Origin of the sequence: Streptomyces sporangiiformans (assembly GCF_005768555.2) — a bacterium.
In the GTDB taxonomy this organism is placed as follows: Bacteria; Actinomycetota; Actinomycetes; order Streptomycetales; family Streptomycetaceae; genus Streptomyces; species Streptomyces sporangiiformans.
Window position 1 is genome coordinate 1 of the sequence record NZ_VCHX02000021.1, and the last position, 42,718, is coordinate 42,718.

The 42,718-nt window shown below is 69.2% G+C and carries 35 protein-coding genes and 7 pseudogenes; 26 read left to right on the top strand and 16 right to left on the bottom strand.

Annotated features, from left to right (window positions below; all coding sequences use genetic code 11):
- The 4 genes and pseudogenes from FGD71_RS00700 to FGD71_RS00710 form a co-directional block, all read left to right on the top strand.
- Positions 1 to 1,220 (top strand): tetratricopeptide repeat protein (locus tag FGD71_RS00700; RefSeq protein WP_162930979.1); only part of this gene is annotated, 1,220 nt, incomplete at its 5' end.
- A 47-nt stretch (positions 1,221 to 1,267) separates the two neighbouring features.
- On the top strand, positions 1,268 to 1,408 hold the full coding sequence (locus tag FGD71_RS47175; protein WP_162930980.1) for a hypothetical protein: 141 nt from the start codon (positions 1,268 to 1,270) through the stop codon (positions 1,406 to 1,408).
- 84 nt (positions 1,409 to 1,492) lie between these two features.
- Positions 1,493 to 1,852 (top strand): annotated as a pseudogene (locus tag FGD71_RS48240) (helix-turn-helix domain-containing protein); the annotation flags it as partial.
- A gap of 64 nt (positions 1,853 to 1,916) precedes the next feature.
- Positions 1,917 to 3,398, top strand: coding sequence for an alginate lyase family protein (locus FGD71_RS00710; RefSeq protein ID WP_119098387.1), 1,482 nt, complete (start codon positions 1,917 to 1,919; stop codon positions 3,396 to 3,398).
- A 1,084-nt stretch (positions 3,399 to 4,482) separates the two neighbouring features.
- Here the strand turns inward: FGD71_RS00710 and FGD71_RS00715 are convergent.
- Both FGD71_RS00715 and FGD71_RS49570 read right to left on the bottom strand, forming a co-directional pair.
- Positions 4,483 to 5,616: an SGNH/GDSL hydrolase family protein gene (locus FGD71_RS00715; RefSeq protein ID WP_119098412.1), complete on the bottom strand. Its 1,134-nt coding sequence runs from the start codon at positions 5,614 to 5,616 to the stop codon at positions 4,483 to 4,485.
- 723 nt (positions 5,617 to 6,339) lie between these two features.
- A complete protein-coding gene (locus tag FGD71_RS49570; RefSeq protein WP_181359093.1) occupies positions 6,340 to 7,149 on the bottom strand; it encodes a hypothetical protein in 810 nt (269 codons plus the stop codon).
- 73 nt (positions 7,150 to 7,222) lie between these two features.
- Here FGD71_RS49570 and FGD71_RS00725 point away from each other — a divergent pair.
- Positions 7,223 to 7,688 (top strand): annotated as a pseudogene (locus FGD71_RS00725) (sensor histidine kinase); the annotation flags it as partial.
- Between the two features lie 182 nt (positions 7,689 to 7,870).
- Entirely contained in the window at positions 7,871 to 8,767 is an 897-nt protein-coding gene (locus tag FGD71_RS00730) for a nuclear transport factor 2 family protein (RefSeq protein WP_240436320.1), read from the top strand.
- A 72-nt stretch (positions 8,768 to 8,839) separates the two neighbouring features.
- Here FGD71_RS00730 and FGD71_RS00735 read toward each other — a convergent pair whose 3' ends face one another.
- The 3 genes from FGD71_RS00735 to FGD71_RS00740 all read right to left on the bottom strand — a co-directional run bounded on the left by FGD71_RS00735 (position 8,840) and on the right by FGD71_RS00740 (position 11,531).
- Positions 8,840 to 10,261, bottom strand: coding sequence for a non-reducing end alpha-L-arabinofuranosidase family hydrolase (locus FGD71_RS00735; RefSeq protein ID WP_119098389.1), 1,422 nt, complete (start codon positions 10,259 to 10,261; stop codon positions 8,840 to 8,842).
- A gap of 95 nt (positions 10,262 to 10,356) precedes the next feature.
- On the bottom strand, positions 10,357 to 10,608 hold the full coding sequence (locus tag FGD71_RS50025; protein ID WP_420878218.1) for a hypothetical protein: 252 nt from the start codon (positions 10,606 to 10,608) through the stop codon (positions 10,357 to 10,359).
- Entirely contained in the window at positions 10,605 to 11,531 is a 927-nt protein-coding gene (locus tag FGD71_RS00740; protein WP_420878219.1) for a hypothetical protein, read from the bottom strand. The genes FGD71_RS50025 and FGD71_RS00740 overlap by 4 nt, the downstream gene beginning before the upstream one ends.
- A 279-nt stretch (positions 11,532 to 11,810) precedes the next feature.
- Between FGD71_RS00740 and FGD71_RS00745 the strand changes: the two genes are divergently transcribed.
- Complete coding sequence (locus tag FGD71_RS00745; protein WP_119098390.1) at positions 11,811 to 14,465, top strand: RICIN domain-containing protein; 2,655 nt, start codon at positions 11,811 to 11,813, stop codon at positions 14,463 to 14,465.
- Between the two features lie 101 nt (positions 14,466 to 14,566).
- Here the strand turns inward: FGD71_RS00745 and FGD71_RS50030 are convergent.
- The 3 genes and pseudogenes from FGD71_RS50030 to FGD71_RS00760 all read right to left on the bottom strand — a co-directional run.
- Positions 14,567 to 14,728: pseudogene (locus FGD71_RS50030) on the bottom strand (transcriptional regulator); the annotation flags it as partial.
- Between the two features lie 184 nt (positions 14,729 to 14,912).
- A pseudogene (locus FGD71_RS00755) lies at positions 14,913 to 15,101 on the bottom strand (alkylphosphonate utilization protein); the annotation flags it as partial.
- A 38-nt stretch (positions 15,102 to 15,139) separates the two neighbouring features.
- A complete protein-coding gene (locus FGD71_RS00760) occupies positions 15,140 to 16,276 on the bottom strand; it encodes a PQQ-dependent sugar dehydrogenase (RefSeq protein WP_162930981.1) in 1,137 nt (378 codons plus the stop codon).
- 384 nt (positions 16,277 to 16,660) lie between these two features.
- Here FGD71_RS00760 and FGD71_RS48245 point away from each other — a divergent pair.
- Positions 16,661 to 16,953, top strand: a pseudogene (locus tag FGD71_RS48245) (dCTP deaminase); the annotation flags it as partial.
- A gap of 23 nt (positions 16,954 to 16,976) precedes the next feature.
- Positions 16,977 to 17,183 (top strand): annotated as a pseudogene (locus tag FGD71_RS00770) (glycosyltransferase); the annotation flags it as partial.
- Positions 17,184 to 18,327: 1,144 nt separating this feature from the next.
- Here the strand turns inward: FGD71_RS00770 and FGD71_RS00780 are convergent.
- Positions 18,328 to 19,581 carry a PucR family transcriptional regulator gene (locus FGD71_RS00780; RefSeq protein ID WP_181359094.1) on the bottom strand — a complete coding sequence of 418 codons (1,254 nt, stop codon included), beginning with the start codon at positions 19,579 to 19,581 and terminating at the stop codon, positions 18,328 to 18,330.
- A 365-nt stretch (positions 19,582 to 19,946) separates the two neighbouring features.
- Between FGD71_RS00780 and FGD71_RS00785 the strand changes: the two genes are divergently transcribed.
- The 3 genes from FGD71_RS00785 to FGD71_RS00795 all read left to right on the top strand — a co-directional run bounded on the left by FGD71_RS00785 (position 19,947) and on the right by FGD71_RS00795 (position 21,688).
- The gene (locus FGD71_RS00785; RefSeq protein ID WP_181359095.1) at positions 19,947 to 20,786 is read left to right on the top strand and encodes a DUF4394 domain-containing protein; all 840 of its coding nucleotides are present in this window, start codon (positions 19,947 to 19,949) and stop codon (positions 20,784 to 20,786) included.
- A gap of 267 nt (positions 20,787 to 21,053) precedes the next feature.
- Positions 21,054 to 21,269 (top strand): type II toxin-antitoxin system VapB family antitoxin, encoded by a 216-nt coding sequence (locus FGD71_RS00790; protein ID WP_020113663.1) that lies wholly within the window; start codon positions 21,054 to 21,056, stop codon positions 21,267 to 21,269.
- A complete protein-coding gene (locus FGD71_RS00795; protein ID WP_119098395.1) occupies positions 21,266 to 21,688 on the top strand; it encodes a PIN domain nuclease in 423 nt (140 codons plus the stop codon). Before FGD71_RS00790 ends, FGD71_RS00795 begins: the two co-directional genes overlap by 4 nt.
- A 466-nt stretch (positions 21,689 to 22,154) precedes the next feature.
- Here the strand turns inward: FGD71_RS00795 and FGD71_RS00800 are convergent, their stop codons facing one another.
- On the bottom strand, positions 22,155 to 22,361 hold the full coding sequence (locus FGD71_RS00800) for a hypothetical protein (RefSeq protein WP_140935784.1): 207 nt from the start codon (positions 22,359 to 22,361) through the stop codon (positions 22,155 to 22,157).
- On the opposite strand from FGD71_RS00800, the gene FGD71_RS47185 reads away from it, so the two are divergent.
- From FGD71_RS47185 to FGD71_RS00815, 4 genes are all read left to right on the top strand, one after another.
- Positions 22,360 to 22,509, top strand: coding sequence for a hypothetical protein (locus FGD71_RS47185; protein WP_162930982.1), 150 nt, complete (start codon positions 22,360 to 22,362; stop codon positions 22,507 to 22,509). The genes FGD71_RS00800 and FGD71_RS47185 overlap by 2 nt on opposite strands.
- Before the next feature lie 123 nt (positions 22,510 to 22,632).
- Positions 22,633 to 23,694 carry a zinc-binding dehydrogenase gene (locus FGD71_RS00805; protein ID WP_119098396.1) on the top strand — a complete coding sequence of 354 codons (1,062 nt, stop codon included), beginning with the start codon at positions 22,633 to 22,635 and terminating at the stop codon, positions 23,692 to 23,694.
- A 287-nt stretch (positions 23,695 to 23,981) separates the two neighbouring features.
- A complete protein-coding gene (locus FGD71_RS00810; RefSeq protein ID WP_119098397.1) occupies positions 23,982 to 27,194 on the top strand; it encodes a bifunctional cytochrome P450/NADPH--P450 reductase in 3,213 nt (1,070 codons plus the stop codon).
- Between the two features lie 223 nt (positions 27,195 to 27,417).
- Positions 27,418 to 28,605, top strand: a complete 1,188-nt coding sequence (locus tag FGD71_RS00815) for an MFS transporter (RefSeq protein WP_119098398.1) — start codon at positions 27,418 to 27,420, stop codon at positions 28,603 to 28,605.
- A 173-nt stretch (positions 28,606 to 28,778) separates the two neighbouring features.
- Here FGD71_RS00815 and FGD71_RS00820 read toward each other — a convergent pair whose 3' ends face one another.
- From FGD71_RS00820 to FGD71_RS00835, 4 genes and pseudogenes are all read right to left on the bottom strand, one after another.
- Complete coding sequence (locus FGD71_RS00820; protein ID WP_119098399.1) at positions 28,779 to 29,402, bottom strand: TetR/AcrR family transcriptional regulator; 624 nt, start codon at positions 29,400 to 29,402, stop codon at positions 28,779 to 28,781.
- A gap of 7 nt (positions 29,403 to 29,409) precedes the next feature.
- A complete protein-coding gene (locus FGD71_RS00825; protein WP_140935785.1) occupies positions 29,410 to 29,649 on the bottom strand; it encodes a hypothetical protein in 240 nt (79 codons plus the stop codon).
- Positions 29,650 to 29,664: 15 nt separating this feature from the next.
- Entirely contained in the window at positions 29,665 to 30,045 is a 381-nt protein-coding gene (locus FGD71_RS00830) for a hypothetical protein (RefSeq protein WP_240436321.1), read from the bottom strand.
- 191 nt (positions 30,046 to 30,236) lie between these two features.
- Positions 30,237 to 30,647, bottom strand: a pseudogene (locus FGD71_RS00835) (PIN domain-containing protein).
- Positions 30,648 to 31,156: 509 nt separating this feature from the next.
- Between FGD71_RS00835 and FGD71_RS00840 the strand changes: the two are divergent.
- The 5 genes from FGD71_RS00840 (at position 31,157) to FGD71_RS00860 (ending at position 37,456) form a co-directional block, all read left to right on the top strand.
- On the top strand, positions 31,157 to 31,576 hold the full coding sequence (locus FGD71_RS00840; RefSeq protein WP_119098401.1) for a hypothetical protein: 420 nt from the start codon (positions 31,157 to 31,159) through the stop codon (positions 31,574 to 31,576).
- Between the two features lie 108 nt (positions 31,577 to 31,684).
- The gene (locus FGD71_RS00845; protein ID WP_119098402.1) at positions 31,685 to 31,993 is read left to right on the top strand and encodes a hypothetical protein; all 309 of its coding nucleotides are present in this window, start codon (positions 31,685 to 31,687) and stop codon (positions 31,991 to 31,993) included.
- Between the two features lie 151 nt (positions 31,994 to 32,144).
- Positions 32,145 to 34,139, top strand: coding sequence for an ATP-binding protein (locus FGD71_RS00850; RefSeq protein WP_240436322.1), 1,995 nt, complete (start codon positions 32,145 to 32,147; stop codon positions 34,137 to 34,139).
- Between the two features lie 97 nt (positions 34,140 to 34,236).
- Positions 34,237 to 35,154 carry a peptidoglycan-binding protein gene (locus tag FGD71_RS00855; RefSeq protein ID WP_119098404.1) on the top strand — a complete coding sequence of 306 codons (918 nt, stop codon included), beginning with the start codon at positions 34,237 to 34,239 and terminating at the stop codon, positions 35,152 to 35,154.
- Positions 35,155 to 35,572: 418 nt separating this feature from the next.
- The gene (locus FGD71_RS00860; RefSeq protein ID WP_119098405.1) at positions 35,573 to 37,456 is read left to right on the top strand and encodes a PA domain-containing protein; all 1,884 of its coding nucleotides are present in this window, start codon (positions 35,573 to 35,575) and stop codon (positions 37,454 to 37,456) included.
- 204 nt (positions 37,457 to 37,660) lie between these two features.
- Here FGD71_RS00860 and FGD71_RS49850 read toward each other — a convergent pair whose 3' ends face one another.
- Positions 37,661 to 38,038 (bottom strand): DUF4232 domain-containing protein, encoded by a 378-nt coding sequence (locus tag FGD71_RS49850; RefSeq protein ID WP_338120025.1) that lies wholly within the window; start codon positions 38,036 to 38,038, stop codon positions 37,661 to 37,663.
- Between FGD71_RS49850 and FGD71_RS49855 the strand changes: the two genes are divergently transcribed.
- The 3 genes from FGD71_RS49855 to FGD71_RS00875 all read left to right on the top strand — a co-directional run bounded on the left by FGD71_RS49855 (position 38,028) and on the right by FGD71_RS00875 (position 40,491).
- The gene (locus tag FGD71_RS49855; protein ID WP_338120026.1) at positions 38,028 to 38,423 is read left to right on the top strand and encodes a hypothetical protein; all 396 of its coding nucleotides are present in this window, start codon (positions 38,028 to 38,030) and stop codon (positions 38,421 to 38,423) included. The two genes, FGD71_RS49850 and FGD71_RS49855, sit on opposite strands and share 11 nt — an antisense overlap.
- Before the next feature lie 210 nt (positions 38,424 to 38,633).
- Complete coding sequence (locus tag FGD71_RS00870; RefSeq protein WP_119098407.1) at positions 38,634 to 39,950, top strand: helix-turn-helix domain-containing protein; 1,317 nt, start codon at positions 38,634 to 38,636, stop codon at positions 39,948 to 39,950.
- Positions 39,951 to 40,026: 76 nt separating this feature from the next.
- Positions 40,027 to 40,491, top strand: coding sequence for a hypothetical protein (locus FGD71_RS00875; RefSeq protein WP_119098408.1), 465 nt, complete (start codon positions 40,027 to 40,029; stop codon positions 40,489 to 40,491).
- 68 nt (positions 40,492 to 40,559) lie between these two features.
- Here FGD71_RS00875 and FGD71_RS00880 read toward each other — a convergent pair whose 3' ends face one another.
- On the bottom strand, positions 40,560 to 41,168 hold the full coding sequence (locus FGD71_RS00880; RefSeq protein ID WP_119098409.1) for a TetR/AcrR family transcriptional regulator: 609 nt from the start codon (positions 41,166 to 41,168) through the stop codon (positions 40,560 to 40,562).
- 90 nt (positions 41,169 to 41,258) lie between these two features.
- On the opposite strand from FGD71_RS00880, the gene FGD71_RS00885 reads away from it, so the two are divergent.
- Both FGD71_RS00885 and FGD71_RS00890 read left to right on the top strand, forming a co-directional pair.
- On the top strand, positions 41,259 to 41,684 hold the full coding sequence (locus FGD71_RS00885) for a nuclear transport factor 2 family protein (protein ID WP_119098410.1): 426 nt from the start codon (positions 41,259 to 41,261) through the stop codon (positions 41,682 to 41,684).
- Positions 41,681 to 42,529 carry an NmrA family NAD(P)-binding protein gene (locus FGD71_RS00890; RefSeq protein ID WP_119098411.1) on the top strand — a complete coding sequence of 283 codons (849 nt, stop codon included), beginning with the start codon at positions 41,681 to 41,683 and terminating at the stop codon, positions 42,527 to 42,529. The genes FGD71_RS00885 and FGD71_RS00890 overlap by 4 nt, the downstream gene beginning before the upstream one ends.
- Positions 42,530 to 42,718 lie beyond the last annotated feature (189 nt).

The following is a 42,718-nucleotide window of genomic DNA, read 5'->3' on the forward strand; positions in this document are numbered from 1 at the left end:
GCATCCAAGACGCCCTCGACCTGGCCGAGCAGGTCCTGGCCGACCACGAGCGTCTCCTGGGCAACGACCACCCCAACACCCTCAATGCCCTTAACAACCTCGCCAACTCCTACCGCGATGCCGGACGCATCCAAGACGCCCTCGACCTGCGTGAGCGGGTCCTGGCCGACCGCGAGCGTCTCCTGGGCAACGACCACCCCAACACCCTTGACGCCCGCCACAACCTCGCCAGCTCCTACAGCGAAGCCGGGCTCATGCAAGACGCCCTCGATCTGGCCGAACGGGTCCTGGCCGACTGCGAGCGTCTGCTGGGCAACGACCACCCCAAGACCCTCGACGCCCGTAACAACCTCGCCAACTCCTACAGCGAAGCCGGGCGCATCCAAGACGCCCTCGACCTGGGCGAGCGGGTCCTGGCCGACCACGAGCGTCTCCTGGGCAACGACCACCCCAACACCCTCAATGCCCGCCACAGCCTCGCCAACTTCTACCGCGATGCCGGGCGTACCCAAGACGCCCTCGACCTGCGTGAGCGGGTCCTGGCCGACCGCGAGCGTCTCCTGGGCAACGACCACCCCAACACCCTCAATGCCCGCCACAGCCTCGCCAACTTCTACCGCGATGCCGGGCGTACCCAAGACGCCCTCGACCTGCGTGAGCGGGTCCTGGCCGACCGCGAGCGTCTCCTGGGCAACGACCACCCCAACACCCTCAATGCCCTTAACAACCTCGCCAACTCCTACCGCGATGCCGGGCGCATGCAAGACGCCCTCGACCTGGCCGAGCAGGTCCTGGCCGACTGCGAGCGTCTCCTGGGCAACGACCACCCCAACACCCTCAATGCCCGTAACAACCTCGCCAACTCCTACCGCGATGCCGGGCGCATGCAAGACGCCCTCGACCTGGCCGAGCAGGTCCTGGCCGACTGCGAGCGTCTCCTGGGCAACGATCACCCCAGCACCCTCAACGCCCGCCACAACCTCGCTGCCTCCTACGGCGTGGCCGGGCGCATGCAAGACGCCCTCGACCTGGCCGAGCAGGTCCTGGCCGACTGCGAGCGTCTCCTGGGCAACGACCACCCCAAGACCCTCAACGCCCGCCACAACCTCGCCCACTTCCGCCGTGCTGCGGAGGCAGGCGTACAGCAACCGGATACAGCAACGCCTGCAACCGCCTCAGATCCCCAGCCCCCTTCAGGCCCTCCCGCGCAACCGGTATGACCCTCACCGACCGATCTCCGTAGAGCTACGGATCAGAAGGTGCGGCCGTGGTGCGCGAATCGCGGCTGCACCACAAGCGCACCAGATCGAGCGGGGAACAGCGGGGAACCACGGTGAAAGCAGCCGGGCCCGACGACGCCACGCCTCGGCCGTTGGCCCAGGTCAGCGCCCAGATCGACCTCAAATGATCGCAGCTTCCCAAGCTGAGAGCGCGAGTTCGATTCTCGTCACCTGCTCCATGAAGGGGGCCCAGGTCTGAGACCTGGGCCCCCTTGGTGTGTGGGGTGATCAGCCGTAGGGGCGGCGGGGCGAGCGGGCTGCGCCGCGAGGAACTGGCCGGGCTCGCCGGGATCTCGACGGACTACCTGACCCGGCTGGAGCAGGGGCGGTCGACCGCACCCTCGGCACAGTTGGCCACCACCGGCTGCACCTGGCGGCAGTTGCCGCCGGTCTTCGGCCCATCGGGCCTGACCGCGCACCGACGCTTCACCGAGTGGGGCGCCACGCGGGTCTGCTCCACGCGGGTCTGGGCGAAGCTGCACCGCCTCGTCCTCGCCGGACCGGGCTCGCGCGGAGACGTGGACTGGTCGCGCTACACGCCCGAGGCGGGGTGCCGGGCCGCCATGCCCGGTGGCCCTTTGCACCACGGCCCGTCCAGTCTTCGTTATCGGCGTCGCCCCCGCCCGTCTCCTCAGCATGGATGTGACACGACAGATCAGCCGCCGCACCATTCTCAAGGCCACGGGCGCCGCAGCCGGAGCCGTCGGCCTCGCCACCGTCGCCACCCCCTCGGTGGCCGCGGGCGGGACCTTCGCGCACCCCGGTCTCCTCCACACCGGCGCCGACCTCGCCCGTATGGCCGCCAAGGTGAAGGCCGGCGCTTCCCCCTACACCGCCGGGTACGCGAAGCTGACCGCCAACCGGCATGCGCAGAGCGACTGGACGCCCAACCCGCAGGCCATCGTGTACCGGGGCGTGGAACTGCGCCCCCGCAGCACGTGGCCGCAGAACTACGGGATCCTCTACAACGACATCCACGCCGCGTACCAGAACGCCCTGCGCTACCACGTCAGTGGCGACAGCGCCCACGCCGACACCGCCGTCGCGATCCTCAACGCCTGGTCGGCGAAGCTGACGAAAGTCGACGGCAGCGCCGACCGGTTCCTGGCCGCCGGGATATACGGGTACCAGGTCGCCAACGCAGCCGAACTCGTCCGCGATCACGGCGACTTCGAACTCGAGAGATTCCAGAAGATGCTGGTGGACGTCTTCTACTCGATGAGCGAGGACTTTCTCGTCAACCACAACAACGGCACTGCCGCCCCCCACTACTGGCCCAACTGGGACCTGTGCAACATGGCCTGCGTGCTGGCCACGGGCATCTTCTGCGACGACCAGGCCAAGGTCGAGCGGGCCGTCGAGTACTTCAAGCACGGCGTCGGCATGGGCTCGATCAAGCACGCCATCCATGTCGTGCACGACGACGGGCTCGCCGAGTGGATGGAGGCCGGGCGCGACCAGGGGCACTCGCTGTTTGGCGTCGGCCTGATGGGCACCGTCTGCGAGATGGCCTGGAACCAGGGCATCGACCTGTACGGCTACGACGACAACCGCTTCCTCAAGGGCGCTCAGTACGTGGCCAAGTGGAGCCTGGGCGGAAAGGTGCCGTACACGCCCTACGCCCAGGTGGACAATCGGCCGGGGATCCAGTTCACCACGCAGGTCGCCCCCGCCGACCCGACGCATGTGCGGCCGGTCTGGGCCATGATCGCCAACCACTACACCAAGCGGCGCGGGCTGTCCGCCACGTACCTCACGCAGATCGCCGCCAAGGCCGCGCCCGAGGGCGGCGGCGGGGACTACGGGCCCAACAGCGGCGGGTTCGACCAGCTCGGCTTCGGGACGCTGGCGTTCACGCGGGACAAGGCGACGGACACCAAGGCCACCCCGAAGCCCGCCGCTTCGGCCCCGGCCTCGGGCGCCGCCTCCGACGCGCGGCCCCAGACGGCGGCCACCGCGTCGGCCTCCGCTTCCGCCTCCCCCGCCGCGGGAAGCGACCTCGCCGCGACCGGCTCCGGCGAGATCGTCGGGTGGACGGCCGCCGCGGGCGTCACCGCCGTCGCCGGCGGCCTGCTCTTCCTGCGCCGCCGCGACCGGGGGCGCCACGGGGCGTCGTAGCCACGAGCGTATGACGGAGGAATCCAGCACCCGATGCTTGTGGGCGCTATGCAGCCGCAACGCCGCCCAAACGGGTTGGTCTCCGCACGGGGCGGCCCGTGCGGAGTTCTCCCCCGGTGGCGCCGGCCTCCTCCCTTCCGGGATTCCGTGCCCTTCGCGTGCCCGTAAGGACGGAAAACCACGGTCAACGGCGGTGCAATCCGACCCACACGACCACCCCAAGGACCGGGTATCTGCGCTGGTCAGAGGGATGAATCCCACCCAGGCGCCGTTGCTTCCCAAGCTGAGAGCGCGAGTTCGATTCTCGTCACCCGCTCCAGAGAGAAACCCCAGGTCAGCGGCCTGGGGTTTGTTGTTGTCTAGGCCAATTTGGGGGTTCCGTGCCCTCCGTGTGCCCTAAGTAGAGGTCGAGCGCACACCTGGAGCGCCTTTCGAGACGGGTGCGAGCACCTCACAGCCAAGGCGTCTCAAATCGCGAGACCCATTTTCGGTGGCTCCGGTCACACCCCGGGCAAACGGCGCTCAAGTCGCTTACGCAAAGGGCCACTTGCTCGGATTCCTGCTATTGGCGCGTCCGTAGCACCTGCCCGACCCCAGCCTCCCTCCCGGAGACGGTGCTGACCTGCAGTTTCTTTGCCGGAGTCCGGATTCAGTGCGGGCTCATGCGGATGCCGCGCATCACCGCTCCCGACGCGGACCGCGTGCCGAGCGCACTGCAACGCCGGCCGGACGTCGCGGCAGCCTGCCCACAAAGCTCGTGAAGGCGGCGGGCAGATTCCCGCGCCATCATGCGGCACGCGGCCTTTGATTGATGAGCCGAGCCGGCTCGTGCAGTCACATGAATCAATTGATTTAGCGGCCCGGATTGATTGGAGCGATGATTCGTGGCGGTGATCAAACACCTGGTCCGCCCGCCGCCCTGCTCGCTGGGTACGCGACCGCGTTTCGAGAATCTGTGGTTTCGCGGCCCAGCGGCAGCGGCCTCGGCGACTCTTCCGGGGGGGGGGAGGGGGCCCGAGTCCGAGCGGGCCGCCCGCGACATCGCGAGCGGCCCGCTGCCCGGGGCGTGTGTACTGGCTACTCGTCAGCTCTCCTCGCCCGTACGGCGCCTGCGCGCGAAGTAGACCGCGGCGGTGCCGACCGCCACGACCGCGAGACCGGCACCCGCGAGGACGGGAGCGTTGCTCGACGCGCCGGTCTCGGCGAGATCTCCGTTCGCGTTCGGGTTGTTCGCCCCAGTGTCGGTGCCGGGCGCCGACGTGGCGGACTCGCTGGGGGTCGGGGACTCGCCCTCACCGGACGGGGTCGTCTCGCCGGGAGTCGGGGACTCGCCCTCACCGGGCGTGGCCGGCTCGCTGGGGGCCGGGGACTCTCCCGCACCGGGCGTGTCGTTCTCGGTGAGCTGCGCCGCGAAGGCGCCCGCGATCACCTTGTGGCCGTCGGCGTTGGGGTGCGGGTCCTGCTTCGTGCACGCCCAGGTCAGCCGGCAGATCTTGGCCACGTTCGCCGGCACCTCACCCGCACCCGGCACGTTCACCTGGGTGGTGAAGTCGTCCGAGGAGAAGGCCCCGGCCACGTCCGCCACCTTGAAGCCGGTGGACTTGTACACCTGGGCGATCCCCGTGTTGGCGGCCTTGACCAGGGGTGCGGACTCCTTGGCGGCCTGCTGCCCCGCGGCGCCCTGCAGCCAGGCCGCCAGGAACGGGTTGTGGTAGTCAGAGCCCACGAACTGGGTGCTGTCCGTGCCCGCCTGGCGCAGCGCGCCCGCGATCTGGGCGAGGTTCTTCGCCATGGTCTCGCTCCGGCTGTTCAGGCACGCCCCGTCGAGGGTGCCGGCCGGGCGGCTGACGCAGTTGAGGAGGATGTCGTTCGCGCCCACGCTGAGGGTCACGTAGGCCACCTTGCCCTTGTGCTGGGCCATGGCCTTCAGAGCGGCGTCCAGCTGGGACTTGGCGTTGGGGTAGTCGCACTTTCCGCCGTTGATCAGAGACTCGGTGGTCTCAGCCGTGCAGCCCAGGCGTATGTGCTTCAGTCCGGGAGTGCGCTGCTTGAGCTGCGCGTAGAGCTGGTCGGTGTAGGCGACGTCGGTGTCCTTGTCGACGTCCGGCTGGTAGCCGGAGGCCAGGGAGTCGCCGAGCGAGATGTAGTACGTGGTGTCCTTGCCGTCGGTCGCCTCGTCGGCGGCGGCAGGCCCGGGCGTGCTCAGCACGATCGCCATGGCGGAGATGGCCAGCGGGGGGCCGAAACGCTGAAGGGATCTCATCACTTACGTGCGCTTTCCAGTGGGTTGGGGGGTTTGGATGCCGAAAAGCTTTGGCGTGAGACGTGGTGGGACGCAGCGAATCTCATCCGCAGCGGTTTCCGGGCACCCGAAGACGGCCTTGGTGAAGGCATAGGGGGTCTTCGCCTCAGCGAGACTGCCGGGTCTGTCCGACTTCGTCTCTGAGACGCGGGCGTCAATCTAGCAGGCCGAAAACCGCCTTGAATATGGGGCGCTGACAAATCCATGGCCACGACGACACGTGTAACCGTCAGAAAGGCTCGGTCGGCCGGGAATTGGTGACGGGACCCGTTGGTAGCCATTCGCTGAGTGATCGACTGGGTGGTGAATAGACCTTGTGTGCAGGGCCCTTACCTGCACGGGCTGAGGTCCAACTGTCGGTCGGAGCTGGCGTTTGAGCGTAGTAGTCGACTCTTTCGTTCGACGGGTCGAATGGAATCGGACCTCGTGTTCGGCGGGTCGAATGACCCCGATCGCAGAACGCAGCCGCTGGAGGTTAATCCGGGCCAAACATTCGGCGGAATTGGACAGCACAGACGCGATACGCCTGGCGCCGGGCCGGAGGGCGTGTCGAAGGATCCCGATGGCATGCCGGGTTCTTCAGGGCACCGGAGTCCTTCTTGGCAGGAATCCCGGCCATGATGTTCTGAGCACCGCCGGTCAGCCGGAGCGCCAGCGTCGATGCCGTACACCGTCCGCGACTTGAGGTTGCGGCCCCTGGCCGCGCCCTCGACGGTGACCGGGTAGGTGACCGTACGGCCGACCTCGACCCGGCTGTCCAGGCCCGTCTTCGGTGCGAAGCACACCGTGGAGACCGGCAGTTCGGTCGGCAGCCCACTGGACGGCGCCTTCGAGTGGAACGTCCAGCTCGCGTCGACCCGGGTGGAGGCGGCCTGGACCCGGGCGCTGCGCCTGGCCGACGTGGTCAGGGTGTACTCGGCCTCGCCGGCCGGGACCTTGAACACCTTTTCGCCGGTCAGCGGGCCGGCGTTCGAGGCGGCCTTCCGGCCGTTGCGGTACAGCGTCGTGCGCACCGAGGTCAGGGTGGAGCGCCGCCTCGTTGCGCCGGCCGTCGGCGAAGAGCGGAAGCTGGCCGTAGCTTCCGTCGGGGCCGTGGAAGACACCGGACAGCCCGGGGACCACCCGCGGTGCGAACACCGCCGTGTCGAACGCCTTCCGGTAGGTCTTGCCGCCGGAGAGTTTCAGGTAGTCACCGGAGGTGGATTCGGCCTCCACGCTGGGCACACCGTCCGCGTCCTTCTTCCGCGAGAACTGCTGGAAGTCGAAGTACCACTCGGCGCCGCCGCCCGTGGACAGGTGGTACGTCCGGGTGGGCAGCTTCTGGTTCTTGGTGGCGAGCACCTGGCCCTTGAGGTCGGGGTGGCTGCTGTCGAGGCCGGTGTCCAGGACGGCGGCCTTGACGCCCATGCCGTCGTAGCCCTTGGCCCAGGGTGCGCCGATCTGCGGCACGGACTTGTCGAGGCCGGCCTTGCGGACGCCGTCGAGCCAGACATGGGAGATGCCCGGGGCGAGGGTGTCACCGTTGGAGGACGTGCTGGAAGTGGCCCGCCTGGACTCCCAGGTGGCGGCGGTGGAGACCGAGGAGCGCGAGGTGAGCGCGATGGCCCGGCGTGCGGCCGCCGGGCTCGAGGGCGTGCGGGTGACGGTCGCGGCGGACGCGGTCGTGGCCACCGACCCGCGCCGCGTCGAACGCATCCTGGCCAACCTGGCCTGCCAACGCCCTGCGGCACGGCGCCCCGTCTGCCGAGGTGGAGGTCGACGGCCCAGCGGTCCGGGTCCGCGACCACGGCCCCGGTTTCCCGGCCGATCTGCTCGCCGTGCTGCACACCTCCGGCCCTCAGCGCTTCCGCACAGGCTCCCGGACCGGCGGCACCGGCCTCGGCCTGACCATCGCGACCGGCCAGGCCCGTCTGCTCGGCGCCCGCCTGACCTTCCGCAACCGTCCGGAGGGGGGTGCGGAGACCGAGCTGCGGCTGCCGACGGACTGATCCGCCGGAGGCGGGGTGCACCTTTCGGATGGGCCGAATCCAGCCAGTCGGCGGGGGTGGCCCCACTGGTCGGCGGAGTGGATGTCTGCGGCTGACGCGATGGGATGGCCGTGCGGGAGGGGCCCTGTCCAACCGCGCCTGGTGGGACTCCCCCCAAGCAGGACCGTACACAGGAGACTCGAGTGAGATACCGGAAGACTCTGCCCTGGCTTGCTGCCGTGGCCGTGGCCTGCTTCGCGACGGCCTGCAGCAGCACGTCCGGCACCGAGCCGGCCGCCCCGTCGACGACGTCCGCCGCGGCCCGCTCGTCGTCGGCCTCCGAGGAGCGGAACAAGGCGCTCGTTCTGCGCCTGTACTCGGAGGCGTTCAACAAGGACAAGACCGACGTGGTGAAGGAACTCGTCGCGGCCGACTACGTGCAGCACGACAAGTCGGTCCCCGGCGGGGCCGACGGGCAGATCAAGCAGTTCAAGGACGTCAAGGCGAAGATTCCCGGCGCGGTGGCGACCGTCAAGCACGTGGCCGCCGACGGTGACCTGGTGGCCGTGCACTGGCACGCGTCGGCCACCCCGAAGAACGAGGCAACGGGCCAGGCCAAGGCCGACCTGTTCCGGGTCGACAACGGCAAGCTGGTCGAGCACTGGGGCATCACGCAGACCGTGCCGGCGAAGACGGCCAGCGGGAACTCGCTGTTCAGCGATGTGTACCGGTACCCGAACGGGGAACCGACCCTGTCCGAGGAACAGGAGGAGAAGAACCGGAAGTTCGCGGTCGACGCGTATCGCAAGCTCTCCGACGGAGACGCGACCGTGATCGACAAGAGCTGGGATCCGCGGTACTACCAGCACAACCCGGCGGCCGCGAGCGGAACGGCTCCGCTGAAGCAGTTCTTCCAGCAGAACACGCAGGGCGCCCCCTCGCCCAGCAGTACCGGAGGCGGCGGGACCCGGTTCGGCAACACCCTCGCCGACGAAGACCTGGTGTGGGTCTTCAGCTCCGACTACGTCGTCGTGGACCTCTTCCGCGTGGTCGACGGAAAGATCATCGAGCACTGGGACGTCGTCGCCGACGGGCAGTAGCCCGGTCCGCAGGGCTGAACGGCAAGCGCCGACGGAACCCCAGCCGCCGTGCGGCTGGGGTTCCGCTACGGGTCAGCGCTGCAGGGTGAGCAGCCCCGGCCGGTACGGCAGTCTCTCGTAGGGGGTGTTCGCCGGTGTGTTGGTGGGCAGGCCCTGGTAGAGGAACTGCAGGTTGCAGGGGTCGATGGTCATGGTCTGGTCGGGGTTGTTGCGGACCAGATCACCGTGGCTGATGCTGTTGGTCCAGGTGGCGCCGCTGTTGGCCTTGCCCGCGAAGGGGTTGGACTCGGTGGCGGCCTGCGGGGTCCACGGACCGTCCAGGCTGGTGGCCGTGAAGGAACGGAAGAAGCGGTCCTCATTCACACCACGAGCCTCGACGATCATGAGGTACTGGTTCTGGCCCTGGACCTTGTAGACCTCCGGCGCCTCGAACAGGTTCTTCTCCGTGTCGGTCATGACCGTGGTGTACGACGAGCCGAAGCTGGCGGGGAAGTTCCCGATCGGCATGGTCGACCTGAAGATGCCGCCCTTGTCATTGGCGAAGAACAGGTACATGTTCCGGTCGTCGGCGATCAGGGTCGGGTCGATCGGGCCGCCTACGGGGAGGCTGCCGGTGAACAGCGGCTGCGGCGCGGACCAGCTGTTGGGGTTGGTCGGGTCGCTCGACGTGCGGTAGACGAACGGCCATTGGGTACCCCACCCGTTCGAGGCCAGCACCCAGATGTTCTTGGGCGCGAAGTAGAACAGCTTGGGGGCCACCGCGGACTGGCTCATGCCGGTCTGTCCGGCCGACGCCATGTCCGACCAGTTCGTGAAGGGAGCGAAGCCCATCGAGTGCCAGTTGCCGTCGGAGTACGTCCCGTAGACCAGGTGCTTGCCGTTGTACGTCACGGTGGTGAAGTCCTTCAGCGAGAGCCACCCGTTGGCCGGCTGCGCCAGCGGACCCGTCGAGGTCCACCGGTACGTGGACGGAAGGGAACAGGTGCTGCCCGCCCCGGACAGGCCGGTCCACTTCTGGTTGCTGCCGCCGGTGCAGTTCCACAGCTGCACCGCCGTACCGTTCGCCGTACCGGCGCCCGACACGTCCAGGCACAGTCCGGACTCCACGGCGACGATCGTGCCGTCGGCGTTGACCCGCCACTGCTGGTTCGTACCGCCGTTGCAGGACCAGATCACCGGCCGGGTACCGGCCGTGGTGGCGTGGCCCGGAACGTCCAGGCACTTGTTGCCGTAAACGGTCAGCTGATTGCTGTCCGTCAGCGTCCACTGCTGGTTGGTCCCGCCGTGGCAGTCCCAGATCTGCACGTTCGTGCCGTCGGTCTGGCTCGCGCCCGACACATCGAGACACCGGCCGGAAGCGACGCCGCGCACGGCGCCGGTGGTGGCAGCCTCAGCCGGGTTGGCGACGAGCATCGCCGACAACGAGGCCAGAACCGCAACCGGGACTGCAAACACCGCAGACAGCCGTCTGCGGATGAAACTACGTCCGCGCATGGGACCTCTCATCCTTGAGAAGTAGTACGTTCGATATTCCGAACCGGAGTCGACATATCGAGCAGAGTGGATGATGAGAGACCCGGCGAACGGCGTCAATACTTCTCACACGATTCGCGCCCCGCAACATTCGCAGGGCTTGCGCTCACCCGCCCGCCACGGGACAGAGAGCGCCGGCGGCGTCGGTCTCGCACCGGGCCGAACAGGACGTATGCGGTGGAGACGGCGACGAAGGCCAGGCCGATCAGGCCGCGGGTCGCGTCATGAGGAACGACGAAGACCGTGCCGTACAGGGTGATCAGCCCGATCCAGCTCCACCACGGCACCAGGCGCCGCTGCCCGATCACGTCCCACAGCAGGGTGCCCAGCAGGATGGAGGCGGTGTAGTACGTGTAGACGCTGGGTCCAGCGCGATCCGGGCGTTGGCGCCGAGCAGGGCGACGGCGGGCCAGCGCCCTCGCCGGACCGCCACGCACCCCAGCGCCAGGCCCACCGCGGCCTGTGCGGGACGGTCCCAGGGCGGGGTTCGCGAATCGTCGACGCCCAGCCAGCGCAGGGCGGACGCAGGCTGGTTGGGGATGGTGAACTCAGCCGCGGCGAACGACTGCGGGGCGTGGAGGAGGAATGGCAGCCAGACGAGCGCGACCAGGCCCGCACACCACAGACCCGCGCGCAGCCACTGCCTTCTCGGCAGTGCGAGCAGCAACGGCAGGAAGGCCAGCGCGGTCGGTTTGGAGTCCATGGCCAGGGCCAGGAAGATGCCCGTCGCGGCGGCGTTGCCGCGGGTGAGGGCGCGTACGGCCAGGGCCGTGAAGAAGAGTGCCAGAACGTCGTCGAGGTGGCCGAACCGGACGGCGACCTCGATCCACATCGGGATGAAGGCCAGGCCCGCGATCAGCACCCGCTGGCGCAGCCGCCGGTGATTGGTGCCGGTGCCCAGGAAGTGCCAGGCGGCGCTGCGGCCCACCACCACCAGGATGATCAGGCCGATCAGGGACATCACGCCGGCGGCCAGGAACTGCCCGACAGGCTCGGGGAAGGGGTTGAACAGGCCCGCCGCCAGGAAACTGACGGGGCCCATCTGCAGTTCCGGGTGGTGGGCGTACAGGTTCAGACCGCCGTCCGCCCGGCCCGAGCCCGCGTAGAGCAACTCCCCACCCGTACGCAGGTAGTGCCAGGAGAAGCCTCCGTGCGGCTGGACCACGGCGAACCACAGGATGGTCCAGGCGGCAAGCAGCACCAGGTGCATCCGCCGGCTGATGGCCGACACGCTCTCTCCCCTGGTGGTTCTGGTCGCATCGCACGGTTCCCACAGGTCATGCGCCCCTCTGTGAGATGGCCGGAAGGCACGGCAGGTTCTTTCCGCAACGCCGATCCGGGCCTGGCGGCGGCTGGAATGACGCAGATCGGAGGAGGTGCCCTGAAAAGAAGTTCCCGGCGCGCGGCAACCTGTGCGGAGCCTGTGACGACAAGGAAGCGGATCCGGCCAGTTCCGGTGCCCGGATTCGCTTTTCCTCTGGTGAACGGCAGGCAAGGAGAACGCCTCCCCATGAACAACCCCACGAACGGCGGGCGCCGCGGGCGTCACCGCCGTCGCTGGACCGCCACCGCTGTGCTGCTGGGCGTGCCCGCCGCGATCGTGCCGTATCTCCTGTTCGCGCAGGAGGACTCGCAGGCCGCGACGGTCGACGGCGACGCCTATTACCGGCTGGTTTCCGTGCGCAGCGGCAAGGTGCTGGACGTCAACGGCTTCTCTACGGCCGACGGCACCCGTATCCAGCAGTGGACCGACCAGAACACCGCCAACCAGCAGTGGAAGCTGAAGTCCAAGGGCGACGGCTACTACGAGCTGGTGAACCGCAACAGCGGCAAAGTGCTGGGCATAGCAGGCAATTCGACCGCCCAGGGGGCCGCCGCCGAGCAGCAGACCGACACTTCCGCCACCTCACAGGAGTGGCGGATCGACGATGTGAGCGGTTCCGACGCCGTCGCCCTCACCTCCCGCAGGAGCGGCCAGGTCCTGGACGTCTCCGGGGGCTCCACGGCCCAAGGCGCGGCAGTCGTCCAGTACCCGAGCCGGGGCAGCACCAACCAGCAGTGGAAGCTGGTGAAGACGGCTGAGACGCAGACGTCCGGGACCGGCGGGGCGCAGACCGCGGCCGCGGCCGGACCGTATGTGTGGAAGAACGCCCAGGTGGTGGGCGGCGGTTACGTCACCGGGCTGGTGTTCAACCAGAAGGAGAAGGGCCTGCTGTACGCGCGCACCGACATGGGCGGCGCCTACCGCTGGGACACCGGGGCCGAGCAGTGGATCCCGCTGACCGACTGGCTGGGTGAGAAGGACTGGAACCTGCTGGGCATCGACTCGCTGGCCACCGACCCCGTCGACCCCAAGCGGCTCTACCTCGGGGCCGGCACCTACACCAACGACTGGGCGGGCAACGGCGCGATCCTGCGCTCCACCGACCGGGGCCGCACCTTCAAGCGCACCGATCTGCCGTTCAAGCTGGGCGGCAACGAGGACGGCCGCGGGGCGGGCGAACGGCTGGTGGTCGACCCCGCGAACCACGCAACCCTGCTGCTGGGCACCCGCAAGAACGGCCTGTGGCGCAGCACCGACTACGGCGTGACATGGCGTCAGGTCCCCTCGTTCCCCGTCAAGGACGGGGCGGGCAGCGGCGCGGGCATCTCCTTCGTGACGTACGGCCCGGCCGGCAGCAAGACGATCTACGTCGGCGTCAACGACAGGTCCACCTCCCTGTACCGCTCCACCGACGGCGGCAGCACCTGGCAGGCCGTCTCCGGGCAGCCCACCGGCCAGCTGCCGCAGCACGGCGTGCTCTCCGGTGACGGCTCGCTGTACCTGACGTACACCAACGCCCTCGGACCCAACGGTGTGACGGCGGGCTCGGTGTGGAAGTACACGCCGAACCGCGGGGCGTGGAAGAACATCTCCCCGTCCCAGGGCAGCTACGGGTTCTCCGGTCTGGCCGTCGACCCGCGCAAGCCCTCCACGGTGATGGTCACCACCCTCGGCCGCTGGTGGCCCGAGGACGAGATCTACCGCAGCACCGACGGCGGCACGACCTGGAAGGCACTGGCCGACAAGTCGGTACGGGACGCCTCCGCCGCTCCTTACGTCGGCACCCACACCGGGCACTGGATGACCGCCCTGGCCATCGATCCCTTCAACTCCGGGCACGTGCTGTACGGCACCGGCAACGGCATCCTGCGCAGCAAGGACGCGAACGCCTCCGACAGCGGCGGCACCAGCCACTGGCACATGGGTGCCCGAGGGCTGGAGGAGACCGCGCTGCTGGACGCGATCGCCCCGCCCGGCGGCGCCACCGTCATCACCTCCATGGGCGACCAGGGCGGCTTCCGGCACGACTCCCTGACCAAGGTGCCCTCCGGGCGGCTGAAGAACCCGATGATGACCAACAGCACCGACATCGACTTCGCCCAGTCCAAGCCCTCGATGATGGTCCGCGTCGGCCGGGGCGGCGCGCAGGACGGTGCCTACTCCACCGACGGCGGCCTCAGCTGGAACGGCTTCAAGGCAGAGCCGGTGGCCGAAGCCCAGGACGGCCATGTCGCGCTCGCGGCGGACGGCTCCACCATCGTCTGGACCCAGGCCGGTCAGGCCCCGTACCGCTCGACCGACAAGGGCGCGAGCTGGTCGAGGGTCGGCGGTCTGGGCACCGGCGCCGTGGTCGTCGCCGACCGCTCCTCGGCCAGGACCTTCTACTCCCTGTCCGGCGGCACGCTCTACGCCAGCACCGACGGCGGCGCGACCTTCACCGCCCGCGCCGGCAACCTGCCCACCGACGGCCGGCTCAAGGCCGTCCCCGGCATCGCCGGGGACCTGTGGATCTCCGGCTACGGCAAGGGACTGCTGCACTCCACCGACGGCGGCCGCACCTTCACCACGCTCAGGTCGGTGCAGTCCGCCTCCGCCCTCGGCTTCGGCAAGGCCAAGCCGGGCACCAGCTACCAGGCCCTATACCTGATCGGCACTGTCAAGGACGTCACCGGAGTCTTCCGCTCCACCGACAAGGGCGCCACCTGGCTCCGCGTCAACGACAAGGCCCACCAGTGGGGCGCCATCGGCGGCGTCGGCGTCATCACCGGCGACCCCGACACCTACGGCCGCGTCTACGTCGGCACCAACGGACGCGGCCTCCAGTACGGCGACCCGTCCTGACCCACACACCGGAGCGGGGCCGCAGCCACAACGGCCGGCGGCCCCGCGCTGGGGCTGAGGGACCCTGCGGAGGCGTGGGGCGCGTCACTTCAACCGGGTCGCTACGACGACGGCTCTCCCTCACCCTCACCCTGCGCGGCCTGAAGGTCGGCCAGCAGCTCGGCCTGCCCGGCGAGCACCCCGGACAGGATGGTCCGTGCGACCCGGAGAAGCTCCACGACCTGCGGACTGGTCAGCGAGTAGTACACGTTCGAACCCTCCTTGCCGTTCCCTCCCCGACACAACGGCACGTCCCCACCGGTCGGAGCTCGGCGCGTCGCATCCACCCGCTCGTCAAGAACATGCGCCCCATCCTCGCCTGCGGCACCGGGCGCTCCTAACCCGGATGCGAGGAACCAAGCCGCTCGAATCCCGCCACCGGGGAGGACGCCTGCACCAAGGTGTCGGTCAGACCTTCTTCACCACGGTGGACTTGAGCTGCACGGCGCCGAACCCGTCGACCTTGCAGTCGATGTCGTGGCCGTCCACGCCGTCGACCAGGCGGATGTTGCGCACCTTGGTGCCCGCCTTGATCCGGCTCGGGCTGCCCTTGACCTTCAGGGTCTTGATGACCGTGGCGGTGTCACCGTCGGCGAGCTACTCGCTGCTCGGCGGCTTCTTCCCATGGGAAGTCGTTACGCCGGGTCGATGCGGGAGACGCTGCCACCCAGGTCAAGCACGTACAGCTCGCCATTGCCTCCCTGCACGAACGAGACGACCTGGCCGCCGTCGACTCCGAGGTTGCTCACGCCGGTCACCTCGCCGTTCTCCAACTGCAGAGCGCGGACGGTGCCATCGCAGAAGTCGGCGAACACGTACTGACCCTTGAGGTCCGGGATAGCCTCGCCTCGGTAGACGTATCCGCCGGTCACCGAGCAGCCAGGCCCGTTGCGGTCGTACTCATGGATCGGCGGTACGTGGTTCGCGGGCTCCGTGCCGCCCCGGAAGGGATGGTTGCCCTCCATCTGGGACCAGCCGTAGTTCTCGCCGCCCTTGCTGGTTGCCGGGGCCCAGTCGATCTCCTCCCAGGCGCTCTGGCCGACGTCCCCGATCAGCAGGTCGCCCGTGCCTGCGTCGAAGGAGAACCGCCACGGATTGCGCAACCCGTACGCCCAGATCTCGTCCTTCGCGTTCGGGTCGTCCACGAACGGGTTGCCCGGCGGGATCGCGTACGGCTTGCCGCCGCTCGGGTCGATCCGCAGTAGCTTGCCGAGCAGCGTGTCGAGGTTCTGCCCGTTGCCGTGCGGGTCGCCTCCTGAGCCGCCGTCACCGAACGCGATGTAGAGGTAGCCGTCGGGGCCGAACGTGATGTCGCCGCCGTTGTGGTTCGCGTAGGGCTGTGTCTGGGTGAGGACAGTTCGCCGGGTGTCCGGCTGGATCTTGCCGTCCCGCACCGCGAACTCGTCCACGGTGCTGGTGCCTTCGAGGTTCGTGAACGAGATGTAGAAGTGCGCGAACTCCTTGTCGAACGCGAGGCCCAGCAGGCCGCGTTCGCCGTTGGTGGTGGTCTCCCTGGATATGTCGAGGACGGGCTCGCCGAGCCCCTCATCGTCCAAGACCCTTACCTTGCCCGCGCGTTCGGCTATCCAGACCGAGCCACCGGGACCGGCGGCCCCGGCGGTTGGATTCTGGGCCGTGGCCACTTTCTTGAGCACGACCTTCGCTGCCTGCCGTGGGGCACTGAGCTCGTCGGCAGACGCCGTGGTCAAAGCGAGGGAAGCGACGAGGCAGAGGGTGCCGATGATCGCCGAGCTTCTGGTGCGAACTTTCACCGTGATCCTCCTAGAGGCGGCGAACGGGGGAGGTCACCCGGCTGCCAGGGGCAGAGATAGGTGGGTGTCGTCCACGCCGGCACGCAAACCTGGGGGGTGGGGGATGGTGGTGCGCTACTGGCCACAGGTGAGGCTACCGGGACAGGGGTTGTTGAAATAGACCACACTCCGCCACCCATTTACCCCCGCTCCGCTTTCCGTCGCGCCCTCCGCCTCCCCGTTCCCCGGCACTCCGGCTCGTACGACGCCTGGGTGGTGACAACAACGCCGAAGCACCTGTGCAGCCGGCACGAGGATCGAGGCACTCCTGCCACAAGAAGGCGGCTGGCTGGGCAAGCTACTCGCTCCCTCTCGTGGGACGTCGCCGCTCCCCACCACCCTGCTGGTTCGGAGGCGTACGCACAGATACTCAACGGCGACCGCACCATCGGCTCCCTCGGCATCTGGGTGCACGTCTCCGCCCCGCTCGGCCACCAGGGCCACGCCATGCGCTGGACCCTGGAGATCCGCGCCGCCAAACCGGTACGGATCCATCCGGGCATGATCTACGGCAAACCCGTCGTCCTCACCGCCTACGGCACACCGGCCGGCTATCAGCAGCGGCCCGCCAAGTACACGGCGACGGACGGCATCGACATCTCCCGACTCACGAAGAGCTTCTCGGAGGAGTCCTGTGAGCCCCGGTCCGGCCACGGGGCCGATGGCCGCCACTTTCCTGGACCTCCCCGCCGGAAGCCCTGGCGGCAGTGTCGAGCTCTTCCTCGACTGCTACACCGGAGACCGCCGGCTCATCCCCGCACGCGCCCTCATGCTGGGCCTGTCGGGTCCCGGACACCGGCTCCCCGCCGGGCTCGACCTCCTGTCCGTGGCCGGGAAGCGCCTTCAGGGCCCCGCCTTCGGCCGCTTCGCGCTGCCATGCGACAGGATCTCGGTGCCGACCGAGTGACGGTGGGACACCCCCGCACCACGAGGGATGTCTCCGCTGCAGCCGGACCTTGGTTCAGTAGGTGCCACTTCGCCTTGGGCCCGGGCCTCGTTGGCGCCGGCACGCTGGGCACCGCGCCGGGCCCAGCGAAGACGACGGCCACGAGGTAGAGGAGGGTCCGCGCTTCCTCCCAGCGCTTGGTCTTGCCGACGGCGGACTCCGCATGGCGGGCCTTCCCGCAGGCCGTGCCCATAGCGTGCCCTTGAGGCCGGAGAACCACGGTCAACAGCGGTGCGAGCCGATGGCCACGTCGACCCTCGGCAAAGGCATACCCGCTGGTCAGGAACGTCGAGCACGCCAGGCGCCGTCGCTTCCCAAGCTGAGAGCGCGAGTTCGATTCTCGTCACCCGCTCCACGAAGAAGGCCCAGGTCACAGACCTGGGCCGTTTTGTTCTCCGCAGTGGTCACTCGCCGCGTGCCAGATTCGTGCCAGAACACTTCTCGGCGGCCGCGCGTGCCCGTCGCAGCAGTTCCCCCACGCCGCGGCCAGGGCTGATGGCCACGAGTTCCTCATGCGTGGCGAGCGATGAAGTCACGGCCACGAACCTGGGTGACCACCTCGACCGGGGTGTGCGGCCGCCGTGCGGCGGGCCGCCGACTCGGCCGCCGTCGCCGCGAGCGGCCAACCTGAGCCGGCGGTGGCGAAGCGACAACCGGAGGCCGGATGCCCGCCTCCATCAGGCGCGTCCTGTCTCTTCCATGACCGATTTCCGGGAAGTGACCTGCCGTCCCCTCCAGACGCGCCCCCTGTGGTTCTTCGTCGGGCTTGGGGCAGCCGGGGCGGTCTTGGCGCCACAGGGCCGTACCGACGAGCCGCCCGCGAACTTCGCCGACAGCCGGCCGCTGGAGCTGCGAAGACTCCCGCGCACAACGCGAGCCCCGAGCCTTGACCCGACCTCACCGCACCGCACCGCAGCTGAACCACGAAAGCACAGGTCAGACAGTGTGATGCCCCCGCAAGCGCCGCCGTCAGAGCCTCGTGGCGGCGGCCGACGCGCCAACGGGGACCACATCCCCTCCAGCTGCCCGTCTCGGCACGCATCTCGGCTCTGGATGATCGCCCGGTTCAGTGCCACGCTTCCGACAGGCGCCGCGTGACGACCGAGCTGAGAATGCGCACGCCGCGCGTCGAGCCGGGATCGATGCCGGTGAGCTCCCGCACCCGGCGGAGGCGATAGTCCAGGGTGCGGCGGTGGACGTTGAGGGCTGCCGCCGTGGCGCCGCGGTGCATGTCGTGGCGATAGTACGCGTCAAGCGTGACAAGGAGGTCCGGACCGGGCTGCAGGCTCCGGCCCACGGCGTGGAGCCATTCGTCGACGAACGGCGCGTCTGCGACGGCGAGTTCGACGAACACGTCCGACACGGTGTGCGGCCGCAGCCGAGCGGACGCCCGTCGCAGCGGCGCCGCCCTGCTGATCCGCCGGGCCAGGTCGAGGGCGTCGGCAACCTCGGACAGCGGTGAGGTGGCGGTGCCGGCGGCGCAGGGACGACCGAGAGCCTGGGCGAAGTCCCGTACGAGATCGGATACGAGGTCGGGTGCAAGGTCGGGTACGGAGTGCGGCTGTACGGTCTCGGCTGTACTGGGCCCCAAAGACGCCTGGGGTGTGGGGGAAGGCAAGGGAATCAGGGCAATCAGCTCACCGCTCCTGCTTTCACTGCCCGGGCACCACGTGATCGGCGCGTGGTGGGTTTTCACCAGCGCCTCGATCTCGCTTTCCAGGTCGCGATCGCCGACGGGACGGTCCGGCACCCGGATCACCGTCACTGCGCAGTGCTCGGGCAGTTCCATGCCCAGTGCCGAAGCGAGTTCCGCCGATATGGGGTCTCCGTTCAGCAGCGACCTGGCCAGCAGGGCGGCCTGCTCGACGTACGGCAGACGGTGTCGCAGCGCCGTCACGAATCCCTGACTGTAGGCACGGATACCGCGTTCTCCCTGCGGGGCGAACCAGTTCATCATCCGCATGAGTTCGTCGACGCCGACGCCGCGCTGAGCTTCGGTCGCTTCGTTGATCTCGCGCAGCATGAGTGAGGTGTGCAGTCGCAGGACCCGCTGCCGTGCATCGAGCGGCATCCCCGCTGCGGCCCGCAACTCGCCGATCGCCGCGATGTAGCCGAGGTCGTCGTCGCTCAATTCGCTGTTTTCCGGGGACAGTTCGACCGTACGGCGCCGCAGCCACAACGCGTACTCCAGCGTCTCGGCCCGCGCCCGGGAGTTCGTGTCCAGGAACCCGAACTCCGGAATCTCGCGCGCGTACGCCTCGACCTCCCGGCGCGCGTTGGCCGACGCCTGCCGGGCCAACTCGGCGAAGAAGCTCCCCATGGGCGCGAGCATGCCATTCCGGCCGAAGAAGCCGACAGGGGAAATCCGGACGGCATTTATCACTCTGCGCACATCGGAGACGACCGCGTCTGGGGCACTTTGTCACAGTGCGCAAAATCCCTGGACCGGGACATTCCCATCGCCTGTTCCACTTGTGGAGACACTGTGAACTGGCCTTAATGGGAACCGCGTACCAGCCCGTGGGGGAACACCACAGCAATCATTCCGGCCACCGTTCCGGATCAGCGCGGGAATCGGTACGGGAATCTCTCATCTGCGCGCCACTCAATGGTGCTTGTTCAAACGGGAGGGAAACACCGATGAAAGCAGGAACGAGAAAGAGAATCGCGGCGGCGGCAGCGGTCATGGTCACGTCGACAGCGCTCATGCTGAGCGCGCCGGGCAGCGGCTCGGCCGCTCCCGCCGCCACTCCCAGCCTGCGCGCGTTCGGGATCACAGGTGACGGCACCCAGATGGCCACGTTCACCACCGACCGGCCGAACGTGCTCGACTGGGTCAGGGACGTCATCGGGCTCAGTGGCGACACGGCTCTGATCGGCATCGACTTCCGGGTGCAGAACGGCCTGATGTACGGCGTCGGCAACAAGGGCGGCATCTACACGATCAAGACCCCGCCGGCCACCGCGGACGTCGTGATCACCAAGGTGTCCCAGCTCCAGTACACGCTGCACGGCACGAACTTCGGCGTCGACTTCAACCCGGCCGCCGACCGGCTGCGCGTGATCAGCGACAACGGCCAGAACCTGCGGCACAACCTCAACGACCACACGACCATCCAGGACCTGAACCTCACCACCCCGCCGATCGAGGGCACGACCAAGGGCGTCTCCGCCGCCGCCTACACGAACAACGACCTCAACGGGGCCACCGGGACCACGCTGTTCGACATCAACACGACCAGCGACCAGGTCGTCATCCAGTCCCCGGCCAACAACGGCACGCTGGCACCGACCGGCAGCCTCGGCATCGACGCGCAGATCAACACCGGCATGGACATCTTCAGCACCCTGTCGGGCGGCAAGACGGTCAGCAACGCCGCCTTCGCCGCTCTCACCGCCTCCGGCGCCGACAGGCCCTCCCTCTACAGCATCAACCTCTTCACCGGCGAGGCCACGCTCGTGTCCGACAGGCCCAAGTTCCCCCTGAACATCACGGACCTGGCCATCTCCCTCACCGGGAGCTGAGCCCCTCCCGCAGGTCACTTACTCGCCGCGGCCCGGCTGCTCCCGGGCCGCGGCGAGCCTGAGACGTGGTCCTTCGGGCACACCCTGTCGCGGCCAGTACGTGAAAGGCCACTCCTCGCCGTCAAACGTCGGGGTGCAGCACTCGACATGGCCTTCCAGCGACCACTGCGGGGACTACGGTTCAACCGTCACTTCCTGTCGACTCACCCTTACGCATAGATGCAGATATAATCAGTGGCACTCTTGATATCCATGGAGGTGTAACCAATGAGCCGAACCGTGATCGACCTCGACGATCAGCTGGTCGCGGACGTGGCCAAGGCCCTCGGTACCAGCACCAAGAAGGAAACGGTGAACACCGCGCTGCGCGAGGTGCTGGAGAACCGGCGGCGAGCCCTCGCGCTCACCCGCCTGCGGGCGTCGGCAGAAGAGGGCGCCTTCGACCTCGATCTCTTCGAGGACAAGGGGAACTACCGCCGGTGAACGCCGCGCAATACCTGATCGACACCAGTGCGCTCGCTCGCCTACTGCGCGGCGACGCCGAGCAGTACGGATGGGACCAGGCAGCAGCAGCCGGACTCATCGCCACCTGCCCCATCACCGAGCTGGAGTTCTTCTACAGCGCGCGCTCGGCCGCCGACCGCGTACAAGGCATGGAAGACATGCGGCTACTCTTCGGCTGGGTGCCGGTTGACGACCGTGCTTACGACCGTGCCTGGCGGGTCCAGGAGGTCCTCACCCAGCGCGGACAGCACCGCAGCGCCGGGGCCGTCGACCTCGTAGTGGCAGCCACGGCCGAGTTGCAGGGACTGACGCTGCTGCATCGCGACCGGGATTTCGAGTGCATCGCCGCAGTCACCGGCCAGGCGCTCCAGTGGTACGGCCCCGAAGCCGGCAAATGAACCAACGGCGAGCGTCGGCCGTTTCCGAGGAAGCCGCAACCGTCTGCCTTGCAACGTAGAACGGGCATCACCCAGCTCTGTGCACGTGCGCAGGCGTTACCCAAGTGGACGTCCCACCGAGTTCCGCCCAACACAGTGCCCCTCTGTGCACGCGCTCTGCCTAGCGGTCTTCGCGCCCCGTGCCCATAGCGTGCCCGTAAGAGTGGACAACCACGGTCAACAGCGGTGTGATCAGGCCCGCAACGGTGCCAGCACGACGAATCAGCGCAGGTCAGCGACCATCTGGCCATGCAAGCGCCGTCGCTCCCCAAGCTGAGAGCGCGAGTTCGATTCTCGTCACCCGCTCCAGAGTGAAACCCCAGGTCAGTGGCCTGGGGTTTGTTTGTTGTCTTCGCATACGCAAAAGCCCAGTTCGCAGGGCCGCGATGCCGCTCTCGCCATTCGATGAAGTGATCAGTCAGGCGCTCTACGACGCCGGCCCGGCCAGCAGGACAGCGGAACGGAGCGCCGAGTGCCCATTCAGGCTGCCCGAGCTTGACCGCAGCGAGTTGCGCACGGCACCGCCCGCCGCTACCGGGTCTTCGCCGGCGCGGTCCTGGCCTACTCGAGCATGGACGCCGCCCTGCACGCCCTGCACGCCCGCACCCGCGACGCCGACCTGCTCGCTTGGCATGTCGACCACCGCAAGCTGCCCGCGGCAGGCATACCCGAACCTCGCGGCCACCGTCGACCACATCCCGCCACTGGACTCGCCCGACAGCTTCGCACTGCTGGTGGACCTGCTGATCGCAGCGATCAAGGCCCGGATCGAGGCCCACTGACCTGATCTCCGCCGTCCGGCCCGGTGCGACGTGAGTCACCCGATCTTGTCTAACGACTAGATTTGATGACATTGTCGAGTGACAATGTCATCCGTTCGAGGCATCGGAAGAAGAGGTCACGTCATGAAGACCATGCTTGCCGGGCGGCTCCGCCTGGACACCCACACGTTCGCCGTCGAAGAGGTCCCCGTACCCACCCCCGGCCCGGGCGAGGTGCTGGTCGAGGTGCGGGCCGCGGGGGTGTGCCTGTCCGACGTCCACCTGATCGACGGCAGCATCAGCCCGGCGTTCCCTGTCGACTCCGTCGCGAAAGCGCGCACCGTCACCCTCGGTCATGAGGTTGCCGGCGTCATCCATGCCGTAGGCCCGGGGGTGGCCGGGGAATGGGCGCCGGGCACCCGGGTGGTGCTGCAGGCCGGGCAGGCGTGCGGCGGGTGCGGCGGCTGTCTGCGCCGCTCCTCGTGCCGGCAGCCGCTCACGCGCGGCGTGGACTATGACGGCGGCTGGGCCCAGTACGCCGTGGCACGCGAGGACACCCTGATCGCCATCCCGGACGGCCTCCCCTTCGACGAGGCCGCCATCATCCCCGACGCCGTCTCCACTCCGTACGCCGCCATCGTCGAAACGGGTGCGGTGCGTCCGGCGCAGGCGGTCGGGATCTGGGGTGCGGGCGGTCTCGGTGCGCATGGCATCCGGCTTGCCCGTATGGTCGGCGCGGCCCCGGTCATCGCCGTCGATCCCCTGCCCACCGCTCGGGAGCGGGCCCTCGCCTTCGGTGCCGATCTCGCGCTCGACCCGGCGGCGGACGGCTTCGCCGAGGCGCTGGCGGAGGCCACGGCGGGGCGGGGCATCGACGTCGCGTTCGACTTCGCCGGCGTACCCGCCGCTCGCGCTCAGGCAGCCGCCGCGCTGGGGGCCGGCGGAATCCTGGTTCTCGCAGGGCTCACTCCGGAGTCGATCGTCGTGAGCGACAGCACCGGGTTCAGCTTCCGGGGCAACCAGATCCGCGGCCACTACGGCTCCGGGTTCGAGCACGTGGAACAGCTCATCGGCCTGACCTCCGCCGGACGGATCGATCTGGCCCCTTCCATCACTGCTCACATCCCGCTGGCCGAGGCCGCTGACGCCGTCACCCGGCTGGAAAAGAAGATCGGCGACCCGATCCGGTTTGTTCTCACCCCCTGAAGCCTGCTGACCCCGGCCCAGGGCCAAGGCTCGATCGAAGGGGTCTGAGAAAGGCCTGAGAAGCCCCTCCGGCGACGGTGAGTCGCGGGAGGGGCTTCGTGCCTTGTGCCGGGCCGGTGGGTGGAGAGGTGTTCCCCCGGGCCTTGGTCCGGCCGGACGCTTCAAGGCCCTCGATGGTTCCGTCACTCGACCGTGTCGGACAACACAATCGATCGACATTGTCGAGTGACAATGTCGCTTGTATCGTTCTGGCCAGCGACAGCCTGTGCGGAACGAAAGGCAAGCTCATGACTCACGAGACCCTGCGCGGAACCGAACCGATTCCCCAGCGCCCCGCCCTGCCCCTGGTCGGCCACGCGTTCGACATCCCCAGCGGCGCCGACGGCCTGCTCTATGTGATGAAGGAGGCCAAGGAGCTGGGGCCGCTGTTCAAGCTCCGCGTCTTCGGCAACGAGATCAACTTCGCCTCCGGCCTCGACCTCGTCACCGAGCTCGTGGACGAGAGCCGCTTCCGCAAGAACGTGCACCCCGACCTCGTGATCCTCCGGGGGATCGGTGGCGACGGGCTCTTCACCGCCTTCAACGACGAGCCCAACTGGCGCAAGGCGCACGACGTCCTGATGCCGGCGTTCTCCCTCGGCGCGATGCGCGGTTACCACGCGACGATGCTCAAGGTCGCCCGGGACCTGATCGGGAAGTGGGACGGGGCGGCGGGTACGGAGCCCGTGAACGTCGCCGACGACATGACACGGCTGACCCTCGACACGATCGGTCTGTGCGGTTTCGGCTACGACTTCGAGTCGTTCAGCCGGGAGGAACCGCACCCCTTCGTCTCCGCCTTGTCACGGGCGCTCGGCTTCGCCCAGGACAAGGGGGAGTCCATCCCCGGCGCAGAGCTGTTCAAGTGGAAGCAGGCGGAGCAGTTCCGCGAGGACGTGGCCCTGATGGAGGGCCTGGTCGACGATGTGATCCAGCAGCGCCGGGCATCCGGCGACCAGAGCACCGACGACCTGCTCGGGCGCATGCTGCACACCCGCGACGCGGTGACGGGCGAGCCCCTGGACGACGTCAACATCCGCTACCAGGCGATCACGTTCCTCATCGCCGGCCACGAGACCACCAGTGGCGCCCTGTCCTTCGCCCTCTACTACCTGACCAAGCACCCCGAGGTCCTGGCCCGCGCCCAGGCCGAGGTCGACGCACTGTGGGGCGACTCGGACGCCCCCGAGCCCGACTACGGGGACATTGGCAAGCTGACGTACATCCGCCAGGTGCTCAACGAGGGCCTGCGGCTGTGGCCGACGGCGCCCGCCTTCGCGGTGGAGCCGCTTGAGGACACGGTCATCGGCGGCAAGTACGCCGTGCGCAAGGGCGAGTCGATCCAGATCCTCATCCCGCAGCTGCACCGCGACCCCGCCTGGGGCGAGAACGTCGAGCTGTTCGACCCCGACCGGTTCCTGCCCGAGCGGGAGGCGGAGCGCCCGGTCCATCTGTTCAAGCCGTTCGGCAACGGTGAACGGGCCTGCATCGGACGCCAGTTCGCGCTGCACGAGGCGACGCTGGTCCTCGCGCTGGTCATCCACCGCTACCGCCTGATCGACCACACCAACTACCAGCTGAAGATCAAGCAGTCCCTCACCCTCAAGCCCGACGAGTTCACCCTGAACCTCGCCCGGCGCACCAGCGGCGAGCGGCGCCTGCCGACCGTCACCGCGAGCAACTCCCCCGCCGCCGAGGACCGGCCCGCCGCCCGGCGCGCCACGGGAACCGCGCTGACCCTGCTGCACGGCTCCAACCTGGGCACCTGCGCGGGCATCGCACGCGATCTGGCCGTGGACGGCGATGAACGCGGGTTCGCCCCGTCCGTCGCGCCCCTCAACGACGCCGTGGGCACGCTCTCGGCCGGCGGCGGACCGGTCGTGATCGTCGCCGCCTCCTACAACGGCAGGCCCACCGACGACGCCGCGGAGTTCGTCGCCTGGCTGGAGGGACTCGAGCCCGGCTCGCTCGACGGCCTCCAGTACGCCGTACTCGGCGTCGGCGACCGCAACTGGGCCGCCACCTACCAGCGCGTCCCGACCCTCATCGACGAGCGGCTGACCGCGGCCGGCGCCACCTCACTGCTGGAGCGCGGCGCCGCGGACGCCTCCGGCGACTTCGCCGGCGCGGTGGACCGGTGGACCGGCGACCTGTGGACCGCGCTGCTGGAGCGGTACGGGGCCACCGGGGAGGCCACCGGCGCAGAGCCGGACGCCGGCCAGGAGACGGGACTGTACGCGTTGGAGGACGCGACCGACTCGGTCATCGGCGGGCTCGCGGCACGACATGGCGTCCAGCCGATGGAGGTGCTCGACTCGTACGAACTGGTCGACATGAGCCACGAACTGGGCCGCTCCAAGCGCTTCCTGCGGCTGCGGCTGCCGGAGGGCGTCACCTACCGCACCGGTGACCACATCGCCGTTCTGCCGAGCAACCCCGGCAATCTCGTCCAACGGGTCGCCGAACGCTTCGGCCTCGACCTGGACCGCACCGTCCGGCTCCGTGCCCGCCGCCGCAGCCGGGGCGCCCTGCCCGTGGACCGCCCGCTGACCCTGCGGCGCCTGCTCACCGACTTCGTCGAACTGCAGGACCCCGCCACCCAGGAGCAGGTCGCCGTGCTCGCCGAGCACACCGCCTGCCCGCCCGAGAAGCGCCCCCTGGCCGAACTCGCGGCGGCGGACCCGGAGACCTTCCGCGAGCAGGTGACCGTCGCCGGACGCAGCGTCCTGGACCTGCTGGAGCGCTACCGGGCCTGCGAGCTGCCGTTCGAGGTCTTCCTGGAGCTGCTGCCCGTGCTGCGCCCGCGCCACTACTCGATCTCCTCGTCCGCCGAGGCGGCACCCGGCGAGGTCGATCTGATGGTGTCGCTGCTCGCCGCGCCCCACCGCTCCGGCGAGGGCACGTTCCGCGGCATCGGCTCGCACTACCTGCAGACCGTGACGGCCGGTGACACCGTCCAGGCCCGGGTGCTGCCCTGCAGCGAGGCCTTCCGCCTGCCCGAGGACGACTCCGTGCCGGTGATTCTGGTCAGCGCGGGCACCGGCCTGGCTCCCTTCCGCGGGGCCGTCCTCGACCGCCACCACACCGAGTCGACCGGCACCCTGCTGTGCTACTTCGGCTGCGACCACCCCGACGTCGACTACCTGCACCGCGAGGAGTTCGAGGCGGCCGAGGCCGCCGGAGCCGTCAGCATGCGGCCCACCTTCTCCTGCGCTCCCGAGGACGGTGCCCGCTTCGTGCAGGACCGCATCGCGAAGGAGAGCGACGAGGTCTGGGCGGCGCTGGAGGCCGGCGGACGTGTCTACGTCTGCGGCGACGGCCGCCGCATGGCCCCCGCGGTGCGGGAGGCGGTCATGGCGATCTACCGCACGCACACCGGCGCCGGTGACGACGAGGCCGGCGCCTGGCTGAGCGCCCTGATCGAGTCCGGCACTTACGTCGAGGACGTCTGGGCCGGCTGACCACCCAGGGTGCGGTGGCCGGCGTCCACCGCACACCCCGCCGAGCTCGCCGAGCTCGCCGACCGACAGGGCCACGGACGCCCCCCCCTCACGTCCGTGGCCCTGTCTCCTTCGAGACGTGTCCCGCCCCCTCCTGAACTCGTGAGGTTCTCATGCTTGTTGCACGCTCGGCGCCCCACCGAGGGCCGTTGACCGAACCCAACTCCCCGCAGAGGAGCGACCGGTGAACGCGCGCAGCGGCTCCGCCCTGACCTTCGGCGTGGCGGTCGCGCTCATCGCCGGAGTGACCCTGGGCAACGGCGGAGCGAACGTGATGCCCGTCTTCGTCGACGACTTCGCCTCACGCTTCGCGATGTCGGACTCCGGCGCCGGACTCGTCGCCGCGACCCAGCTGATGGCGACCGCCGTCGTCACGCTGCTGCTGGCCAAGCGGGCGGCGCGGCCGGGGCGCGTGCGGATGACCCGCCTGGGTCTGGCGGTCTCGGGCGTCGGCTTTCTGGGGGCAGCGGCGGTCACCGACCCGGTGACCCTGATCCTGGCCAACCTGGTCCTCGGCGCGGGGCTCGGCGCGGTCTACGCGGCTGCCACGGCGGCGCTCGCCGCCACCGACGACGCCGACAAGGCGTCCGCGGTCACCATTTCCGGCGTGGTCGGCGTGACAGCACTGCTGATCATGGGCGTCCCCGCGGCCAACCACGACCTGGGGGAGGGCACCGGCTTCCTGCTCATGGCGCTGTGCTGTCTGCTCGCCTGGCCGCTGGTACGCCGACTCCCCGACGGCCCCGCGGTGCCGGCCTCCGGATCCACCGGTACGGCAGAGGCGGCCTCGGCGAGACCGTCGGTCGTGCTGCTCGTCGGCACCGGGCTCCTGTGGGCCGTCACCCAGGGCGCATGGTCGTACGCCTCGGTCCTGGGGCGTCAGCACACCGGCATGTCGCACTCCGCCGTGTCGGCCGTCCTCGCCGTCTCCAGCGTCGTGGCACTCGTCGGCGCCGTTGTGGGCCCCGTCGCCGCGCGGCACTTCGGGCGCATGCGGTCGATGGCCGCCTTCGTCACGGCGCAGGCCCTCGCGATGGCGGTCCTGATCTTCACCCACGACTCCGTGCTCTTCGTCGTCGCGGCCGTCCTGTGGCAGACCTGCCAACTGGCCGTCCTGGTGCAGATGCTCGCCGCCGCGGCGCTCATCGACCCGACCGGCCGCCTGGTGGCCTCCCTCAGTGGGGCGGGTGCGCTGGGTACCGGCGTCGGACCGTTGGTCGTCGGCGCCATCCTCGACGGTGCCGGGGCCGGCGTACTGAGTCTCGTCCTGGCGATCGGCACCTTCGTCGCCTCGCTGCCCCTGCTGAGGATGACGGTGGCCAGTGGGGAGGCCACCAACGAACCGCAGCCTGGACGCGTGCCGACGGTCTGAAGACGTCGTCCCGACCTCGCGGAACAGCCGCTGCCCCTGGCCGATGTCAGGGGCAGCGGCTGCCTGTGCGTTGATGACCGGTTGCCTTGGAAACGGGGCGCGGACGCTGCACGTCCGCAGCTCATCGCCCCGTGACGGCGACAAGGGCCAAGCCGGCCTGTTCCGCCCTGCCGTCAGCTCGTCGGCAGGGGCACGAGCTCCATTCGGCCTCCGGCGAGAGCGACGACAGTGGAGACCAGGGCCTGCAGACAGGTGAGCTCGGCCTCCTCGTCGGGCAGTGAGAGATGCTGCGCCGAGAGGCCGTCGAAGCCGGCCAGGAAGAACCGGGCGAGGATCTCCGCCGGCTGGGCGAGCTGGTGACCGGTGCGCTCGGCCGCCTCGGTCACCAGCTTCGTCGTCACGGCCGTCACTTCGCGGTAGTGGCCCTCAAGGGCCTCCTGCAGCCGTGGTGTCCGGAGCGCGAACATGGACAGTTCGGCGAGCAGTTGGTGGGTGGTCGGCTGCTCGCGCAGGGTCTGCCACAGGGCGGCGGCGAGTGCCGCGACCGTCTCCTCGAAGCCGGCGTCCGCGTGCGCCGCCCGTTCGACCTGTGCGATCAGATCATGGGTGAGCTGCTCCATGACGGCCCGGTACAGATCTTCCTTGGTGCCGAAGGTGTAGTGCACCGTTGCCTGGGCCACGCCCAGCTCGGCTGCGATGGCACGGGTGCTTCCAGCAGCCACACCCTCCCTGGTCATGAGGTCGATGGCGGCCTTGATCAGCTGAGGGCGGCGCTCTGCCGCAGAAACATGAGCCATGAAGACATCATATCGACTTAGTCCCATGAGCAAGTCGTTCGATCAAGTCACGGTTTTCCTCCACTCCCGCCTCAAGCAGCGCGCCGACGTTGGAGTAGGACACCAGCTTGGAGTCGACGACCATCAGGAAGCAGCAGGTCCCGGCCATGGCCCGCAGGTCCTTCAACGCGCCGACGCCCTGGCTGACCTCGGCCGCCGGCCCTCCAAAGACACGGGCGCCACGAGAGCGAATCGACACATTGATCACGACTCGATACGCGCCCTAGCAGTGATAACCATCAGGGCACTCAGCGAGTAGTACTCCGAAGGCCCAGAAGAAGAGGACTGGCACGCTGGACACCGCTCCCATGATGGCGAAGCGTCGGCGAGCCTGCCGTCGCGGCCCGACGAGCGCCACCACGAACCCCATGGCCGGCGCGGCCACCGCACTGCTCAGAGCAGCCAGCCCGAAAATTCTGCCGAACTCCTCCCGCATCTCCGGGAACCCCATCGCATGGGCGATCGCGGGAGTCAGCAGGATGAGGGGAGTGGCCATCCACCACCACGACAACCCCGTGATCAGCCGATCCACCCCGGAAGTCGTCCGGCCATCAGGCGTCACATCATCGGGATGCCGGTCCGGAGTGACGCTGGAAGATGACATGCCCAAATCCTAGGCAGTCGCGGCCCAGCAGCACTCAACCGCAATCAACATCATGCGAGCCGGGCCATGTGGTTTGACGTCAGTGCCCCGCCCCATCACCTTCCGAGGCAGCAACGGCCGCACGAAATCCCGCTCGGCAGTTGGATTCTCGTCACCCGCTCCCGGATGAAACTGTCGGGCGGCAAGGCGCCTTAAGCGATGTCGTGGACGTTGTGCTCAGTCAGGTCGGATGCGTGCCGGGCAATGGCCCGGTAGTCGGCATCGTCGTGGAGGACAGCCAGACCGTGGTAAGCAGCGGTGGCGGCGATGACGAGGTCCACCGCCGAGGCGCTGCGATGCTCCCCCGCCTGGGCCATACGGTGTTGCGCCGCGCCGATCCAGCGCCCCGCGTTCTTCGGCACCGACACGTCGGGGTAGAGACCTGTGAACATCTCCGCGATCTCGCCGTACTCGCGTCCGTTCCGGGCTCTGTGGAGAAACTCGGTGCGTTGCACGTAGCAGGATGCGATGGCCCCGGCGTCAATCGCGTCGTATCAGACCGATTGCACTTTTGGATCCCGGAGCAGCCGGACCAGGCCGGACGTGTCGAGCAAGTAGATCACCGGCTGCGCTTCTCTGCCCTGTGCAGGCGCTCGGCGTCCTCGACGGCACCCCACTCACGCGCACGCTCGAAGTGACGGCTGATGCGCGCCGCACGCTCCTGCTACTCGGCGTAGAAACAGCGGTGTGCCAGACCCGCGCAACGGTGTCGGCACGACGAATCCGCACTCACGAGTCGTGTGGGGTTTGCTTATTCGGACATCCGGATGCCCGTCATGGACGGAGTGGAGGCCACCGAGGGTTGAGCCAACGTCCCGACGGCCCCCGGGGAGACTGGCGCCCTCGGCCCGCCATGACGAACGGCTGGACCTGCGCGACCGCGTACGGGCCGTCACCTTCGCCTACGACTCCCCACTCGTCAGCCCACGGTCGCAGTCCCGCCCTCTAACCCCGGTTAGAGGGCGCGGCTTGGAGATCGGTTTCTGAACCGATGTGCCGCGACGCCCCGCCTCCGAGAATTTTCCCGTACCGAACGACGAAAAGCGTCGGACGGAATTCCTCGGAGGTCGTCATGACTGTTCTCGCACGCCAGGGCCACAACAAGGCAATACTTTTCGGCATCCTCGCGCTGGCGCTTTTCACGGCGGTCGCGATCGCGGGCGGACGCTGGTGGAACGAGCGCAACCAGCCCAGCCAGGCGTCGAAGACCGACTGCCTGCTGGCGCAGAAGCTCGTCGACTCCGCGCAGAAGATCCCCAGCGAAAAGGCAGCCATCGAGACGTGGGTGAAGACTGAGCGGCAGCTCAGGTCGCAGATCGATGACGGATACCTCGGCGGCAACATCTCGGTCTACAACGGGTGGGCGGCCCTGCAGGCGAAGGGGGAGGGCACGCCCCCGCAGAAAAAGGAGCTGCAGCGGCTGGCGGAAAAGGCCAACAGCCACTGCTCGAATGCAAAGGTCACGCTCGTATTCCCCCCGATCGCCTCCTGACAAGCCGAGGCAAAGGGAATTCAGCTGGGCCCGCTCCTGGTCCGCCCCGTTCTGGCGGGCGCCGGACGGCCGAATGAACCGTTTCTCGATATCGGACAGGAGACAGTGATGGACCTCGTGCTGTGGGTGCTCACCGGCAGCTTGATCGGCGGGGAGGCGATGTACGCCCTGGTGCGCCGCGACCTCGGCAGCCGCCGCGCGTTTCTGGTGGCAGCCGCGACCGTCCTGGCCCTGGGGATCGGGTGGTGGTTCGCCCTGTACGGAGTGGTGGTGGGCCTGGCCGCGGCCGCCCTGGCGTACGCGGTGACGCGCTCCCGGATCGGCATCCGCAGGGCACTGCTCACCGCCGGCGGCTCCTATCTCGCGGTCGTCGCAGGGTTCGTGGTCCTCATCTACGGCAGCCTCGAAACGATGTGATGGCGTGCGCTCGTCGCGAACAACACGAGGACAACAACAGAGCAACGAACCATTGGTTGACTGCGCAAACAGTGACAGTTCCGCAAGCTCGCCGTCGCATCCATCGCGTAGCGTGCAGTGCTTTGATGTCGCCCAGGAGGTGGCCCGCCCGTTGAACTCACGTCATGGACACGCGATGCGGTTCGGCGTGCTCGGCCCCGTCGAAGTGCTGAAGGGAAACGTTTCCCTCGATCTGGGGCCCCGGCAGCGCCGGTTGCTGCTCGTCCGCCTGCTCATCGAGGACGGCCGCCCCGTCTCGCAGCACACTCTCTGCCGCGACCTGTGGCCGACGGACCGGCCGACGGGTGCCGCCTCCTCCGTGCGCGCCCACATCAGCCGACTGCGCGCGGTCCTCGACCCGGTACGGCAGGGCCGGTCCGCCATGCTGGTCAGTGGTCCGGCCGGCTACGCCCTGAAGGTGCCCCGCGAGGCACGGGACACGACGCTCTTCGAGGAGTCGGTGAGCAGGGCCCGCGAGGCCCTCAGAAACCGTCAGCTCCCTGCCGCCCGACAGGAGATCGACGCGGCGCTCGGACTGTGGCGCGGTGAGGCCCTGGCCGAGGCCGCCGAGCACGACTTCGCGATACGCGAGCGCACCCGGCTCGACGGCGCCCTCCAGGACGCCAAGGAGCTGCAGGCCGCGGTCCTCGTCCAGCAGGGCGAGACGGAACCTGCGATCGACGTCGCCGAGGGCCTCGTACTCAAGGCCCCGCTCCGTGAGACGTCCTGGGCGCTGCTGATGCGTGCGCTGTACGCGGCCGGACGGCCGGTCGAGGCGCTCCGGCAGTATGAGCGGTTCCGCGACATGCTGGCCACGGAGCTCGGCCTGGACCCCAGCCCGCAGCTGAGGGACCTGCACACCGCGATCCTGCGGCACGATGTCGTCGTTCTCGGCACTCCTCCCACGGCTTCGTCCGGTACGACCCTTTCTCCTGGTCTTCCTCCGGCCCCCGACTTCTCCGCCGCGTGTGTGCACCCGGACCCAGGACCTGCCGCCGCCACCCCCTTCATGGGCCGCGGCGAGCAGACCGCGCAGCTGGTCGGCCTGCTGTCGGCCGCGGCCGCGGGTCGCCCTCAGTGGGCCGTGGTCAACGGGGAGCAGGGGTACGGCAAGACCCGGCTGGTGGAGGAGCTGTCCGCCCGGGCCGCGGCGGCCGGGTTCACCGTCGCCCGCACCAAGGGCGGTCAGGCGCTCAGCGGGAACCGTGGGGTCTTCCAGACCTGCCCGACCGTCCAACTCCTGGACGCGCTACGGCAGGACGGGACCGACTCCGCTCAGGACGAGGTCGCGCAGAAGGACCCGCTCGGCACTGTCGTCCATGAACTCACGCAGGCACCCACGCTGTGTGTCGTCGACGACCTCGACCAGGCACCGCAGGGCTTCCACCGCCTGCTCAGGCGGCTCGCCAAGGTGGTGCGGGAGGCCCCTGTCCTCTTCGTCTGCACCCTGCGCAACCCCGACGCCCCCGTGTCCAGCATGCTGCTCGCGGATCTGGCCCTGCTCGGCGCGACCTGGCTGACCCTGGAGCCGCTGACCGTCGACGACGTGGCCGAGCTGCTCGCGGCGCGAGGCGAGGACGTCCCGCCCGAGGAGGCGGCGGCGCTGCACCGGCGTGCCGAGGGGCACCCGTTCGCCCTGGCCGAGCTGCTCAAGCTCCCGCCCGGCCGGCGCATCGGGCCTCAGGCCCAGGTACCGGCCGCGCTACGCAACATCCTCCACGCGAGGCTGGTCGAGTTGCCCGATCCGGCCCGGACCATGCTCACCTACGCCGCCGCTGACGGCGCATGGCTGGACGTCGGTCTGCTCGCCGACGTCCAGGGCCTGGCACCGGACCAGTTGCTGCCGCTGATCGACGCCGCCGTGACCGCTCGCGTCCTGGTCTGGGACGCGGACCCCGGCGCGGCCGGCACCGGCCGCTACCGGTTGCCCGAGCTGCCCCGCGACGTGGTGCTGAGCACCCAGACCCCGTCCTCCCGACAGCTTCGGCACGCCGCGCTCGCCCGCGAGCTGGCGGGTCGTGACGATGCCGACCCGGCGCGCCTGGCCCGCCATCTGCGCGCGGCGGGCCCCATGGCCCCGGCCGCGGCCCCCGCGCCGAGCCCTTGACCCACCTCCCTGACCCATCTCCTTCATCACCCCCTTGACCCACCTCCTTGCCCCACCTCGCCGAACCGAGCGAGGACACACACTTCAGGAGTCTGTGATGAGCACCAAGACGGGCCCACAGAGATACCCCGGCGCAAGCCGGGCGAACTGGTACCAGGACGACTTCGGCGGTGACCCGATGCAGGTCAACGTCGTCGTCCTGCACACCACGGAGGGTCCCACCCTCCCCGGCTACGGCGGCGGCTCCTCCGCACCGAACCTGACGGCGGTCCCCGACCTCGCCCACAAGAAACTGAAGTGGTACCAGCACTTCGACATAGAGACCTCCTCCAGAGCGCTGGTCAATCTGCGGGGCGGCGTCGACACGAACACCATGAACGTGTGTCAGGTCGAGCTGGTCGGCACCTGCGACCCGAAGACCCACGGGAAGTGGAAGGCCGCGGGCCAGGCGCATGTCTACTGGCCGGACGCCCCCGACTGGGCCCTGCACGGCGTCGCCCGCTTCCTGTCCTGGATGCACGAGGAACACGGCGTACCGCTGTCCGGCCCGAAGTCGTGGCCCACGTACCCCACGTCGTACGCGAACGGCGGCGGCCAGCGGATGACGGCCGCGAAGTGGACGGGCTTCAAGGGCGTCTGCGGGCACATGCACGTGCCCGAGAACGTCCATGGCGACCCCGGCGCGATCGACTTCGCCAGGATCATCAAGTACGCGAAGGCCGACCTGGACCTGGGCGACGACACCCCGGAGACGACCACACCCGCCAAGCCGAAGGTCCCCGCGTTCCCGGGACGCAAGTACTTCGTGGCCGGGGCCTCGAACGCGTACGTCCTGCAGCTCGGCAAGCAGTTGGTGAAGCGCGGCTTCGGCGACCACTACAAGGTCGGCCCGAGCAGGGCCTGGGGCGAGGCGGACCGGCTGAACGTGCGGGACTTCCAGAAGTCACGGAAGGAACTGCGCGGCGACGCCGACGGCAACCCCGGACCGCTGACCTGGCGCCTGCTGTTCTCCTGAAACCACGACGTGCGTACCTCCGGAAGGTACGGCCGCTCACGCCCCGCCGGCGCAGCAGCAGGATCGTGCGGCGGGGCAGTGTGGGGCGACGCCGTGCCGTGCCCACCAGCTCCGCCCCCGGCGGCCCGCGTCGACGAGTTCCGTGTCGGGACGCGTGCACCGCCCGCCGGGACGTCGCCGGAGTCCGCGAGGCTGGAGTCACGCAGACGAGCCCGCCCGTCACGGTCCGCTGCCGTGGGGCAGGACAACTTCCTTGCCGGCCACGGCCCCTGACACCCCGTCCGAAACAGACAGTGCATACGATCGCGTCAACACGGTTCCGCGACCCTTTCCTCACAGGCCACGCACAGAGTACGTTCCACTCGCTGCCCCCCGCGCCTTCTTCACTCTCAGACCAAGGAGTGCCATGGGAAGAGCCATGGGCAGAGCGAGAGCCCGCGTACACGCCGCGAGTTGTCTCGCCGCGGCGGGCCTGATCGCCGGAGCCTTCACCGGGGTCGCCCACGCACATGACGGTGTCTCCGCCGACGACGGCGGTATCGACAACGCCAAGGCCACGCACGATCACCACAGCCACCAGCACGGTGGTGACGAGGGCCATCTCCCCGCCGGAAGCGACAACGTCCGCCTCGTCAGCAAACTCGGCCTGAAGAACGTCGAACCCGAGAAGATCGCCGACGTCGGCGTCTTCAAGGGGTACGCCTACCTCGCCGCCTGGGGCGGCGCGACCTGCAAGTACAACGGCGTGCACGTGGTGGACATCCGCAAGCCGGCCACGCCCAAGGAGGTCGCCTTCATCCAGGCGAAGGAGGGCAGCGCACCGGGCGAGGGCATCCAGACCCTGCACATCGACACCCCGTACTTCAACGGGGACGTGCTGGTCAGCAACAACGAGAAGTGCAAGGAGACCGCCGGGTTCGGCGGCATGAACCTCTACGACGTCAGCGATCCGGCCCACCCCACTCCGCTCGCGGAGGGCGTCGGCGACAAAACGGTCATGGGCCAGGGCAAGAAGGACGCCAACGAGATCCACAGCGTCTACGCCTGGGACGCGGGCAGCAAGGCGTACGCGGTCATCGTCGACAACGAAGAGGGCCCGGACGTCGACATCGTCGACATCACCAACCCCAAGAAGGCCAAGGTCATCGCCGAGTACGACCTCGACGAGGCCTTCCCCCAGATCGTCCAGGACGCTCCCGCCAACCTCAGCGAGATCTTCCTGCACGACATGGTCGTCAAGGAGATCGGCGGCCGCCAGATCATGCTCGCCTCCTACTGGGACGGCGGCTACGTCACCCTCGACGTGACCGACCCGACGAAGGCCACCTACCTCGGCGACACCGACTTCGCCGCCCTCGACCCCGAGGCGCTGGAGAGCGGATTCGAGGTGGCGCCCGAAGGCAACGCCCACCAGGCCGAGTTCACCCTCGACAACAAGTACGTCATCGGCGCCGACGAGGACTTCGGGCCGTACGCGCTCACCGCCCGCAACGCCACCGACGACACGGAGATCACGGCGAGCCAGGGCAGCAACACCACGCGCCTGGAGGAGGGCCAGACCATCAGCGGCGACTCGGTCTTCGCGGGCCGGGCCTGCCCCGGTGACCCGGCGGTCCCCGCCGGCGACCCGAACGCCGTGGACGTCGCCGTCGTCGAGCGCGGCGTGTGCACCTTCACCGAGAAGGTCACGAACGTCATTGCCGCGGGCGGCTACGACGCCGTACTCATCTTCAACCGCACCGGCACGGACGCCTGCGACCAGATGCTCGGCATGAGCGTCGAGGGCGACATCCCGGCCTTCGGTGTCGCACCGCGCGGCCAGGGCTTCGCCATCTTCGGCCAGCCCTACGACGACGCGGCCTGCCTCGCCGGAACGGGACCGGAGCAACTCCCCGTGGCGCTCGGCACCAAGGGCGACCGGCTGACCTTCTCGTCGTACTTCGACGGCTGGGGCTACGCGCACCTCTACCGCAACGAGAGCGGCAAGCTCACCGAGCTGGACACCTACGCCGTTCCCGAGGCGCACGACCCGGCCCACGCGACGGGCTCCGGCGACCTGTCCATCCACGAGGTGGCCGTCTCCGAGAAGCGGGCCGACCTGCTCTACTTCTCGTACTACGCGGCCGGGCTGCGCGTGGCGAAGATCGTCGACGACGAGATCGTCGAGGTGGGTCACTACATCGACGAGGGCGGCAACAACTTCTGGGGCGCCCAGGTCTTCGAGTCCGGCGGCAAGGAGTACGTCGCCGCCTCCGACCGCGACCACGGGCTCTACATCTTCGAGTACACCGGAGGCCTGTGAGCAGCGGACGCGGTCAGGAGCGGGGCCGCTGACAGCGGGTCCGGAACCGACCACTGACAACGCGGGGCCGCGCCGATACGGGCGCGGCCCCGCGCGTCGCCGGTGGCCAGGAGCCGGCCGGCCAGGGCCATACGCCACCACGTAGCGAGCCGGTGTGTCACCAGGTGAGGGCGTCGGCCATGGTCGANGTAGCGAGCCGGTGTGTCACCAGGTGAGGGCGTCGGCCATGGTCGACTGCCAGTACGAGACTCCGATCGAGTCATCGACGTACACGCCCTTTGCGGGGAGCGACGGACGGGCGGCGCTCGCGCCCTTGCCGAAGTGGACCGTGAGGGACTTGGCCGTGAAGCCGCCTGCGCCGCTGCCGTCCGCGGCCGCGAGAAGGACGCTCGCATAGCCCGACTCGCCAGGGGCCAGCGTGACCACGGCCTGCGGCTTGGAGTCCTCGAAGGCCGGCGGGACGGACTGGGCCTCGTCGAACCGGACGGCCGGGTAGCCGGTGAGGTCACAGTTCTTCGAGCCGGTGTTGGTGACGGTGAGGAGGAGGTGGTTCAGGGGGCGGGAGACCACCGTGGCGGTCATCCGGGTGGAGGTGCTGGAGCAGGAGGTGTGGGCGGACGCCGAGTCGTTCGAGCCCGAGGAGCCCGAGGTGCCCGTCGACCCCGAGGAGCCCGAGGAGCCCGTCGTGCCGCTCGAACCGGCTGCGCCGCCTGTCTGGCCCTCGGAGGCTGAGCCCTTGGAGCCCGAGCCTGCGGGGCGGACTTGTCCCGCCCCCGTGGACGTTCCCCCGTCCGCCTTGGGCGAAGGCGTGCCGGACGCCGTGGGCGACGACGTGGACGTGGATCCCGCCGACGCTCCCTCGTCGCGGACGCCCTCGCCGTTGCTGCACGCCGCCAGCGTCAGCGTGACGACCGTGATCGCGGCAGCGCCGAGCATGCGGGTGCGGTGGGTCCGTGCGGACATGTGATCCCCCTGGTGCGGTACGGGTGTTGGCACGGGCCGCTCGACCGGGTGCCGGGAGCGGCGTGCTTGGATGGCCCGAGCTTGTGCGGCGATCCGTCCCGGCCGCAACGACTGCCAGGACATCCGGAACGCTGGAACGCCTGCACTAGCTCTGACCTGGGGGAATGACCTCTCCCTGGAATGGGGGTACGGGACGTGAGGAGTTGGGGGAACGGTGGCGGGGGACGAGTTCTCGGAGCTGTTGGGCCAGTTGAAGGAGCGGTCCGGGCTCAGTTACGGGGTGCTCGGGAAGCGGCTGCACACGAGTGCGTCCACGCTTCACCGGTACGTCAACGGGGGCGCCGTACCGACGGACTACGCGCCCGTGGAACGGTTCGCGCGGGTGTGCAAGGCGACGCCCGAGGAACTGGTGGAACTGCATCGGCGGTGGGTTCTCGTGGATGCCCGGCGGCGGCAGAAGGCGGGCGGGGCCTCGGCTGAGGAGGAGCCGCAGGCGCCGACCGCGGCGGAGGCCGTGACCGGGGCGGCGGGGTCCGAAGTGGCAGCCGAAGCCGTTCCCGATGCCGAGCGGGAGGATTTGGCGGAGGCTCCCGTGTCGCGGCGGCGGCGTTCCGTCGTCTTCGCCGGTGCCGCGGTGGCCGCCGCCGTCATATCGGCCGCGATCGTGGTGAACCTTGTGCCCGGCGAGGGCGATGACGGCCAGGGCGGGAGGCAGTCCGTGGGGGCCGTCTCCGCCTCCGAGTCCGTCGATGAACGTCCAGGCACCTCCAAGTCGACCGACGCGAAGGGCGAGTCCACCTCGCCGTCCGCCTCGCGCAGCGCCAGTTCCCCGGCTTCCGCCTCCGCCTCCGCCTCCGCTTCCGCCTCGCGGAGGGGTGGGGCCGGGGCGGCTCGAGGCGGTGGTTCCGAGGACGGGGCCTCCGCGCCCAGCGTCGCCGTCAATCCGTACAAGTGGGAGGGGCCGTGCAGCCAGCACTACCTGGTCGACCGGAAGCCCGAGCACGTGCCTCCGCCGCCGGGTGAGCCGGACGCTCGCGGGTGGGTCACCGCGCTCGGCGGCGTCGCAGCCGGGCAGCAGATGCTCGCGCTGACCGTGCAGGGCACCGGAAAGGCCACCGTCGTCCTGGAAGACTTGCACGTGCGGGTGGTGGAGAAGAGCGCGCCGCTCGCCTGGAACGACTTCGCGATGGGCGTCGGATGCGGTGGCGGCGTGGAGACGACGTCGTTCGGTGTGAACCTCGATGCCGGGCGGCCCGCAACCTCCCCCAAGGCCGGGCAGCGCGACTTCCCGTACAAGGTGAGCGAGTCCGATCCCGAAGTCTTCTACATCTTCGCGGACGCGCGGGCGCACAATGTGAGCTGGTACTTGGAGCTGGACTGGTCCAGCGGCGACAAGCAGGGCACCGTACGTGTCGACGACAAGGGCAGGCCCTTCCGGACGAGTGGGAACGTGGGGCGGCCCGCGTACAACTATCCGTTGGGTGACTCCGAGTGGGGCCGGGACGAGTGGGATCCCAACATTCCGGGCTGAGTTGGTCCGGTCCCCGGGAACGCCGCCGCGCACTTGGAGCGCCTCAAGTCGGGGGAAATGTGATCGTCTTGGAGGCGTGGAGACCATCATCGCCAGCGCCATAGCCGTCCTGGGGACCCTGCTCGGCTCGGGAATCACCCTGGCGTTTCAGCAGCGCACCACCGACAGAAGCCATCGGTTCGCCCGACGTGAGACGCTCCGGCAGGAACGACTCGATGCCTACTCCACCTACGCCGGCGCGCTGATCAACTACCGGCGCTGCCTGGTGCACCTCTGGTTCTGCGAGCACGAACAGTCGCCACCGGACGACCCCGACGAGGTGCGTACCCGCGCCTACGACCTGCGCTCCAGCGCCCAAGAGGCCCTGTTCCGTGTGCAGATGCTCACGGACGACGAGACGCTGAGCCAGGCTGCGGAGGCCGTACTGGCCGACGTCACAGCGCTCTCCAAGACGGAGAGCAGAACCGAGTTCGACGAGGGCAGAGTACGAACGCGTGACGACGTCAGCGCACTCGTCAGAGCCGCCAAGCGGCATCTCTGAAGCACCTGTCGGCCGCAGAAGCCACGCGCAGACGAGGCGTCGGATCGCGGCGCCCCCGGGACCCTCGGTCAGCCTTCGACGACGGAATCCTGGAGTGGGCGAGTGCCCAGGACTCTCGCGGTGAGGCTCGCCAGCTGTGTGCGCATCGTCTCGCGCGGTACGCGCTCGTGGCCTGCCAGGTGTTCGACGAGGTCGGCCCGGGTGGCGGCGAGCAGCGCATGGGCGGTGAAGCCGCTGTCGGTGAGACCGGGGATCTGCTCCAGCGCGGCTTTGAGCAAGGCGTGCCATCGCTCGTAGTGCTCTGCCTTGTAAGGGCTGTCGCTCCCGGTTCCCTCCAGGGCCAGCACGAGATGGCGGTTGTCGAGCTTGAAGCACAGGAGGGCGTCGAGCAGGGCGAATACGCGCTGAAGCGGCGGGGTGGCGGGCCCCAGGGGCGGCGGGCCTGCTTCGACGGCGTTCCTGATCGGTTCGAGTCGTGCCTCGTACAGCGCGCGGATCAGCCCGGTGCGATCACCGAAGGCACGGAAGAGCGAGGCCTTGCCGACGCCGGCCTCCGTCGCGATGTCGGCCATGGTGACGGCCTCGGGGCTCTCACAACGGGCGAAGAGCGCGTCGGCGGCCGCGAGGAGAGCCGCCCGGTTCCGGACTGCGTCCTTGCGTGGTTTGCGCTCGGTCATGCGGCTCCTCCGTTTGCAAAGCGGACCCAGGGTCCGTATCGTTTCAGCGAAACGGACCCCCGGTCCGTATCGTACGGGACGGAGAAACCCATGCCCGCAAGCACCTCACCAGCAGACCTGTACCGCCACAGCCTGCGACTGCTGCTGGACAAGAACATCCCTGCCTGGGTCGACCTTTGGGCCGAGGACGGCACCATGGAGTTCCCTTTCGCCCCTCAGGGCTGGCCGCAGCGGCTGGAGGGCAAGCAGGCCGTCGCCGCCTACATGCGCCACTACCCCGACCACATCGACCTGCACGACTTCCCCGACGTGCGGATCCATCAGACCACCGCCCCGGAGACGATCGTGGTCGAGATGCGCGGCGCGGGCCGCGTGGTGGCGACCGGCGGTCCCTTCGACATGACCTACATCGCCGTCGTGACCGTTCGGGACGGACGTATCTCCTCCTACCGCGACTACTGGAACCCCCTCGCCGCCCTCGAACCCGGCGCCGGCTTCATGGAGAGCACCCGATGACCGACGTCGGCACCACTTTGGTCATCGGAGCCACGGGCACCACCGGCAGCCGCACCGCCGCACAGTTGATCGCCGCCGGCCACCGCGTCAGGGCCGCCAGTCGTCGTGCCGTCCCGGTCCCGGGCGCGGAGCGGGTCCGCTTCGACTGGTACGAGCCCGCCACCCACGGCGACGCCCTCGACAGAGTCGACCGCGTCTATCTCGTTCCGCCCCTGGGCGATTCCGACCCGGCCGCGGTCATGCTGCCCTTTCTCCGGCAGGCCCGTGCCGCCGGCGTCGGCCGCGCGGTACTGCTCAGCTCTTCCGCCATACCCGAGGGCGGTCCGGCGGTGGGGGCGGTACACCAAGCCCTGCCGGGCCTGTTCGACGAGTGGGCGGTGCTGCGGCCCTCCTGGTTCATGCAGAACTTCACCGGCACGCACACCCACGCCCTCGGCATCCGCGACGCCGGCACCATCCTGACCGCGGCCGGGACGGGTCGGGTCGGTTTCGTCGACGCCCAGGACATCGCCGCCGTCGCCGTGCGCGCCCTGACCGACGTACGTGCCCCCAACTCCGATCTGGTCCTCACCGGACCGGAAGTGCTCAGCTACGACGACATCGCCAAGATCATCACCGAGGTCACCGGTCGGCCCGTCGTCCACCACCACCTGACCTACGAGCAGCTGCGTGATCGCCTCACGGCACTGGTGGGGCGGGAGTTCGCCGCGCTGCTGGCCGGCATGGACCGTGCCATCGCCGAGGGGGCCGAGGACCGTACCACCGACGTGGTCCAGCGCCTCACCGGCCGCCGACCGCACAGCTTCCGCGCGGTCGTCGAACGGGAGATGCCACGCAGCGGCTGAAGTCCGAACGAAAGCCGTGAGGGTGGCGCCCGAACGGGGCGAGAGGGTGTGACCGGTGTGAGGAGCGGATCACTCCGTCGACAGCCGCAACTCCGTCTCCGCGCCCCCCCGTCCGGATGGTTACGGAAGGTCAGGCGGAGAGTCGGCCCGCACAGGGTCGGTCTGCCGGAAGCCGCGCTTCCGGCAGAC

What these genes read in the sequence shown, in the direction of transcription:
- FGD71_RS00710 (WP_119098387.1), top strand. Translation starts at nt 1,917, where the DNA reads ATGGATGTGACACGACAGATCAGCCGCCGCACCATTCTCAAGGCCACG.
- FGD71_RS00715 (WP_119098412.1), bottom strand. Translation starts at nt 5,616, where the DNA reads ATGGCGATCGTGCTGAGCACGCCCGGGCCTGCCGCCGCCGACGAGGCG.
- FGD71_RS00735 (WP_119098389.1), bottom strand. Translation starts at nt 10,261, where the DNA reads ATGCGCGGACGTAGTTTCATCCGCAGACGGCTGTCTGCGGTGTTTGCA.
- FGD71_RS00745 (WP_119098390.1), top strand. Translation starts at nt 11,811, where the DNA reads ATGAACAACCCCACGAACGGCGGGCGCCGCGGGCGTCACCGCCGTCGC.
- FGD71_RS00780 (WP_181359094.1), bottom strand. Translation starts at nt 19,581, where the DNA reads ATGGGGAGCTTCTTCGCCGAGTTGGCCCGGCAGGCGTCGGCCAACGCG.
- FGD71_RS00785 (WP_181359095.1), top strand. Translation starts at nt 19,947, where the DNA reads ATGGTCACGTCGACAGCGCTCATGCTGAGCGCGCCGGGCAGCGGCTCG.
- FGD71_RS00790 (WP_020113663.1), top strand. Translation starts at nt 21,054, where the DNA reads ATGAGCCGAACCGTGATCGACCTCGACGATCAGCTGGTCGCGGACGTG.
- FGD71_RS47185 (WP_162930982.1), top strand. Translation starts at nt 22,360, where the DNA reads ATGTCGACCACCGCAAGCTGCCCGCGGCAGGCATACCCGAACCTCGCG.
- FGD71_RS00800 (WP_140935784.1), bottom strand. Translation starts at nt 22,361, where the DNA reads ATGCCAAGCGAGCAGGTCGGCGTCGCGGGTGCGGGCGTGCAGGGCGTG.
- FGD71_RS00805 (WP_119098396.1), top strand. Translation starts at nt 22,633, where the DNA reads ATGAAGACCATGCTTGCCGGGCGGCTCCGCCTGGACACCCACACGTTC.
- FGD71_RS00810 (WP_119098397.1), top strand. Translation starts at nt 23,982, where the DNA reads ATGACTCACGAGACCCTGCGCGGAACCGAACCGATTCCCCAGCGCCCC.
- FGD71_RS00820 (WP_119098399.1), bottom strand. Translation starts at nt 29,402, where the DNA reads ATGGCTCATGTTTCTGCGGCAGAGCGCCGCCCTCAGCTGATCAAGGCC.
- FGD71_RS00830 (WP_240436321.1), bottom strand. Translation starts at nt 30,045, where the DNA reads ATGTCATCTTCCAGCGTCACTCCGGACCGGCATCCCGATGATGTGACG.
- FGD71_RS00840 (WP_119098401.1), top strand. Translation starts at nt 31,157, where the DNA reads ATGACTGTTCTCGCACGCCAGGGCCACAACAAGGCAATACTTTTCGGC.
- FGD71_RS00845 (WP_119098402.1), top strand. Translation starts at nt 31,685, where the DNA reads ATGGACCTCGTGCTGTGGGTGCTCACCGGCAGCTTGATCGGCGGGGAG.
- FGD71_RS00855 (WP_119098404.1), top strand. Translation starts at nt 34,237, where the DNA reads ATGAGCACCAAGACGGGCCCACAGAGATACCCCGGCGCAAGCCGGGCG.
- FGD71_RS00860 (WP_119098405.1), top strand. Translation starts at nt 35,573, where the DNA reads ATGGGCAGAGCGAGAGCCCGCGTACACGCCGCGAGTTGTCTCGCCGCG.
- FGD71_RS49850 (WP_338120025.1), bottom strand. Translation starts at nt 38,038, where the DNA reads ATGACCGCCACGGTGGTCTCCCGCCCCCTGAACCACCTCCTCCTCACC.
- FGD71_RS00880 (WP_119098409.1), bottom strand. Translation starts at nt 41,168, where the DNA reads ATGACCGAGCGCAAACCACGCAAGGACGCAGTCCGGAACCGGGCGGCT.
- FGD71_RS00885 (WP_119098410.1), top strand. Translation starts at nt 41,259, where the DNA reads ATGCCCGCAAGCACCTCACCAGCAGACCTGTACCGCCACAGCCTGCGA.
- FGD71_RS00890 (WP_119098411.1), top strand. Translation starts at nt 41,681, where the DNA reads ATGACCGACGTCGGCACCACTTTGGTCATCGGAGCCACGGGCACCACC.